Origin of the sequence: Enterococcus sp. AZ170 (assembly GCF_050545135.1) — a bacterium.
In the GTDB taxonomy this organism is placed as follows: Bacteria; Bacillota; Bacilli; order Lactobacillales; family Enterococcaceae; genus Enterococcus_L; species Enterococcus_L ureilyticus.
The window spans coordinates 2,133,844-2,187,584 of the sequence record NZ_CP172947.1; the positions used below are offsets into that span (position 1 = coordinate 2,133,844).

Below are 53,741 nucleotides of genomic sequence, written 5' to 3' on the forward strand. Positions count from 1 at the left end.
TCAACATAAATAAATAGAATTTCAAATCAGCAGATAATTAAAATACAAAAAAAGTGAGTGGGACATAACTCTTCGAGCCATATCCCGCTCACGTGGAATCCGGATAAACGGTGGGAGCAGAAGCAACCCCTTCGGAAATAAGCTGAAATTCACAAAAATTTGAAGAACAATTTTCGTGAATTCCCTCTTATTTCTCGGGGTTTAACACTTCTGTCCCATCCTCTTTCAATAGTTTATTTTTCAACAGGTTTTACTGATCCATCCCATTTTTCAAGGATCCAATCTTGGATTTCTTTACTGTGTAATGCATCAACTAATTTTTTGATTTTATCACTCTCTTTATCTTCGGAACGAACAGCCACGATATTGACATATGGTGAATTATCTTTTTCCAACAATACAGAGTCTTTCAATGGATTTAAGCCTGCACTATAGGCAAAGTTAGCATTAATCGCTACAAGATCAGCTTCATCGTTATTATACGTTGTGGTTAACACCTCTGGATTAATGTTATGAATAAATTTCAAATTTTTAGGATTCTTGTCAATATCTTCAAAGGTTGCAGTTTCTAAATCAACGCCATCTTTTACAGTTACTAAATCAGCATCTTGTAAAATTGTGATAATTCGACCCCAATCAGATTCTGAATTTGATGTAATGATTGTTGCACCATCTTTCAAATCCTTGATATCTTTAATCCGTTTTGAATATAAGCCCATTGGTTCAATATGGATACCGCCAGCATTCGCAAAATCATAGTTGTTTTCTTTCACTTGTAAATTAAAGTAAGGGATATGCTGGAAATAGTTGGCATCGATATCCCCTTCCGCTAAATTTTTGTTAGGTAAGATGTAATCATCGAATTGAACGATTTCTAAATCAATACCTTCTTTTTTTAGAATTGGTTTTACTTGTTCCAAAATTTCCGCATGAGGTGATGCAGATGCGCCTACCTTTAGAACAGAAGAATCTTTGTCAGCACCTGAGACTTTGCTATCATCTGTTTTACTATTTCCACCACCACATGCAACTAATCCTAAAGTGACAACTGCTAGCGCTGCTAAACCGAATAATTTCTTTTTCATACTTACTTCCTCCAATATTTTCTATTTGATTGTTTATCGTTTGTCAGAACGTTTCACTAGTTGATCCCCAACAAATTGAATAATAAACACAATAACCAAGATTAAAACTGTAGCAACCAATGTAACTGTATTATTGTTGCGGCTAAAGCCTTCTTGGTAAGCTAAACCACCAAGACCGCCGCCGCCGATGATCCCCGCCATAGCGGTAAAACCGATCATCGTGATTGTTGTAAGCGTCACACCCGATAGTAACGCTGGGGTACTTTCAGGAATGAGCACTTTAAAGATTTTCTGAATTCTAGAAGCACCCATGGCGTCTGCTGCTTCCAACACACCACTGTCAACTTCACGAAATGCAATTTCAACTAAACGAGCATAAAAAGGGGCTGCCGATACGATCAACGAAGGAATCGCTGCTTTGGCACCAATCCCCGTACCAACCAGTTTTCTTGAAAAGTCCATCAATAAAATGATCAATACGATATAAGGAATCGAACGAAATATATTGCTGACCACTGATAAAATACTATAACAAACTTTAGCATAAGGTGATGAATTTCTACTTAAACTATAAAGCAGTAACCCTAATAAAAAACCAATAATAATAACAAAAATCATTGCAACGATTGTCATGAATAACGTATCGATCGCCGCCTGTTGCATTGATTCTGGATTCACTCGACTAAAGTCTAAATATTTCTCAACAAAGGTTTCATTTGCCATCGTGAATCACCTCCAAAACTACTTCTTTTTCTGTAAAGAAGGTCAATGTTTTTCCCACTTCATCTTTTGTGCCAATGATCATCACAGTCAAAGAACCAAAAGCACCTTCTTTGGCTTGTTGAACCTGTCCTTGAACGACATTGATATCCACATCAAACTTACGAATTGCTTGAGAGATAACTGGCTCATTGGCATTATCCCCACTAAATTGAAGAGTTGCTACAAGACCTGCTGGATTTTCCTTGATCAATTCTTGCAATAGTTCTTCTGTATCTTCTTTCGGCTCTAACTCTTGTTGAACAAAACGCTTTGTAACCGCCTGTTTTGGCTGTCTAAAGACTTCTAAAACGTCTCCTTCTTCAACGATTTGACCAAGTTCCATTACAGCTACTTTGTTACAGATTTTACGGATCACATGCATTTCATGAGTGATCAAAACAATTGTTAGATTTAGGGTTTGATTGATTTCTAAAAGTAAATCTAACACTTCATCAGTCGTCTGCGGATCAAGTGCACTGGTCGCTTCGTCACATAACAGAATTTCTGGATTATTGGCTAATGCTCTAGCAATCCCCACACGCTGCTTTTGTCCTCCAGATAGTTGGCTAGGATAGGCATCTCCACGTCCTTTTAAGCCAACTAAATCTAAAAGTTCTTGTGCCCGTTCTTTTCTAACTTGTTTTGGCACATTGGCTAACTCTAACGGTAACATAATATTTTCTAAAATAGTTCTTGACCATAATAAATTGAAATGCTGAAAAATCATCCCAATTTTTTTACGAAACTGGCGCAGACCTTTATTCGTCAGTTGCGCAATGTTTTTTCCTTGAATAATCACTTCACCTTGAGTAGGTAATTCTAAACCGTTTAATAAACGAACTAAGGTACTCTTACCAGCTCCAGAATACCCAACGATGCCGTAGATATCACCTTGTTCGACAGATAGAGAAACATCTTTCACCGCTGTAACTTGTCCATTTTTACCGGAAAATTGTTTTTGTACTTGTTGCAATTCGATTAGAGGCATTTTTTCCCCTCCGCTTTCTTTGGTTTTACTTCATTTTTATTATACTACATGGTTTGCACTATGTTGTATGATAATCCGCAGGTTCATTCTTTTATTTTGCCAACTGCGTCGATCATTTCTTGTGCTACTCTTCTACCCTTTATTGACGTGATAACTTGATGGTGATTCACTAGTAAGGGAACTTCTCTCACTTCGTTCGCCAAGTACTGTTCAACATCAGTATACTTTGTAAACTGATGTTGAACATGCAAAAAGCCTCCGTCCTTCGTCACTAAACTGACAAAGGACGAAAGCCTGTCTTTCGTGTTACCACCTTGATTTACCATTATCTCACAATAATAGCCTTATACAGTACAAAATTTCAAATACTGTGGTGCTGTAACGGGCACTCCCGTAATAAGTTCACATCCGCTCGCTTATTCCGCTCAAAGACCATCTTCCATTTCAATCATGTTGCCCATTTTCAGCGAACAGGGCTCTCTTAAAACACTTTTGATACGTACTCTTCTTTTCAAAGCTTTTACTTTATATTGATGAAATTATAGCAACATCCAAATCGCTTGTCAATCATTTTTAATCTTATTGCAACTCTGTTCCATCTACATCTGTTAAAACAGCGATCCATGCTTTGGTTTGATCTGCGTCGTCTAGGACACTTGGGTCTTGTTCAGCAGCCACATTGATTGCTGAAATCGTACCACTGATTGGTGAACTAAATTCACTGACCGCCTTTTCAGCTTCTAACTCTATTAAAGAGTCCCCTTTTACAAGGCGTTGACCAACTTTAGGCATTGTAGCAAAGGTGATCGTACCTAAATCTTCTTGCGCATCATTCGTTAAACCGATTTTATACCCTTCAGCTGTTTTTAAAACCCATAAACTATCAATAATCTTGATTTCTTCAGACATTATTTAATAGCTCCTTCATAATCAGATTCTTTAAATCCGTTTGCTAAAAATTGATCACCTTTAACAAAAATCGGACGTTTGATCAACATGCCATCAGTTGCTAATAACTCACTAGCTTCTTTGATCGAAAACTCATTGACCTTATCTTTTAAGCCTTGCTCTCTATAACGAATTCCACTTGTATTAAAGAAACGGCGAATCGGTAAATCACTTTGCTCCATCCAGCTTGCCAATTGTTTTGCAGTGGGTGGATTTTCGATCATATCGATCGTTTCATAGGGTACTTGACGCTCATCTAACCAGACCTTTGCTTTCTTACAAGTTGAACATTTTGGATACCAGAAAAATGTGTACATTTTACCGCCTTCTTTCATTTAATATTCTTCAATAGTTGCTTCTTTTTGATATTTCATCGACATGATCAGGCCTACACCTATCATATTCCCTAAAATCGAGGAGCCACCTTGGCTAATAAATGGTAATGGAATCCCTGTTAATGGTAGAAGTCCAATATTCGCTCCTATATTTTCAAATACGTGGAATAGAATCATCATGATGATCCCAGTTGCAATGTAGGCATAAAACTCATTGTTGGTCTCAAAGCAAACACGAATCATACGGTAAATCAAAATAAAGTATAACAGAATGATAAAGCAGCCGCCAATAAAACCAAAGTTTTCGCCAACCACTGTGAAAATCATATCTGATTCTCTAACAGGAACGTAAACATCACTGACATTGAATCCTTTTCCAAGCAGACCGCCGGAACCGATAGCAGTAATGGCCAATGCCGGTTGGAAGGAGCGGTCTGGATCATGATGAAACGGGTTCATCCACAAATCGATCCGGTCAAACTGATACGGTTTAAATCCCACAGAATACAAGAATTCACGACCAGTAGTAGTTGTTACCAAGTAAATAGTCCCAGCGCCTATCAAAATAGCAGCTAGAAAGGTTGGTAAAATAATCTTCCAAGAAATTCCAGACATTAAAAATACGCCGCCAAAAATAGCTAAAAAGACTAACATCGTCCCAAAATCATCTTGTAGTAAAATGAGGATGATCACCGGTAGTGTAACTAGCATCATTTTACCAATCAACCAAAAATCAGATTTTATCGTCCGATTGACGTTTTTTACATTATGCATCGTTACCACATAGGCCAACATCAAAATAAAAGCGACCTTCATCAATTCCGAAGGCTGGAAAGTTGTTCCGCCGATACTGATCCAGTTTTTAGAACCTGTTTGGGATTCTAGAAAGGGATCATAAAATTTCAAAAGCAAGCCCATCATGATCAGACCTATCACATAAAAAATCGGAGTCAATCGCCAAAGTAATTTAGAACTAAAATTCATCACAATCACAATACTAACACCGCCGACTAAATACCATAACCCTTGTTTCATCAGCATATTGCCGATCTCTGGTCGATTTGGATCGTTACTCAACGCTACATAAAGTGACAGTATCCCAATGATTGAAAGAAGGAATACTGGTAAGATCACACCATAATCAATTCTATTATCTAAATTACGCATTAGTTTATTTTTATTCATTCGTCATCCCTTTTCCTTAAATCATACGCCTTTTATTATAACTTTCTATAGGAAGAAAAGAAAGTATAGACTTGATGATTTTGGAAAAACTTTAAGGAAAAGCAATGAACCGAAACGAGTATGACAAGCATACCTTTATTTCATTCTTTTCTCTTCTTATCGATTGATTCTTATTCTTGTGAATGTAGCTAATTTTAGTTATTTCTTAAGAAAATATTAAGAAGTTGCTTTTCTATGTTACGAAAAAACATTTTATATTACAATTATTACATAAACATTACAGATAGGAGTAAAACTGAAAAATTGTTTTGATTCATCAGCTATTATTTGGTTAGGCAAACAAAAATAAATTTATGAAAGGTGTAAAAAAATGAAAAATTCCGTTGTATTACTATTAATGGTCCTATTTACAGTTGGATGTTCAAAGCAACCAACTAGTACAGCAAAAAAAGAGGCAAGTGATTCTTCAACAAGTACCGCACAAACTACCGCTTCTTCTGAAAAAATAAAAACAGAAAAGAGTAAAATTTCATCAGTAAAAACAAGTATTTCTAGTGATACCACAACTACTCAAACAACTGACATGGATGCAACTGTAAATTTACCAGAGCAAGCATCTGAAATGGAGAATAGTCCAGAAAATACGCCCTCTGCAGCTCAAACATTTGACCTTACAAGCTATCTTACTGCCAACTATCCAATAACAGGTGCTCACTACACCATTTCAAACGATTCATTTAATAATGATACTGGCCGCTATGAATATTCGGTTACGATATTACCAGATACAATTGAGAGTGACAAAATCATTACTGGCGCGTTTCAAGGTTCTCCTGAAGGAAGTGAAACTACAGCAATTGTACTCGATGCTGCGAAAAGGTTGGTGACTGATTTGCCAAAAATTGATTCTTCACTGCATATTCATCATGTATCTTTTATTTCATATGATGGCAGTTACGATCTAATGCTGATTCAAGATCGCGCTCAGGAAACGCTTAAATAACGAATTCATGCATTGATTAATGCTAATTAAATTGAATGGGAGAATTAAATAAAATGAAAAAAACAATTATGCTTATCACACTTTTACTAGTTACAGTTGGTTGTACTAAGCAAACTACTGATTCTACAAAAAAATCATCGGAACATTCAGCAACAAAAAATAGCTCTATTGTTTCTTCTACTATAGTTTCGACTGACAAAGTATCTGAAGTACCTGAAGCCTCAGAACAATCTAGCAAAGAATCAGAACCATCAGAAATAACAGCAACCACTCCACAAAATTTAAGAGGGTCTTGGATAGGGAACAATGGGGAACAAGATCTTGAAGTAACCATTACAGAAAATACTATTATTACCAACGGACAAACATATAAAGTAACAAGTTATACTGAAAGCAACAATACCTTTACCATATTATGGGATATAGATAGCGTAACTGTCCCTGGAAACCCTCAACCATTTATTTATACGTATGTTCCAGAGACAGATCAGATGACAAATGGTATTACTTTTCATAGAAAATAGACAAGTATTCTGTAAAAAAATAATGAAAGAAGAGAAAACATACTTAGTTTCCTTTTCTTTCATTATTTCTAATTGTTTTGACTATCGTTACGTTGTTAAGTCATTATTTTACAATATCCAAAACTTCTTCAAAAGCTTCGATTTGAGCATATAAACGTTGGATTTGCAATTCATTTTCAATATAATTGATTGAGTTACCAAGATTTGTTTGACGTTTATCTTCTAAACGTTCGACTTCTTTTTTCGCTTCATTCGCTAGTTTTGTAATTTTATCAACTTTTTCTGACATGATGCATTCCTCCTATATCCTTAGTTATAAGTTAAGTGTAGGCTCTTTTTTGTAAATACACAAAAATTATGTCTTTGTTTCACAAATTATTAGTTAAAACTATTAAAGCATTGAACCTTCAAAATTAGTTTATTCAATGATTCCAGAAGTATTCTCACTAGGTTCTAATTCTTTTGAATATACATTGTGTTGATAAAATTTCATAATATTGTAAACTGAAAGTTTGTCATTTAGCTTCGCTTTCTTGAATTTATTATTCACTACATCTATTATTATAGAATCTATCTTAGGATCCGTTGGTTCATGATTGGAAAAAAATTCTTCACAAACCTTATATAATTGTCTACTGTCTTCTTCACTAAACTTTTGGACTTCGAAACTTTTAGAATTATTACTTTTTAATTTTTGAAGCTCATCTAATATTTGTTGGAATTTCAACTCAGTATTATCTACTTCTAACTCTTCGTTAGAATATTCTGTATTTTTGGAGACATCCATTACCTCTTTTTCTATTTTCGGCCATATTAAATCAAATGAGCTTTTGAGCCTTTCAGGATCAATTTTTTCACTACTTGACATATTATTGATTACCTCAAAGATAGAAAATACTTCTTCCTTATTGTATATCCCTGCTTGAAGATTAGTAATCGGTCCCTTTAATAAATCTTTGTCTCCATCAAATAGCAATGGCATAACCCTGTTTTTTCTAACACCTTTATAAAGTGCTCCAGCCTCAAAATTTAACCACGACTCTTGTATATTATTTGGTGTCAAAAATAATATACCCACTCCAGTTTCTGAAAGAGTATCAAATATTTTTGATGTACCATTATCCCCTTTCTCTATACTATGTGTTGACATAAAAGTGTTAACATGTTGGAGTGCTATCGGTAAAAATTTGTGAAACACTTCTGCGTATTGCTGGCTAGGTTTTTTAGACCAACTTAAAAAAACTTCCATTTGAAATCTCCTTAATTTTTATTTACTTTAAGGATAACCTAATCAACATTAAGTATCTAGCTTTTTTATAAATGTTTTTAATTTTAACCTATTTTTCTTGATTTAGTTTTAATACTATAAAACCTAACCGTATTCGTTAACTAGACTCGTAGCATAATAGAATAGAAAAGGTTGGGATTAAGTCCCAACCTCTCATTCTGGTGTTCCTATCAAAGCAATATAGCTATCTATGTTCACGATGCGCATATGTTTTACATCAAATTGTCCTCTGCTATTATAGTTTCCTTTTACCTCAATTTCATATTGGTGCATCGGTAGCGATAGGACATACGTGGCAAACGGTCTATTTTTGATGACGCAATTAATACAGATATCGTTTTCCCAAATTAGCATGCCTGTTATAGCATATGGCTTTTCTTTAAACACCTTGATGTGGGTTAAAAGTCCTGTATGAGTTTCCATATCTTTATGATACACGAAATCGCTTCAATGTCCACTCTCATGTTCTATCAAGAAAATATGCCAGCTGTAGGAATCGAACCTACGACCTACGCGTTACGAGTTTGTTTTATACGTTATTTATTAATAAAGAAACGAGTATTTCCGACTATTCAAAGCTTTATAAAATCGTATTTAATCGTCATTATTTTGATGTACTGCCCACGACCGTGCCCACGAATAAATTAAAATCACGTTATTTAATCAAAATGAAAACTATCTTATTCTCGACAAAAAGAACTAACGTTCGTATAATAAAAGCATATAAAAGGATGGTGTTTATCATGACAGATCACATTGACTTATCAGATCCTTATTTTTTGCAATACCATGATCGAGGCATGAAAAAGTGGCAAGGATTTATTATATCAGAGCATGCAAATAGCGTACACGAAGAAAACAAGCGAGTCCATAAAATAGTCCCACAAAAAAGGAAAATGACCTTTGGAGAGATTGAACAAATACTTGAATTTGCTTTTAATAATAACCGACAGGTTGTTATTCAGCTGGAAATCAAGGATGCCGAAGGTCAATATTTTGATGATACTATAGGATTTATCGAAGGATTCGATGAGTTAGGTTATATCGTCAATGACACAAAAGTGCATTATGATGAGATTCGGAATGTAGAACTGTTTGATTTCAGGAAATGGTACAACGTATGAACTTAATTGAAGAATACGAATCCGGTCTACTGACCTATCAAGAATTCCAAAATTATATATGGGGTTGTGGTCAGCGACTAATTAATGAAGTTGGATTGGATAAATTCACATTCTATTTAAACGCTGAGGAGGGCGAATATTATGAACAAAAATAGTTATGTAGGTGTAATTGATAAGATTAGAGTTATAAAGTCATTCCCTGATATGCTAGTGCGTTTTACACTACACACTCCTTCTACTGACATAAATTGCTTAGTCAGCAAGAAAGAACTAGCTAACCTTATTCTTTTTCTAGAGGATGGAAAGTTTGAACTTGCTACCTTTGGTCATTACAATGATCGGAAACAATTCGTGATCGAGAAATTCGCTGTTAAAAATCCTGATAGCTTTGTCCGTGAGTTTGTTTTAAAACCCATGTCAAACATAGCTTAGTCCCTACTTATATAGTAGGGATTTTTCATTTTCAAAAAGTTTAAGTTTATCAATATTCAGAAACACCAACATAGTATGCGAAGTAACCTTCTTCTTTTTGTTCAAGTTCGTAAGCTATAATCCATTCTGTCGCCTCCTCTTTCGTATCAAATATATACTTTCCTTCATATATTTCTCTTGAAGCTGTACTTTCATATGGATCTTCAAGATTTATTACAAGATAATAGTAAACGGTATATCTTACATCATTTTCTTTTTCATCTAAAACATATGCTAATTCTTGTTGCTTAATTTTTTGTAACGTTACATCTCCAATTCCTTTTACTCGTCTTAGTTGATCTAAAGAACTATAGGGACGAGCTTCGATTATACGCTTTGCAATAACTGAACCTACACCTGAAATTTTTTGTAGTTCAGTATGAGATGCATTATTAATGTCTACCTTCTCAGCCGCTGCTACTTGATTTGTGTTGACTACAAAAATTAAACTTAAAAGTAGAGCAAATATTCCTTTTTTTAACAAATTCTTTTTATTCATTTCATCTTCCCTCTCATCTTATAATATATATCAATACTGCCATGGATTGAAATACATGTCAATTAGTAATCTATAAACTATTTTTCATAGTAAAATAATCCCCTCCCCTCTTTGCGTACTTATACGTAAGGAGGTTTTTATGTGGATCAGATAATTATATTGGATGGTAACGTAGTAGGATTGGTTAATGACAGCGGATCAGCTCGTTGGGAGTTTGAGCGTTTAGAGGATGCTTTAGAGTTGTATAGGTTGTTAGTTTTGAGTTTAGATATTGAGGATATAATTGCTAAGTTATGTGATACAAGTGTATAAAAAAACCCTATCGGAAATTGATAGGGTTTAACATACTCTATATTTTTCATCAAAAAAGTTATCAAAACTCCCTTTATCTTTGCTAATTCGATATTCGTAGACCTCTTCATATTGTTTTATTCTACTTATCTTGTTATTACGTGACTCTTTTTTAAATTTTTGTATATTTTCTTTATTAGAAAAGATTTCCAGAGAGGATTTGTAACTACCTATAAAGCTTAATAAATCTTCACTTTCTAAAAACAGTTTAACTTCATCTTTCGTGACAAAATGAATATCTTTGTCATTTAAATCCCTTTGTATTTGAGCCTTAAAACTTGAGGCCTCTTCTCTACTCATCGAGAATAATTCCATTAATTCGCTATCTTTCTTTTTAACAACTCGTTTTAATCTTTTTTTCAAGTCGTTATCAATTTCAGATTGAAATGCTTCAATCTTCTTTTTCTTCCTAACGAATAAAAAATCTCCAATTTCGGTAACTAATATCACGAAACTAATTTGAATGTCATTGGTGTATGACAAAGTTACCGCAAATAGTACACCTACAAACAATACAAGTGTAATTAACGACATAATAACCATCCAGAATAATAACATTATTAATTACCTCCTTCTAAATTTGGTTTCATCTTCACCATTAGTTTATCATACAATCCTAGTATAATGACAACAATATGAAAACATAAAGTAATAACGTATACAAACAAGTCTATTTTAAAATCGTGGTTACTTAACAGTAGCATTATCAGTAAAAAATAAGCGCCTGATGCTATAAATATTACGTTAGCTATCCAATAAAAGACAATAATATACTTATTAGTAAATTCACTTAAAGTTTGGTAAAAGTGCAATCTCAATACATGCTTAATTAAAATTGGTAGCGCAAAAATTAATACAAAATAAGCAACGTCTGTATAATCCTTTGAAGAATTATACAGTTTATCGAATTTATATAAAGATATCGAACAAGTAACCATAAACCAAACTATTTCAAATACAAATACATATAGATCAGATTTGTTTTTATCTCTTTGAAAAATACGTATGTCTTTATCCTCTTCAAGAGTAGCAGTCTTCGTTTGCAAATGTAAACTTTCCCTTCAAAAAAACTAGTTCTATAGAATTATGATAACACGGAATTATAGTGTTTACAATTATTTTTTACAATAAGGTTGTTTTAATACTATCAAAATACCTCTCCATTCACCTCTCTTATATCTCCCAAAATCCCTTTATCAAGAACTATGTATAAGCCCTCCTAACCAAGGAGGGCTATTTTTTTAATTAAAGAAACCTCTACCCCATGTTGTATCGATACGTCCATCATCTGGACCAACAGCAACATAGCGACGGTTACCACTACTAGCAACGTAACTGATCCACGCAAAACCGTTAGTCATAATATAGCTATCATACGAGATTGCCATACCTGCATTGTAATAGTCTAAAGCTGGACTTACTGCATCATCAGGATTTGTGTCTACGCTGACTGCTAACTGTCTATCTGGATAAAATACACCACTCATATCGATTCTTTTATTAGGATCTTGTGGTGTTGGCTCGATCGGTTTTGGCGTACTTGGTTTTGGATTGCCACCAGTATTGCCAGTATATCGATAAATAGTGATTGCCGGCTGTCCGTTGTATCCCCAGATATAATCATGATCATTGACTGATATACCATCAAAGCCAAAATTACAATGGATAATATTGTCGTTATCATCAATAAAGATACCTGTGTGACCTGCTGCTCCTAGCGTGTGGCCACGAGTACCCCAGATAAAAATATTTCCCTTTTTAGCTGGATAGTTGCCGTTTACTGATTGGACTTGTTGCCAGCCGTTACACTCTAAGTCGTTAAACAATGTCTCGGTGTTCCCCGTTGATCCAGCTTTTAAAAATCCGCCAGCAATCAGTGCATTATAAACTGCGCTGGAACAGTCATAGCTATTAGGACCTAAACGAGCTGCCATGCTGTATCTGACTTTGCCTTGTCTATCCGACATCCACTTGATCATCGCATTAATATTAGCCATCTTGATCATCCTTTCCGTTTTTAATACTCTTGATAAAATCTTCAAACAACTCCGTACCAATTCCCATTTTTTTATAATTCTCAAGAATTGATTTTAGTTCCATTAATAGATACCCAACATATAAAACATAAATAAGCCCTACTCCTGCCCCTCCGGGGATCAATGGAGCCAAAGGGATGAAAAACATCAATAGCACCATGCTTGCCACTTTACGCAAAATCCCGTTAATACCTACCTTACTCAAAAACTCAATATCAGGGTTAATCTTAGCTGCTATAGTGCCACTAAGGAAATCAATCCCCATTGCAATACAAATTAACATCAAGACATAAATTGCCTTGTGATCCGCATCAGCCACAAACTGATCTAAATATTTAAACACTATCATAATTACCACCTTTTCATTATTTTAAAAACTATATAAATCAAAACTAACTAAAAAGGAATGACCATCAAACAGTCATTCCTAAAAACTTTGATTAAATTCATATTTCACCTCTGAAAATACTTGTGACACTGTTAGCTAAGTATCGGCCGATTTGTTGGTGACCTTGTAATGTAGGATGTAAATCTGGGAGTTTATCATATACCCATGTAGAAACATCTACATAATAAACCCCTTCAACTTTAACTGCAGCATTTTGACAAGCGGTAGTATATTTTTTTAACCAATCATTCATTAACACTATCGGACTTCCTGGGTGACGTTGCTTTAGGTGTGTTAAAAATTCGATCATAACAGATTCGTATTTTTCTAATGACACTGCACTAGGCGTGTCATTAGTGCCTATATTAATAAACACAATATTTGCTTGTTGAGGTCTTGCTCTTTTGCCAACTGATGAATGAAACGCAAATTCCGGTAAGGTTGGAACCCACAGTCTATCAGATCGCTCAACCAAAGCTGCACCACCTTGAGCTATTCGTATAGCTTGCGCTCCTAAATAGTCTGAACAAAACGTTGCATAGCTTTGAGCTAAGTTAGCGCCACCTCCGGCCGTGAAACTATCTCCGTAAAAATAAAAAACATTATCTGTGCCTGGTGTAAATATCGGATAAGTATCTTGTACAAAACCTTGTACATTTATACATCCTTTATAATTATAAAAACTATGTTTATCTGTCATAGATTTACCAAACCAAGGATCTTGATAAATCTCGACAACATGTTCTTCTGATGTCAAATTTTCAGCTATGAGCGTAGGGGTGTTGTCGTCGTTTATCCACATCTCAAACGGTTCACCGTTATCGATTCTGACTGTAATTTTTATACCGTTTGTTTCTTTGTAAAATAAGCCTTCTAATTTTTGACCATAAAAACCAAGCATCATACCACATGACGGCAATGTCGAGGACATCACATCCAAATCTCTAATTTTACGTTTTTCCCAATTTCCGAGAAAATAAGCATAATTTGGAAAATTTGTGTTGTCATTTTTTGTCGGATATAACGTTTTGGGGAGTACCTTACTTGTTGCACTAGCAACTGTACACCGCTTGTCAAAAATTAAGATATCACCATTAACATTTGTACCAAATAAATCACCATCATTTAGCTTTGACCAATCGATCAAAATTTCTGAGATGAACGTACCTTCGTAAATCGTTGTTGATAATTTTAACCTTTCGATGTCGGCACTTGGTACGTAATTTGTGGTATTAAACTCGGAAACTAAGTTTCCTAATTTAGCTGTTGCTTTATCATACTCAAATACTAACAAGCGCCATCTGCTATTGCTGTTTTTGAATAAACCACCTATAGCGTAATCTTTATTTACATCAGCCCCTATTAACTTTACATCTAGCAACGCTTGTTTTAGTCTATCTGTTCCAACAATAGCATCGTTTGCAAAAGGGAATTTTTGCACATCCTCAAACTTATCGATATATCTTAATTTATGAATCAATAATTTTGCGCCGTGAACGCCCGTTCCTAATACATCACCATCAAGTAATTTTGACCAATCAATTGTTATTTCTGCATCAAATCCACCAGCTGCCTTGTTTAGTTCAATTGTCTCGATATTACTCTGAGGGATATAGTTAGTTACTTGCCACAATGCCACATTGTCGCCGACTATCCCTGTTTTTTGGTCAAAGGTATTTAAAAAGATACGCCATACTCCTTTGTCGTTGTTTTTAAACAGTCCAGCAATACAATAATCTTTGTTTATATCTGCATCATACAATTTTATATCCAAAATTGCTGCTTGGTGTCTCTCAAACTCAAAAGAAGAGTTAGGAGAAAACGGATAGTTTTTCATGTTTATCGCATCGGATATTTTAGCTGACGAAACCGATTTATCTGCTAATCCTTGAGCTTGATACAAAGCTCCTTTCTGCCAGCTGCTTCCATCCCACAAATAAACATAACCGGTTTTCCCATCTGCTTCTAAAACCACCATCGCAAAATTAGAACCGCTTGGATACTTAGTCTGCAAAGCATTAAGCGAACTGAAGGTTTCTTTTGGCGTAGCACTTCCCAGATTGTTTACTTTATTCTCCACATTTAGTAATTCGGATTTTTCAGCTTTTTTATATTCAAGTTTTTCTATTTTATCGTTTACTTTATTCTCTGTATTAACTAAATCTTTTTTTTCTGCCTTGTTGTATTCCAAATCTCCTATTTTACCATCATATTTATTTACGGTTCCTAATGCTTCTTGTAATGCAGTAAAAGAGTTTTCGCTCTCAACAGCTTTACTGTCAAACGGCGTTCTCTCGACTTTTATTTTAAACGGCTTGCTTCTGGTGTCGGAATACGAACTTATAATTTGTATGACGGCAGTGATTTGCCCTGGTTGAACCATACTGGCAGGATAGTCTAAACGAAACAGTCCTTTTGTTTTATCTATCGCCTGAAAAGCATCTAATCCTTGCAACTTTTCACCATCGTTGTTTTTAACCGTATCGTGCGACCACCCAAGATTGACTGATATGCCTGCTTGATTTTCGATCTTCCCACCGTTGGCAATTTGTAAGGTCATTGATCTCCCTGATCGTTCTCCTTGTACTACTAATTGTTGAGGTATATAATCCTCATTAATATTTGTAATAACAACGTCTACTGTCTTGAACTGGTCTATTGCCATATGTTCATTTCTCCCTTCCTACCATTCGACATTATAATACCTAGCGACTGTTCCATCTGAATTAATCTCGATCGGTAATTTTAACGAGCCTAGTCCAAACTTTACCTTTGCAAAACCGAAGTTATGAGTTCCGTAATGATTCATTTTCGGATTAGATACTGTTGAGTCAGTTGGAATTTGCATAAGTGTACCGATATTGTTTCCTTCTTCAGTACCGATCACCATTTGTTTTCCTTTATTGTTTGCAATAGTCATATCGTTACCGAATAAGGAAGCTGTTCCGACTCTTCCTAAAGTAGATCCATTTGATCCTACAATATACATTGTTCCAGATTGAATTTGTATTCCACTAGATTTGCCGTACGTGTAGCTTCTAATAATTGGACCTTCTATAATACCTTCTGTGATATCGATTTTTAAGTTTCCATTCTTTGACTTAATAAATCCTTTTGCAAAGAAAACTTCACCTGTATCCAAATCCAAGAATACCTGTTCTCCGCCTAATCTACCAACTTGGATAAACCTAGCATTTAAAACCCCATCAATTGTCCATGCTGTATGAAAGTTATCTAAATTAAAATCACCATCAATAAATCCAATCCCTTCGCTATTCGCAACCAAGAAATGATTGCTTGTTTCAAGAGATTTACCGTTCATCCAAACTGAGCAATATGGGATCCTTTCATCGGAAATTCCTAGATCAGCTTCAGTGAGAACAACATAAGATCCACCTTTGAGCCCTCGAATGATATCCGTTTGCCATTGCGCGATTTGCTCAGCTGTGTAAAAAGAAGGCTTGGTATCTTCTACACGTTTTAAGTCTAGTTTCAAATCAGAAGAAGTTTTAATAGAAGATTTTTTTATTAAGTTATCTCCAATATCAGAGTTAACCTTACCTGTTAGCCGGTCAATGACCACACTAAAAATTCTAGCTCTGTAATGGTAATCTCTATCGTATCGGTGGACTTGAATAGTATTTCCAATTTCATCACCACTAATTACCTCTGTTTTGAATTGGATTAACGGACGACTCATTTCTATTAATGCGTTGTATGTATTAAGTAATAGTTCCTCAGCATCTTCAATATCCTCAAAAACAACAACGCCTTCTCTTTTTCTCATTTTCCCATTTTTTAAAGGTATACCGTATTTTTCTGTCATTTCAGATAATTCGATCCAATTTTGATCTTTAGGTTTGTTTACTGGCTTGTTTGCAGTTGTTTTCCACTCTATTCCAGCAAATTCTAACCGTCTCCCATAGCCATCACCCACTTCTTCGCCTTTACCACGACCAATGAGAGAGGTATATATTTCGGACCTGTCCTGTTCTTTGACCACAGATAATGCGGTACTACCATAAACAAATCTTTTATTTGATGCACTACCAATTTCGTCATAGATTTCTATATATTTATCAGTGATTTTGTTGTTTTCAATTTTGCATTTAAAAAGAATCTCGCAACCATGAGTTTGGAGTTGCTTCAAAGCATCTTTTACAGACAAATAATAGAATGTATCAGTAATGATTGGCAAATTCGGTTTCGCATAGCCAACTCTCCATTCGCCATCCGTAGCATTCATTATTTGACTGGCAACAACTGATATTGGTTTTTTTTGCGGTCTAATATCTTTGACAATAAATCCTTCCAATTCTTTGACCGCAAAATTAATACCTACAAAATGATTCCTGTTATTCTCATCTCCAGAATTTATGATCGAATATAAAGAAAATGTACCATCGTTTTCCTTTACAGCCATATAAGCTGCTTCTTCAATTCCTTTATCAAAAACAACTGAAACCGTCAATTTATCATTAAGCAATTCAGATTTATCTGAAGTGATTTCTTTTTCCTGTATATTTTGTGTCAAAAATTTTTTAGTCACCATACGAATAAATCGTTGTCTGTCGTCGAAAAAATAGACCGAACTGGTTATTTTCATAGATACACCTCATTTGCATATATTGTCATTACTCCGTTATTACAAATTATTTCGTCTCCACGATGGATATAGAAATTTTCGAAGTCACTATCTAGATCTAAAATAGCTGTTCTGTCTGCTCCGTTTACAAACACTTTCCCGTGTTCAAAATCAAATTCAACTAAATTATCACTATAAATGGCTGCGCTTGTAATTTTGATTTTAGCTCCTGATCTTTTGTTTGTTATTTTTATACTTGAATTAGTTGATAATTTTACTTTGATTTTTTGGGGAGTTGTCTCAATAGGGCTATCCATTGTAATAACATTACTAAATTCTTTTATTCTTGAATGCTTTAAAGGATTTTGACAGAAAAGTTCAATCTTTCCAGTTGCAAATTCATTTGTGTGATAAGTCGGTTGTTGCATTAGGGACAGTCTTCCGTAAAACAATATCCCGTTTTCGTCATTAAATACGATCGGAACATCCTCTCTTCTAAACAAAAACTGTTTAATCTTGTTAAATTTGAATTGTGAGTCCTCATAGTTTTCGAACGTCAATCCGTACTCAACAATTAACGTTTTGCTTTTAAGCTTCTGGTTAGAAATGATTGATCCAACATGGATTTCATCTGTCTGTATGTCGGTGTCTAAAGATTCGCGTCCAGCAACATCTAATGTCAGATAGCCAGGTATTTGATTTTCTAAGTATTTACCGTCATAAGTCATCGCCTTTTGAGGTAACTCCATAATTTCTAAAATAGATTTAAAATCATACAAATTATCGCCTCCTAAAAACTCGATTGAATATCAATTTCTTTTCCTTGGACTACTGATATGTCCTGGATAAACATATTGTAGTCTCTTTCTCCTAGCCTCAAATTTATATTCATAGGTTTTTCCGAATTATTCTTATTTAAAATCACATCTTTTAAACTATTAATCGCCAGAATCAAATCTGATTTATTATCTTTTACGATTACTTGTTCTTTTCCCCCTGTGAAATAACTTAAATTTTGTACCATTGTTGAATTTCTAGGCACACCAACTCCTTCAGCGTAATGTGGAATATCCGATCTTTTCATTATCGATTTAGTTTGGCTTGCCCTGTATACTTTTGTACCTCTTTTAGCATTTGGAATTAGAACGTTACGCCCTGTTGGAATATAAGGTTCTTTCCCCGGTTCATGGACAATCTCCTTGTACAATGGTCCGACCTGGTCGTTAACGATCATATCTCCACCCTTGTGGAAATTAGTACCTTTGGCATAACCAAATGCTTTCATCGCTTGACCAACAGATGCTCCAGCTGTTTCAGCAGCAACCCTGAGAGTTTTAGTAATTACGTCTGGTTGATTTTTGAAACTTTCTACGGCTGAATTTGCATTCCACGCTGGTCCACTTGCTTGATCAATAGCTGTAAGGTATTTGTCAGCAGGATTGTTCAATCCGTAAATATTTAAAGCACTTCCACCAGAACTAGTTGCATTTAATACACCTAACGGATCGCCTAGTAATTTTTTGGTTGCAGCATTATTTTTGTCATAAACATTTATAGAATTTACACCTGTAGCTGCCGCTTGGTCAACACTATATGAGTCACCTAACAAAGATTTCAATAACGGCTCTATTTTGTTAAATTGATCCAAACTGATAGTACCATCTGCTAGTTTAGTTTTTAAATCTACATTATCAGCCAACATCTTTTTTACATTGTCAGGAAGTTGAATCCATCCGTTATAAGACTCTTCAGATGCAAAAACTTTGTTCAATAAATCGGAATTATCCCCCAAGATTTTTTTCTGTTCCACGGGAAGCTGATTCCATCTGTTCATATTCGTCGTTGAAGTCAATATTTTTGATAAAAATTCCGTGTCATCAGCTAGTAGCTTTTTCTCATCATTAGGCAATTCTTTCCAGCGATTAAAAGAAGCATCAGATTGATATATCTTTTGAAGAAAATCGTAATTATCCCCCAGGATTTCTTTAACTTCAGAAGAAACCTCATTCCAATGATTCAGTTTTCCTTCTGATTTAGATAGTACTTCAACGAAATCGTAGTTTTTAGCTTTTAATTCTTTTACATCAGGTTTGAAATCTTTCCATAAGCCAAGGTTTAACATAGTTTCAGTCATAACTTCTGGCGTATTTGAGTATAAAATTGCTGTTTTTTGTTCCAAGCTCATTTTATTCCATTGTCCAGAGTCTTCTAAAGCTTTGTACATTGTTTGGCTGTATTCATCTTTTAAAACGGCTTGCTTATCTTCCCAAGCCATACCATCCCACCAATTATTGGCGATTGCCGCTTCACCAATAATCAATTTTGCATTTGAATCAAGATCGGCATTTTGAAGCTGAAATCTCATTTGATTCCATGTCGCAGAATCTTTCGCAGCATCTTTCACGACTTCCCGAACATTCGACTTGACTTCACCTGTCTTTTCATCGAACACAAGATTATTCCACATTTGAGCTGCTTTTTTTCCGTTTTTAACACTTTCGTCAGCAGTCCATGCTATTTTTTTTGCGTTTTTTTCTGCGTTTTCAGCTACTTTATCTGCCATTGAGTTCGCGCTGGATATAATATCTTTATTAGTTGATATAGCAGCATCTTTTGCATTACCCATTGAGCTGACTAGCTGACCGTTGGCTAAAAATACCTCGTTTATTAATTCAGGATATTTTTCAGTAATTGTCGCCATCTGAGAATCAAAACCATCAACTGTTGTTTTATTTATTTCATCCCAAGCTTTTAAAAACTTCTGTGCAAATTCGCCATCTAGATTATATCCTAGGTCTTGAAGATATTTCTCTTTTTCTTGCCGACTCTTAGTCGCATGTTCTTGTGCCGCTTGTCTTTGTTTTCCTAGTGACTGCAGCCATAGTTTTGCTTCTTTTTCAGTAGCATTAGCAACATCAGCATTCATAGCAGCTAAGATTTTCTTCTTTTCCTCGGCCGAAACATCTAAAGTTTCAACATAAGCAGTTGTCGTTCCTTTCGCCAAATCTTTAATGATCTTGGCTTCTGCTGCACTTATTTCAACACCTCTATTAGAGGCATTTTGTTTTATTTCTGTAATTCTCGCTGTGTTCTCTTGAACAATTTTTAAAGAGTCTTCTGTGTTCTTCTTTTCTTGTTGAAGCATCTCTTTTAAACCAATATCAACAGAAGCAGGTAATTCTTTAATTAATTTATCCAAACCGTCTATTTTGTTAATAAGGCTTTGCTCAATTGTCTGACCTATTTTTTCAAAATTGGCAACCATAGAACCGGAATCTGCTTCGAAACCTTGCGCCATAATTCCGAATTGACCTGATGCTTTTTGAGTATCATCTTGAATTTTTCCTAACGTCTTATCTGTTGCCGCTCCTACATCAGTACCCCAACGTTCAACACGCTGAGAAGAATTCCAAGCCTCTTCACCAAACAGCTTCCATGCTCCGTAACCGACAGCCAATGCACCGCCTACACCAACAATACCTAAAATTGCAGGTCCTAACGGTCCTAGAGCGGCTGTCATTGCTCCTATGCCTGAAGCTCCGCCAGCACTTGCAGCAGCACTTCCGAACTTAGTTACATTACCGACGCCGCCTGCCATAGCTGAACTGAATTCTTTAGTAGAAATTGCTCCGTTTGCTAATGCTTCTGTAGCTTCCGTGATTGCTCTTTTCTTCGCCATAGATGCAGATAATTCAACAAAACTTTTACCTAACGAACCGATACCGCCAGTTAATTTACCTGTAATCTTAAACAAGGGGCCAGCAGCAGCCGTAGTAGCTAAAAGCTTAACAACTAATTGTTGTGTTTTAGGATCTGCATCACTAAAGGCTTTCGCCAAGTCTCCTAACATTTTTACAAGAGGTTTGGAAGCTTGAAGTCCATCCCTCAAAGCATCAACGAAAGGGCCACCTAATTCAATAGCTGAATCTATAACTTCATTTTTCAGCATTTTCAGTTTAGATTCGGTAGTTTCGTACCGCTTATTAGCTTCTTCAGTTAAGGCTGTATTTTCTCCCCACGCTTTATTACCCATTTCAATTGCTCCCGAGAACACGTTTGAAGCATTTGAAGCACGTAGTAACGAATCACGCAAACGAACTTCTTTAATGTCCATATCATCTAACACTTTGATTGCAGACGTACCTTGACTCTCAGCATTCTTTAAACCTTCAATGAATTTAATGATAGCTTGAGAAGGGTCCTCTTTAAACGCTTTTGAAAATTGTTCCCCAGTCATCCCAGCAACTTGAGCAAAATTTTCTAAAGAAGTTTTTGATTTGTCGGCCTCTTTATACATTTTTTTCAAACTTTTAGCATCAGTACCTAACGCCTCAGCAAGTTCTTTAGCATTTTTGCCACCCTTGAGGATAATTTCGCCAAATTCCCCAATACTCATACCGGCTTGATTGGCTGTCTCTTCAACTTCTGAAAATGCTCCAGTCCCTTTTTCTACGGCCAATTGCATTTGCACCATAACTTTACTAAAGGCAGAACCTCCGGCTTCAGCTTCGATACCTACAGAACTCAAGGCGGCAGCAAACCCAAGAATTTCACTTTGTGACATTCCGATCTGCTTACCTGCACCAGCAAGTCTCAATCCCATTTCAGTGATTTCCGACTCAGTAGTTGCAAAGTTATTCCCTAAGTCAACAATGACTGAACCCAATTTACCAAAATCACTCTGAGACATTTGAGTAATGTTTGCAAATCTAGCTAAAGCAGTAGCGGCAGTTTCAGCGCTCATGTTAGTAGATTCTCCCAAATCGATCATCGTTTTGGTGAAGCTTACGACATTAGGTGTTTCAATCCCTAACTGACCTGCTGCTTCTGCTACAGCTGCAATCTCTTGATGGCTTGAAGGTAATTCTTTAGCTAATCCTCGTAGTCCATCTTCTAAGTCTTTATATGAATAAACGACTTTTCCTGTAGAATCGATTACTTCATCATTTGTTTTCTTTACTCCTGCAAAAGCTGACTCCCAAGAAATAGCCGCCGTCGTAACTGCCGCTGCTCCTGCTAAAATAGGAACGGTCAAACCTTTGGTCATACTTCCGCCAACTGATTCCATTCGTTTGCCAGCACTTATCATTTTTTCACTACCAGCATAAATGGCGCCAGTGGCGCCAGTGGTTTTAACTTCAAGCTCTGCTAAAGAACCTGCTGTCGCAACGAGTTGCTGTTTATAACCAGCTAATTTTCCGTTTGCGTCTTGTAGTTGTGCTGCGAGCCTTTTTGTTGAATCAGTGGCTTTACCATCTACAAACGATTCTTCGTATGCTTTTTTCAATGACGATACTTGCTTTTCTTGTGCACTGATTATATTTGTAAGACCATTATACCTAGCACCTAATTTATCCATCTGGTTGCCAGCCATATCAGCGATTTTCATATTGGCTTGCATTTCTTTAGCTAAATATCTAACTTGTTTCTTTGAGTTTTCAACTCCACGACCAAAGTCGGAATCATCAAGCCCAAGTTTTATAACCATATTTCCTATCGGTGTACCTGCCGCTCCCATGATTACCCTCCTTTTGATCCATTTACTAAATCTGATAATGGTCTAATTTCTTTTTTCTTATTATTTTTTTCTTTTTTATCGGATTTCAACAATATTTCGTCAATATCTATGCAATCTGTTTTCATTAGATCTGTGATTGTCCAACCCGGTAAATTCTTGATAACGTCACGGACGAAATTTAATTGGAGTTCGTAGAAGTCGCTCCACTTAAGATTTCCTCCGTCATCGCTTTTTTTGCTGCTTCATCGTCCGCTTGGCTGAATCCTAAAACGCGGTATCGAATAATTTCGTAAATCTTATGTCTATCTGCAGTATCAAGACCGCCTAGAATCAAATCCTTAGTAACTTCTTCGGATTCAAACAAGTCAGCAACAAATTGAATTTGTAATTGATCGTACTCAGTTTCTTCAACTAATCTCTCTTGTACAGCCGCTTCTTTTTCTAGATCTTTTTCTAAACGAATATAGTCATAACGTTTTCGAAATGGAATGAACTCTTGGGTAAATGTTCGGAATTTATTGTCTGGCATCCGTAACTCTAATTCGATTTTTCTTTCCATTGTTTTTCCTCCTCAAAAAAAGGCTAGCCGTATAGGTTAACCTTTTCATTTCGTGATTGTAGCTGCACAGTTGGCAGTCTTACCGTTATTTGTTTTCGCTGTTATATTTGCTGTACCTAAAGCAATCGCCGTTACTTTCCCTTGCTTTGGAGTGGCCGTGGCAATGGACGTGTTGTCCGAAGCGAAGTCTACTGATTTGTCTTTAGCATTTTCAGGTAAGGCAGTTGAAACCAAAGTTGCTTCTTCCCCCATTTTTAATGCAAGTTTTGATTTATCTAATACAACACTCTCGGGGGTTATTACTTCCCCGATGCAGGTCCTAAAACTGCTGTTTTTAGTTTTTCAACTCCTGCTACCGTTGATGCACGTAATACTTTCAATGTTTTTGTATTTTCGCCAATTGTAATTTTTCTTGACATAGCAGTATAAACATACTCACCAGCTTCTGGTGTAAAATCTTCATCTGTTTTCGTTGCTAATGAAAATCCGTCACGAGAGAAGCTACCGGCAACTAAAGCAAACGCCACAGGTACTCCATACAAATCTTCCGACTCTGCAACTGCTGCAACGTATGGTGGTTCTGTTTCTTCACCTAAACCATCGATGTTTTCGTCCATTGTAATAAAACCTAAAATATCCGCTTCGATTTTTGCTGGTACGTCTAACAAGCCAAAGTTAGCTGCTACATTGCCAGTCCCTTTACGTGAGATAAAATATTCTACGTTTCCAGCAAATACTTTAATTGCTTCTTTTGTTAATCCGGTAAGATCAAAACTTGTAGGTCCACCTTCTTTTTGAATTCCTTCAAGTACAACGATTTCCGAAGTAGTGTCGGGAGTTAAGTCTCCTTTAAGCTTTCTGATTGATAATTTATCAAATCCATATGTTTCCATGTGTTATTCCTCCTAGTAATCCGTATCGTGGATTCTTGTATTTTTTCTATATCTTCGTGCATCTACAAATCTCTTTGTTTCCCTAAAGTACGTGTCTAAACCACCATTCAACTGACCGTAACCCATTTCCCACATAACATCTTTTACAGCTTTTGCGATTTCTTTTGTTAGTAAACGATTTTGAGTTTCAACGTTTATTTGAAAGTTGAACGTTAATGAAACTGGCTTATTAGCCATGTGATATGCGTTTGTTTGTGGACCTGAGAAAGTATCAATAACTATAAAAGGTTTGGATACGTCTAAAGTTTCTGGCGCTTCGTAAAATTTTATTTGATAAGTAATCTCTTTTTCGTATGGGCTAGGCTTGATCGCTAAATGCTTTGCTATGACTGGATTTACAATCAATGCATTGTATACGTCCATCCACATGTCTTTCATCGGCCTAATTCCTCCATTTCACGTCTGACAGTTTCCGTTGACGTTTTTTGAATCTTGTCGGCAGCTGCTTGTAATTTCCCCATACCTTGAGGACGAACGTATTTACCATAACGTGTATAGCCGAACTCATTTAAATGAACAATAGGAGCTCTTTCTTTTGAAGCCCACCCTGTTTCAACTCGTTTTGGGTTACTTTTAACACCGCTAGTAACAACTAAATCATGAGTTTTGCCAGTATCTTGGTAAGTAGAAACAGCTTCTTTTACAATCTTTTGATTCTGTTCGCCAGCTTTTCTAAGAGCCTTATTAATAACTCTAGTAGCTTTATTTTTCCCTAACTTAGCTTCAATGTTCTTAATTATTTCAGCTTCACCAGTGATCGTTACACTCACGAACTCACCCCCAAAATGATTTTTACAAAATCGTTGTTTTCTAAATCCGGTGAGACATCAACTATTTCCCAAACTTTACCGAGATAGCGATAATCTTCAATTTCCACCTTTTGTTTGTTGGTAGGTAAGTAATCTGTATAAGGATCGCGTATCTTGATAGTTACTGCCTCTTTAGTACCTGCAACGTTCAAAATATCTCGGTCTTTCATTGAAGGGTTATAGACAAGAGCTGTACATTTATACAACTCTTTCTTTTTTGCTTCTCCTGGCTCAGGTCCCTTAGTTGGTTTAAATTCAAAAAAAGTAACTGGAGTATTTAAGTCTCCAGCTACAATTTGAGGTCTTTTATAATTTGAATTAATCGGCAATTTCTAGCTCACCCGCCAATTCTATGGAAGCATCCATGATCATTGTCTGAAAATTACTATAAAAGTATTCGAGCGCCTCGTTTCGTAAATAACGAGTACGCTCATACACAAGTTCCTTACCTTTTGGAAATTTATCAGCTTCAAAAAATCCGATTAATGATTTGATATCATTAAACGAATCTTCTAATTGTGTACCAATATCTTCATCTTCGGAAGAATGAAAAATACGAAAACGAGATTTAAATTCAGTTATGAACTTTGCATCATCCATACTATCACCCTTCCAATAGATCAATTAATTCTTGTTTCTTAGCGTTGCTTGGATACACTTTCCCCCGCTCGCCTAACAACGCTTTAAGTTGTAGCACATTCAAGCTAGAATAGTCTAACGGCGCCTTACGAGCGTTAGGCGTAATTACTCCCCCGAACCACCGTCAACAGATACTTCAGAAAAATCAAGATCATATACTTGTGCAGCATCGTTATTCGTTGGATATCCATTCCCTAACATGTCGACAGCATAAAGTGTCGCCCGTTTCATGGCGAATGTTTCTTTGTAAACGTAGACTCTTTCCGCTCTGGATTGCGTTGCGTCATATTCTTTTCCGACATAGGAGATAAGCTTGCCTTCCGGTACATCTACAGATTCGATGATGTGATCCAAACTGATGAACGGCATCGTAGTTCCGTACACATTATTCAAGTTTGCTAAAGTGACACGCACAATGATGTCCCAGTAGTTAACCGGGTTAACAATCAAATATACATTTCCAGCAACAGAACGATATTTTGTTTCGCCTTCATCATCAGCATCAATTTTATAGGTGTATTTTGATAGAACTTTCATTACCTCGCCTAACTCACTGACAATCTTATCCTTAGCAAATGTCAAAGTTCCAGCACTTTTTTTCTCTGGGTACACACCGCCTGTTACGGCGCCATCTAAATCTTTTGTTAAACCGATTGGTTCATTGTTACCTGTTCCCACAATAACTTTTTTTGCCCAAACGTCACGAACAGCTTCGCTCAAAGAAAGGTTGATAAATCGATCGATCCATCGAGGTCCTAAGTCAAGCGTATCATTTGAAATCAGGAAGAATGCAGTCAATGCAAGTTGTACAAACTCAGTTGCGCCAAACTCAGAATCTAATTGCCCTTCAAGGTCTTTATGCAATGGTCCGAAAACCGCAACACCTTTACGACGAGCGCGAATAACTTTAACTCGGCCAACAGTTGGAGTGAAGTTGATAATTTTTAAAATCGGGTGATCATTTTGTAAGTTTTCAAATACACGTTCTAGAATCGTTTCTGGCCAAACTAATTCTTGATCAAATCCACCTGTTTTAACTGCTTCATTGTAAAATTTCGTTTCTTCTGCAGTCAGAGTCGGAATCCCACGAGCTTCTAAAACACGATTATCAGTTACATTTTTCAGCTCTTCATATTCAGCACGAACTTGTGCACCTGCATCTTCTGCGATAGCAGTGACATAAGCTTCTAAAGCAGCATTTACTTGTTCAGGCGTTGCATCTTCTTTTGCAGAAATAGAGTTAAAGATTTTCTTCGCATCTGCTGTTTTGTCTGTAATTTTTAACATAATTTATTCTCCTTTTCGCAATTGCGCGATTAATGATTTTTGTTTTAGTTCTTGTCCCTCTTTATTTATTTCATTTTGTTTCATATTAGCTACTGCAATAGCAACAGCATTTTGTACGATAGCAGCAATATCTTGCGGTTCTTCTTGCAAATTCTCGCGCTTAACAGAATTAGCAAACCCAAATTCTACAGCCTCATCTGCTGCAAACCATTTTTCTTCATTCATCCATTCGCGTAGCTGTTCAGCCGATTGTCCTGTCTTATCTGAATAAATCGCTAAGATTGAATCATCGATTGTTTCCAATGCGTTTAACGTTTTTTGGATATCCTGTTTATTTCCCCAAGCGAAAGTTGAAGCTTCATGAATCATTAAAGACGTTCCTACGTTCATAATCACATTGTCGGCACCGGCAATAATAAATGTTGCGGCACTTGCTGCTAAGCCAGTTACTTCTACAGTTATATTTGACGGATGATCTTTCAGATAATTGTAAATTTCAATCCCTTCGAACACATCGCCGCCAGGGCTATTCAGTTTAATCACGATATCGTCTGTGACAGTATCAAGTGATTCTCGAATATCTTTCGCATTAATGACATCATCATCACGCCAGTATTTCTTTTGTACATTTCCACTCAGAGTGAGAATGTGCTTACCATTTTGGATCTCGTTGGTAAATTGAAACGGTACTTTTTTAACTTTCGGCATTTTCTTTCTCACCCCCTTTCAATACTTTTTGATAGTTCTTAGTCATGATTAATTGTTGACCTTCTCCGTTCGGTAAAGCATCATAATCAACTTCTTCACGAACTTCATCACGTAAGAAAGTTCCGGAAGAAACAACTTTATCGATTTGTGTCGCGTTATCTAAAATACTGATTGGTAAAACTTTAGATACTTTAATCCTTTCACCTTTACCATATTCTTGACGGGTAATTATCTTTGCTGTCAATTCATCTTGTAATTTCTTGACTAAAGGTGCGATAGATAATTTCCTAAAAGCTTTGATATTGGAATCCAGCTCTGCTTTCTCACCATAAATAAGCGCCGTAGGAACTCCTATGGCGTTGGCTATATCATCAATCAGTGACGTTTTCATTTTGTTTAACTCATCAAGGGATTGATTGGAAACCCCTTGCTTATTGGTATATTCTTCGTAATCAAACCCTTTTATCTTTGCTACAATTGCTACTGATTTTGTTTTAAAAGCGTTGTATACCTTGTCAATGTATTCTTGGAGACGTTCCGATCGGGTTTTACCGTCTTTTCCTTTTTCCTCGTTTATATTTCCAGTTGTATCAATAGATACTGAACCTCGAATTTGATTATTTCGCATAGCAATTTCTAAAATACGACCAAATAGTTCTGAGTAATCATCAAATAGTCCTTTTGTAAATCGTTCAAGTTTATCGTTGTTATATTCGATGTAAATCACATCGGACATACTAAAACTTTTTTGAAATACATAGTTTTTCACAGCAACACCAGTAAACACGTCATCATATACCGCATATTCCGTGCGCGAAAAATCATCTGCTATCAAAAGCTGATTGTCTTCAGTAAATATAACTAAGACTTCGTTGTCATCTAACAAACGATAAAAAAACTTTTCCCAAAACGTAGCAGCGGACATGTCAGAATTAGGTCGTACATTCAAAATATAATCCCAATCAGCTGTATCATTCTTGTTCTTAAATTTAACCTCTAGCGTTGACATTGTTCTCGCTACAAAATCAAGCACTGTGTTTTTGGCCATAATTTTCAGATATGCACGAGCAGACTCTTCATCACCGAATACAAAATCAGGTATCCAGTCAGAAGGTTCTTCATTTTTTATTGATGTTTTAAAGATATCAAATAAACTCACATATTTTCACCACCTTTCAATCAAAATAGATATCTTGATCACCTGCACTTTCTAGCAAATCGCCTACCAGATTCGTTTTCTTTTTTCTCTGGTGGTTTCTTTTTGTATCCGGTTTGCATTGACGTAACTTTGGAATAGTATATGCAATTCCCACTATATAAATTTTGAACTTCTCTTTCTACGTTTAAATACTGTGGTCTGTACATGTTGATCACTCGCTTTCTTAAAAGTCTAATTCATCTAACATATCAAAGGCTTCGTCATAATCTACATATTCTCCGATTTCTTCTCGTTTATAAATCGCTGCAAGAAAAGCATGAAATCCATCGGTTTTTCTCCTGACTGGCTCTTTTTTCAAAAATGTTTTGTTGCCTGACTTGTCTTCTTTAATAAACGAATTATTAGTGTACCAACGCATCATAGGATCATCTCCAAAAATGAAACGCTCATTTGCAAACCCATCTTCAATGATGGGGGCAACTTTAGATTGCACGCCTCTTGGGTTCCTCATAAACTCAACTGTGTAATTTTCTTTATCAAGCAGCGGTTTCAATAAGTCCATCCGAAAACCGTCGGCACATACCATCTCAATCTGATACAATTTTCTTTTTTCATTTAGCCAATCAACTAAATGCTGCGGATCAATCGAAGGCTCATCAACAATCGTTACCAGCCCTTTTTCTTCCCATTCTTTTATAGGAGCCTTTAGCTTAAAAGTGTCTAAAAATTGTTTACGTGCAAAGCTGTGTTGCATCCATATATACTTTTCTTCAACTTTGAAAAGCAAGCCCACAGAAGCGAAATCTCGAATGCTTGCATAGTCAAATCCAGCAACACATGAACGGTCTTTTAGATCTAATGTGCGTTGATTAGTCGCCATGAGTTTCTCATGAGTGGTGATATCCGACTCAGCATCACCCTCAGTGAAATTCATTCGTTTAACAACAAATTCTCTTCTTCCAGAAGGTTCATCTTGAAGTTTTTCATACTCTTTCATAACTGTAGAGAATAGCCGTTTCGAGTAGGTAGAGTTCTCTTCAAACATAGGATTTGCCTTAGACCACATATCCGGATTGTCCATTTCGTCTATGGAATCTAGTTTGCAAATGAAAGGAAAAAGACGATCATTTTTGTTTTCACCAGTAAATATTTTTTGAGCTCTCTCAAGCATTTTGTCATAAAATCCCTCCCTTACGTGACCGTTGGTTCCGTTGTAAAAAGTTCTAGGATTAGCGATCTTTCCTAAGCCGCTCCGCTGAATATCTACTAAATCAGAAGCTTCAAACTGATGTATCTCATCAAATTCCAAACAGCCGTCACGAGCAGAGTCCATTGTTTTAGGGTTATTAGTCCTATAACTGAATATTGAGTTTGTTACTCGATTGGTTATAGCCATTTTAGTTAAATAGAATTGTTGTTCCAATCTATTCTTTTGTACCATTTCGTAAACTTCTTTAAACGAAACTTTTCCTTGCTTTTCAGAGTTAGCCGTTATAGTAACGTCATAGTTTTTTACGCCATATAAAGGACTAATAAAAAACGAATCTCTCGCAGACATAAACCCATTTTTACCACCGCCACGAGCAATTGAATTTAATATTTCATCAAAAAACACCTCATCATCTTCTTTTTGATAACAGAAAATGAAAGGCGTAATAAATTTTTGATATTTGGCTAGTGGAAAAAAATTCTTTTCAGAATAACGTATAAAATTTTTGATCATTTCATCATCAAAATAAATATCATCCCGAACTAAAACTTCTTTTTTTAAATAGTCAACTAACTGAATTCTTTCTTTGTTGAATGGTATTTTTCCACGTTCGTACATATCTATGTATTCTTCAAAGAAATAAGGTCGAAGTAAAGTCATAATAAATCACTACCATCCATAGCTGCCTCTTTAGCTGCCTGCTGTTTTTCTTCAGGTAAATAATCGGTCAGCTGCTTAATGATTCGTTGATAGGACTGATCGCGCGAATTATATTGTTTGGCAACAGGTCGTTCCCTCTCGTAAGGAGCTTGATTCTCTGACTGAGAGAACAGTTCATAGTCTCCTTTTTCTGAAATATCAATCCACATTTCGTCTAAAAGTATTTTTAATCTCGCGGCTTGAGTAATCAAACCTGAAACAACTTTCTTTTTGTCTTCTGTCATATCATCAAAAAGCTTGCTTAATCTTTTTTCTTCGGCTTTGACTAGTCTGTTTCTCTTTTTTAGATCAGCCATAAAATCACTTCCTTTCTTGAGGGGGTGGGGTTGTGTGAGAAATTAGTAATACATTTGGAGAGTTGACCCCATCCACCGGTTCCCACGATTGGGATTTGACCCTAAAATAATTCGACCGGGGGTATATCATCCCCCACTTCCATTTGAATTACTGTGAGATTTTGGGATTTGGCTTGACTATGTAGTCAATATCAATATTCATGTTGAACAGTCCAACAACTTCATCAGCTTCGCTTCTCAATCGTTGGTTGATAGAGATTTCCTCAGGTATAACCGTTCCGTCAATCATTTGACTTCTGAATTCAGTTAGTTTCTCTATCGCTTTGTCAATCACTGCGATGGTCTCCAGTTGTTTAACATCTACACTCATTGTTCGAACACCTCTCCTAGATTATTAATAGACAGAACTTTATGTTCAGGATTATCTTTTGTTAAATAGACAAACGTAATTGTATTTGTTCCTAATCCTTCTCCAGCAGTTACATAGTGCGTGGTCATTGATGCAACGCCTACTTCCTTACCTTTGATGTAAAGCTTTGGTACTTCTCCGTTGATGTCGTAACTGATATCACAACGCTTTAAACGTTCACAAAATTCAGATCCGTTAACAGGTATAAATAAATTTTCTGCGCTATATATTTTGGAGAATAGCTTATCCATGAACTTTACCACCATTCATCATCCCACTTTCTTTTTCTTTTGTTCCCACGGTAGTTCATACGATCATGTCGCTTGTTGTGACAGTCTTTGCATAACGTTCTCAGATTGTCTATGTCTAATGCCAGCTCTGGATACTTTTCTAACTCTTTGATATGATCTATCTCCAATACAGAATCGTATTGAGTAGTTAGCTTACCTTCGGCTTTACACCATTGACATTCATAATGATCACGTTCCAAACATAGTTGTCTCAGCTTTCTCCAAGAAGAAGAACCATAAAACTTTGCCCTGTCCGCTTTAGTCTTGACCGCTGGAATCATTTCTTCTTGGTTAACTCACTGACATAAACATTCAGCAATGCTTCTTGAACTTTCAATATCCCTTCTGGTCCCAAGTTGTTTACATCTAAGCTAAGCTTTTCCTTTAAGAAGTCAGCATTATGTTTGGCTTTGATTGTCCGTTCAGTAATGTAATAGTTTAACGCTGCCACTTCATTCATCTTCAAACCATAGATTGATATAACTTGAAGAAACAATTCAGCAATCTGATCTAAGTCTTTCGCTTCTCTCATTTGTTTTAACAGTTCGGCAAAATCTTTCTGCTGCTTCTTATTTTTTTTACTGCTCATACGTAATACTCCTCTCTTAAAAGAAAACAACCGCCACGAATGACGGTTAGTTGAGTTTGCTTGCCAATTTATTTACAATTTTACCAAGATGCAATACCTCGCCTAAATTAATCAAAAACTTTAAGTATGCATTACACATGTCTCTATAAAGATCAGAATTCATTTAACCACTCCTTTATGTAATATAAAAAGCCACCGCATAAGCGATGACTACCATAAACTTGCGACTAGGCAAGTAACATCTATTTAAGCAACCTACACGATAGCCAAACTATCCCTTGCTGTTGATTAAGCAGACCCCAATCCTCCTCGGTTGCAAATGACGTGGCAGGACTCGAACCTACATTCTCCCGATTAAAAGTCGGGCGCTCTAATACGACTTGAGCTACACGTCTCGTCAATAACAATACAGGACTAACCGAACTGCCTGCACTTGGAACGTCTTCCTAGTTTTACTTAACATCCAGTAATTGCCAGATGCCACCTACAACTCCAGGTTGAAGAGTGTTGGTATTATTTAGTTTAAAATATTTCTAACCAACCATAACAATATGTTGTATAATATTATCAGGAGGTGAAATCCAATGGCATATTCTACTGGAGAAAAACCAGGAAAAGGCACTTATACTTGCACAAACTGTGGTCAAAAAGTCACTCTTGATGACACCACAGATACGTTACCACCATGTCCAAGATGTGATAACACAAAGTATACTAAGTAACTTTTCTTAAGCAGTCTTAACCGACTGCTTTTTTCTTTTTATTCTTACATAACTTTAAACACTCGTTGGAATATCCATCTCACGTTTAAATAAACAATAGCTTTTACCAAAAACATTCAATTGGAACCACGCTACTACTTTCATTTCGCCTAATTCATTTTTGTACTTTGTAATGTAATGATGCATTTCTATCACTCCTAATAATTTTATATGTACCCACCCACAGGCTGTAAACTAGGTATTTACCTGTGAGTGGCGATAACCAACCAAAACAATATCACCATATTTTAAATAAGTTGGTTTTAGTTGTGTAATTGTTTGCTTTGGATGGTTTATCTTAGTATTTCATAATATCAATATATCATCATATTCACATCGAATGGCGCCATTTTCATGCCATCATCATATGTCGAGATTTAAAGCGTTAGCTATTTCTTCAAAAAAATCAGTTCTTAATCGTTGGGCTGTCCTTTTGCTACAAAAAATTTTACCGCTTTGTAGTAGGCCGTCCATCGTATATGTTGGTCGTTTTACTAAATAAAGTTCATGAATAATTGTTCTTGTGTCTTTATCAGAGTTATCAAGCGCATTAGAGACTACTTGCTTATTGCGCTCCAAGTTAGTCAATCTCTTATCCTGCTCTATCGTAATCATCAAGTTAACCTGGTTGTCATAACTCGCCTTGGTCCCTTTGATATCTCCGTTAAGATCAGATTCACGGTGAGGATAACGTAGCTCGTCCTCACGCTGTTTGATATATTCATCTGTTTTGTAGTAATCCGCTAGGATATCTTTGATATAGTTAAATGTTGATGTTCTCAATCCGCTACCCCTCCTATGTTATAATTACTCCATAAAGGAGTTGTTTTTTTGAAAAAATATTTTGATCCAAAAACACTAATCATCTTTTTACTTTTGCTTAGTACGACAATTTTGTTTGATATTCATCTATATAGGCTTGGATATCAAGGTATTCTGTACTTTAAAGGAATTTCAGGAGACTTTGAAAAGCCTCGTACAGGTATTTTCTTATTAATTGGTATTATTTTAATTTATTTACCCAGTGTGTTTATCATATCTGAAATACTGCATACGAAATTTCAGAAAATATCAAATACTATAGTTCTAATTTTAGGAATAACTATTTGTATCGTTGCTTTTTTAGATTTAATCCCAGCTTTATCATATGTTTTAAGATTTTCTTGATTGGTTAAGCGTCAAGAAACGCCTGCTGCCTGCTCATGGCGCCGTTGCGTTTGTCGCCTTTTGTTTTAACGTCTGGCTGCTTGGGTAACTCATGCCATTGGACCTGATCAACAGTTCCACTGCTTAACATCTGAGCTACCCTATCACTCGCTTGTGTTGCTGTCATACCTGTATATATTAGATTACTCATTACTGTTGGGTATCTACTTGGACATGGTCCGTACATTAGCTATCACCTGCTTTCATAACAATGTCATCTGTCCAGATGGTTCATAATTCATCCAAAGAACCTCTGTTCTAGATTGCCCAGCTTCTGCTTGTGCATTGATATACATCTTGTAACAATCACTCAGGATATCATCATATAGTTGGTTATCATAACCTGATAAAATGAATTTCCCTTTAAAGCTCTTTAATACATCCAAAAGTTCAGGTTGCTGATTGTCCTCCATATCCGTTTCATAATATCGACCTTTTCTGGTGCTTAATAAATATGGTGGGTCAATATATGCAAAAACTTCTTCTCTGTTATATCGCTGTAGCAACTTAACGGCATCCTGATTTTCAATTTGTGCATCTTTCAAACGATCAGCTACTTCTAAAACTCTTTCTGGTATCTCATTCCATTCATGGAGTTTTCCGCCTATTTTGTCAATATTAGATCGCCATCCTGTTTTGTGTCTTTGAACGCCACCTATACTTTGCCATGATTGTGTCAAAAACCTTCTGGCATTTTCCAATGGATCTCGAGTATCTTGCACACTCAAATTTTGTTCTTGCCTACTCATTGGTGTAAGGTAAGCAACCCTAGCTAACTGTTCTGGTTGGTCTCTGCAGATTTTGAAAAAGTTGTATACTCGTTCATCCAGATCGTTTATCGTTTCAATTCGTGACGGATCCTTAGAAAAAAATATAGCGCCACTTCCGAAAAATGGTTCCAAATAGGTTGTATGTTCTGGTATATTTTTGATGATTATGTCAGCGATCCGCCACTTACTACCTGGATAGTTTAGTATCCGTTTCATTGGTCACCATCCAATCTGATAAGCCGTTCAATCGACTTGTCAAAGTATTCCTTTTCTTTTTCCATACACAGAAATTTACGATTGGTATTGATAGCAGCTACTGCAGTAGTACCTGAGCCACTACATCCGTCAAATACTAAATCTCCCTCGTTAGTGTACGTCTTGATAAGGTACTCAAACAAAGCAACTGGCTTTTGGGTTGGATGTATTTTTGGTTTTTGAACATCCTTTTTAAAAGTAAGTACTGACCTGGGATAACGTTCTCCAGTTAGATTTTCAGTAGGGAAACTAGAATCGAATTTTCCGTAGTTTTTCGATGTAGTTCTCCCTGATTTATTAACATAAGGTTTCCCAGGTAGCATCTGTGGATTATACACAGGTAGTTTTTTGTAGAACACTAATACATTTTCATGCGCCTTCATCGGCATCTTATTGGCATTTAAATGACCAGTAGCTGAAGTCTTTTCCCAAATCCACTCATAACGTAATAATTTTAGGTTACTTGCCGCAAGCACTTTATCAAAAGGTGCCTGAGATGTTAAAACAATAGCGCCGTTGTCTTTGATGATCCTCTCATACTGTTGCCATAGTTGCTCCAGAGGAATAATGCTATCCCATTTGTTTTGAGTAGTCCCATAAGGCAAATCACACAAAATCATATCAATGCTTTTATCTGGTAACTGCTGCATACCTACAAGGCAGTCCATGTTGTATATTTTGTTTAGTTCTAGCATCAGCTATCACCATCCAATCTAACAGCAATATCCGCAATCACAGGAACCGTCACAGAGTTACCAGCCTGTTTGTATAATTGACTATCACTGTTTACCTCTTTTGCTCTTTCAAACGCCCAATCAGGAAAGCCTTGTAACCTCCAACACTCACGAGGTGTTAGTTTACGGATTCGGAAACCTTCAGTTACAACCGCTTGTTCTTCCCCTGTTAATAATGTATTAGCTATTCCTTTGCCAATTCTCCCTCTCCGTGTTTCAGAATTGGGATGTGAGATATTAACGCTATCTCCTGGCATTGCTTCTGCGTAACCTTTTGATGTGGCTTCTTTGATTAAGATACCAGCATCTGAGTTATTTGATTTCAATGTTCTACTCAAATCCGGTAACACACCTCTGTGAAATCGTTCAGAATCATTTGTGTATAATCCGCCAACAACCACTCCATGCCTGTCTTGAGCAGTCAGAGTAAACATTTCTTCCCCATCTTCTTTAAAACGTCTGCCGTTCTGCCGTTTCTCCAATCGATCAGGAGTTAGGACAGGCACTGCTATTTGTTTCGGTTGTTTATAATCTGTCGCTGTTAAAGCTCCCATTAATCCATCGGATCCATAAACAAGTTCTCTTTGTCCTAATGATGTTTGATGTTCTCTTTTAGTAGAACCAAATATATTTATTTTGCGTTCTTTATCAGAGCATCCACTTTCTCTTTCGAAAGGAAATACTTTTCTGGTACGTTCTCCTCTAAGATGTCCGATAATGAATACTCGCTCCCTGTTCTGTGGTACATAGTCTTTAGAGTTAAACACTTGCCATTCCACATCATACCCGAGTTCATCCAAGGCTCTGAGAATTGTCTCGAACGTAGCCCCTCCTTCGTGATTGAGCAGTCCTTTGACGTTCTCAAGGAATAAATAGCGTGGTCTGAGAATAGATGCGATCCTTGCAATCTCAAAGAAGAGAGTTCCTCGAGTATCGTTGAAACCTTGTCTTTTTCCTGCAATGCTGAAAGCTTGGCACGGAAATCCTCCACAGATAACGTCGACACGTCCGATTCTTCGAACAAACTGATCTGTAACTGTTGTGATGTCATGCATTTCCACCTCTCCTGTTGTATCGTGTATTGCTTTGTAACTAGTACGAGCAAACTTATCAATCTCACAAAATCCAACGCATTCATGCCCTGCTGATTCCATGCCTAATCTAAATCCGCCGATACCAGCGAATAAATCTAAAAATTTCATATAATCACAAAGGAGTAAAAAGCTTTTTAGTGTCGGCCGACAAACCTCCGCTCCTTTCGTTTAGTTAGTTTAATTTATACTTTCCGCATTTCATGCAACCATATACTTTATATTGATTATCAATGCCTAAATAAACAAAATCATGTTTGCATCTACATTGCTTAATAAATGATAGACGCTTTACCTTGCTGAATTTTTCTCTATCCATTGTTTTCTACCTCCTGCAGTTCTTCGGCTGTTTTTTGTAACTCCAACCATGGACCCATTGGCATTTTGCCATTAGATAGCATCTGTCTAATCTGATCTGCCGACTGACCAGTTTTAGCGATCGCTTCCGCAAGCTTAAATTCTTTTATCTGTTCGTCGGTGGCTGGTTTGGACCCCTTCAAAAATTCGGAATCTGAATCATAAACATACTCTTCGTAGTTTTTACCATGACAGTCATACTCGCATACTTTAATTCCGCAGTTTTTAATCTCTAATACTTTAAAAATAAAGTTCGTATCTGCATCATAATCTTTTCGATACGTCGTAAAACTGTAATACTCCCCGACCGCAAACGTTGGTTGGCGGTCTTTTGGCTTTCTTAGTTCTTGTAATTTTTCATCCGTCAAAACTAGAGTACAGTTATCAATATGACCAATATAGTAATTGGACATACCATATAATTTTTCTTCATCCGAAATCAGATAAACCACGTGAAAATAGCCGTTTCTGTCTAAAACTAGATCGCCTGTATTTGTTTTCTCTGTCATTGTGATTCCTCCTCTACTGGTACAGCAAACGCCCAGTAACGCTCGTCATGATCTTTTATCTCTTGTTCGGCCAATCTCGCCGTATTGCCTGAGTATTCCGCATTTGACGATCCAAACCATGTGTCCCCACTTACTTTGCCTTTCCTTAAATAATATGTTCTTATATGATTCCCTTCGTTAAATGGCAACCGGACATAATACAACTGCTCTTTTTCCACTGTGTAGCCGTTATATAAACTTAAAAGGTCTTTCATAGATATCTCTTTTAGCCATTGTTTTAGCTCACTATCGCTTTCGTCAGAATCCAGCATGGTGTATTTGTTAGATACCAATGATGCTAACTTTTGCGCTTTGTTACCGACGTTTAGATACTTGTCGATCATCGGTGGCACCACAGCTTTGTCCTGTTGGGTTGGTAGTGATGATTTGAGTTGTTCCATATCCGATAAAGCTGCTCTTATTAAAACATCGGAATTCTGTGTCTCACCACCATAATGACGATTTAAGCAATCATCCCAATCATTTATTTTCTCATTTATCAATTCCTCAATTCCCATGTGTTGTGTCCTCCTTAATATCTAAAATGCACTTAACATCTGACAAATTACTTGCTGTTTGTTCAGCTTGTTTTTCCGTAAACGCTTGTATTTTCGTAGTTTTGACTTTGTGTGACCAGCTTAGATATTTAACTTTCCACATCTACTCCACCTCGTTTAGTAATTCTGGATTTTTGTGGATGTTGCCGATGACTACATATCCATTTTTGCCTCTAGTCCAATAATCAATTCCGATAAATGAACTTGAACAAATCTGCTTACCCACAAATCCTGCGTCATGCCAAACAATTACATGATGGCTAATTTTCCAATTTTTTCTATTTTTATTTTGCGAGGCAATAACATCCCCTTCATAAATCTCCACACCATTCTTGTCTTTTAGTCCTGTGTATTGCATAGGGATAGGGTACTCATAAGAATTAGGACCTTCTTTTCCAAATCCACCATCATATCCTCCAAATAAATAACCAATATCACAATAATTAATTAGATGCTCCCATTCAATCATTTTTTTGTCACTTTCATCCCACGCTCTAAACTTCGGTTTATTCATTCGGTTCAGTCCTTTCATAAGCCTCCGCTTTTAACTTGTAATACTCTGGTTTTGTTAGTTTTTCTAGTTGATCCAAATACTCGTTGTTATCGCTTAATTCTCCAGATATTGAAACAGCGATGATGTCATCTGTTATAAATCCACTACGCATGCCGCCCATGCCGAATACAGACATGTGGAGGAAACTATCATTCTTTTCATAAAAGGGCGTAACAACATCACTTATTTTTTCAATTAATCGTTTTGCTTCTTTACTTTTTGGATTCCTTCTGAATTCATAGAATCCATTTTTGTTGGTTCTTTTTAGTAGCGATTCACTATATTTCTCATAAGCTTCGCTGTTTGGTTTAATCACAATTCTAGTACGCAAAAGCGCTACATCGTCCTTGTTAATTCCAAATTCCGCATAAACTTCTTGATTTTCAATTTCTTTGAAGGCTTCTTTCCCCCAATTGTGATTCCACCACATTTTTTCAAAAAGTGTTGTTCCGTTTTTCACTCTATATTCTGTTGTCATTAATTTCAGTCCTTTCAACTATCTTTGGTAATAATCAGTGGTTCAGGGTAAATATGCCCTTCTTTGTATCCTTGCAGTGATTTCTTGCTTGTAGTTGATTTATATTTATATCTACGGCTTAATCTCAGCATCAGTGTTGGTTTGCTGTTGCTAATCATGTAGATTTCACCAGTTTTCAGTCCTTTTGCTTGATACATCGTAATCACTCCTTAAAATGGCAAATCATCATCGGAAATATCAATAGTCGAGCCTGATCCGCTAAATGGTTCAGAATCTCTATCAAAATCAGGCATTTCTTTTTGGCTATTATCTTGCGATTTAAACGTGTTGTTTTGATTCTGTGAATAATTACCCTCGAACCGGTTTGAAACGCCTGTATTTTGATTCTGTTCACTCTGAGCGACATTCTGACTATTCCCACCAGGAAAACTAAACGACTGGCAGTTGATTTCTGTAATGTATTTCTTTTCGCCTTGTTGGTTCTCATAGTTGCGTGTTTGAATTGACCCGACAATAAGAATCTCATTACCTTTCCTAAAATGATTCGCTACGGTTTCTGCTTGTTTCCCCCAGAAAACAATATTGATCCAGTCAACACCGTAGTTTCCTTGGCTATCTGGAAAATTCTTTTTAACAGCAATACTTGTTGTTGCTACTGCTTTACCAGATTGGGTATATCTGAGATCGAAATCCTGACCTAATTTCCCTTGTAATACAACATTGTTAATCATTTGATTTCCTCCACTTCAATTTCGTCTAAAATAGTTCTCTTGCCTTGTATAATCTCAATTGCTTCAGTCACGTTTCTGGCTACTCCATTTAGAATTCCATTTTTATGTGCAGCAATTAAAAATGCTTTTTGATCATCGCTCAAAACTCCGTCTGATTTTTTCACCTCAACGAAAAACAGTTTGTTATCGCCTTTACGTGATCCGAATAAATCAGGGAATCCTTTTTCTAATCCAAAGCCACGAGTTTTATATGTGACTTTCTTCCCACTGTCTACTTGCCAACAGCGGTGGCCAATTGCGACTAATGAGTTCTTGATTGATTTCTGGATATCTAGTTCTTTCATTTTTTACTCGCTTCCCACGCTGCAATTTGAGCATCTAGTGCTGCTTGTTCCTCTGGTGACAACTTAGCTTCTGGTGTTGGGTTATCTACCCAATCTGGCATAGTCTCTTGTCTGACTGATTTGCGTTGGTATTGTCTATTCGCTTGCTTAGCCATCGTGTCGTATTTATCACGCAGTTTCTTAGCTGATAAGATATTGCCACTCCAAAAACTATCTGATTGACACCACTCAATCATTTTTCTAACTTGCTCATCAGTTCGTTTATCAATATCAATCATTTTTCTGATATCATCTGCCCAATTTTGATAATTCGGTTCTTTCGTCATTTCAGACTTATCGGCAGCATCGGCGTTTATTTTTTCATAAAGAAATTTTGATAATTGAATATAAGGTGAGTCGTCCTCGTAAACTCGCTTGCGAGGTTTGCGACTATCTTTATTATCTTTTTCTTTATCTATATCTAATTCTTTATCTAGTTCTATATCTGTTCCGTTATTCGCCGTTACTTCAACGTTACCTGTAACGTTACCTAACGTTAGTTGTTTCTGTTTATCCCTGTATTTAGCCTGTCGTATCCTGTTTTGTTCCCTAACTTTTTCCAATCCTTCTACCGCTTGATACTCTTCCCAGTTCTTAATAAAAATGATTTCGTCGTACCTAGTAATCATTCCGTATTTTTCAAGAGTGATTAGCGCAAACTCTACAAACTCGGTTGTAAAATCAAAGTCTGCGGATAAGTCCTCTACGCTATAAGGTAAAGTATCAGTCATATACAGTCCTCCTGAGTGGTTGCTCTCACCAGCTCTTGCTAGTAAGAATACCCAAAACAGAATGATATTATTTCCATCTGGCAGTTTACGAATTCTTTTTATTTTTCTGTGATCGGGAATATCAGTAGCTAGTTTGATCCAGCTTATATCTGCCACTTTTCACCCTCCTATCCTTAATTTCTTTCTATCATCTTCATTAAGCTTGATAGGCGTTATTTTATATTTGTTCAAAAAGTTATTAGTTCCGATCGTATGCTCTTCTTGATGGTGAGTTCTGCAACCTGCATAAAACCTAAACTCCCCATGATCGATTGACTTTCTATTTCTCCCACTACCTACTACGTCAACATGGCATACATCCGCATGTTGACCGCATATACAGCACTTGCGATGCTTTAGGCACAAATAGTAAAAGTAACTCTCGTCTCGTGGTAAAAGCTCGTAACCTTTCTTAAAAGGTACGCCCCACTCAAACATAAAATCTATAACTAGCTCAATTAGATTGTTCATTTCTTCAACGCTTGTCTCTGCGTTATTTTTTGTACTGATTTTTAAACCATATTTGCTAAAATACTTTTCCTTGAAACGTTCATGTGTGCTTTCACTACCGTTACCGAATTTCTCGTAAATATCGTTAAGTAATGCCCAATACAACGCCTTCTGTTTTGGTGTAGATGATCGTGGGTCAGATAATGTCAGATTCCCTTGAACGTTGCTTAAATCGCCCAAATAGTAAGTATTCAGCCGTTCTACATTAAGTTTTTCATCAAGCTTCACTTGTAAGGTATTTGACTTTGGATCATAACCCACGACCTTTAGTGAGTATTCCATTTAAATCACTTCCACTTTGATTCCTTCAATTACCATAAATTTGTTTAATGCTGATAACTGTTCGTGTGTTCCTGTTACTTTAAGCGTGTATGTTTGAGTGTCCTCAATTTCTTGTCTAGTAAGTTCTGGATCTTCCTGGATGATCTCACCTGTTTCAGTGTCAATCACTTTGTCATCAACTGTCCGTTCACGTAATTCTTTCATCGCTTGCTCATATTCTTCTTTTGCTTTGCGGTCAGCTTCTTCTTGTGCTAAGCGTTGCTCCTCAGCTATTCTTTCTTGTTCTTCACGAGCTTTTTTATCTTTGACAGCTTGATCGATTTCTTTCATAATTTCGACTAAAGAATGTCCTTTATCGATCCATGATGACCAACCGTCACCATCTAATCCAACTGCTTTGGCATAATTAAATACAGATACTTTATCTTCTTTAATGCGCTGATTTTCTTTGGCGATTAATGCCATGATTCCAGCGATTTCTTCCAATACCTTTTTAGTTAGTTCACCTTTTGCGGTAAACGATCCCTTATTAAGCCATGTTGATTTGATTTCAACTGCAGCGATATCTATTCCGTAGTTCGGTGCCATTTCAGATAGTGTCTCAAGCAGTTTTTCTTCTCTTAATTCTTTTTGTTTCTCTTCATAGTCAGAAATACCCACGTTGATATTATCTGAAACACCTTTGATTTGGTCTCTCAAAGCGTTAATCTTCGTTTCAAAGGCTTTTAATGGTTCGCTATAACTTTTTTTCACTTCTTTTCGTTGATCATCTAGTAGCTTAGAAATGCCATTCAGTTTCGTTTTTGCTTCCTTAGCTTCTGGAATATTTTCATCTGTAAAAACTAAAGAGGAATAATGTTTAACTGTTGCAGCTACTAATGATTCGAGTTGCTTTTCATTTTGGATAGTGATTTCTGACGGTTTAAAATCTACGTTAAATTTGATGTCTGTTGTTAGTTCGTTCATTGTTCTTGCCCCCATGGAATGTCTTTATTATTTTGAACAGCGTTGTTATTCTGTATGTCCGGCTGCTTTGCTTGTTCATTATCGTTTTTGTGACTATTTTTTTCGTAGCTACGTTCCCAATTGACCAATTTGGCCATAGCTTGACTAAAACATTTGTATGCTAGCTGGTCTATTGATTGAATTTTGAAAAGCTCACATAGTTTATTTAAAAAGTCATCTGGTTGAATACCCGTAATGTCAGTTATCTCGCTAGCTTTCTTTCTTAATAATGAAAGTTGCTTACCATCAATTAACTGAACGTAACTAGTATTATCTTGTCTATCAGGATCACTTTTACCATCATCTATCATTAACAAATCCTGTAATGCATATTTCTTCGCATAAGAACCAGCTGAACCAGATACTTGAGGTTCGCTCATTTTTGGTAGTATATTGGGTTCTCTAGCATAAGCTACTGATTCTTCTGTATGTTCCCCATCAGTTATTGAAGCAGTTGCTTCTGTATAAAAACGATCATCAATTTTCACAATTTTTTTCGTTGTTTTTATATAAAGTCCTAGTTCTATTGCTGATGGTTTAACTGCACGCATGATCGCTTCAGCATCTCTAAAATTAAAATCGCCGAACTCGTTCTTCTTATCTTTCGGTACACTAAACTGTGCTATCAACTTCATTAATTTTTGATAGAATCCATCATCTTTACTATCAGTCATTTATTTTTCAACCACTCTTTCCCACTTATAATTTCTAGCTTTTCTTTTATTAATCTATCTGCACCTTTGTCTTCTACGAGGTCTAAAAATCCGTTTTGCTCCACTACATATTTCTCATAGACTTCAGTTGACCATTTATCCGTTTCGACTACATACTTTTTAAAGTAAGCAACAAATACCCAATCATTATCTGAGACAACGGTTCCTTTATCGTCTTTATTCCAATTTTCTGTCTCGTCTACTTCATCTACTTCTTTGTAAAATTTTTCTGGCGGAGTAGTCAAATAATGGTCCCATGCATCTGCTTCTTGTGGTGTCATTGTCAAAATCCACCTTTCCGTGGTATACTTTTGTTAATATTATTTTGTATGTGACTGACAGGACTGCCATCCTATCGGTCTTTTTTGTACGGTCATGCAGAATCACGCATATCTTTAATGATTGTGATAGTTGCTGTAGACGGTTGCCAATTATTGATATACTCATTTACTTTGTCAAAATCTTTTTGGCGTAACTGGCTACGTGTAGAAACTCCTGTGATCTGTTTTACCCCTGTGTTGATATCCTTATAAAGCGTTGCTAGTTGATCCTTGTTGGTTGCGTTATACCCTCTAGCAATTTCTTTTACTCTTTGATTTACTCTACGTCCGATATATCCGTAATCACTGGCATCGATCTTGGTGTTTTCTTCAATTTCTGTTACTCTATCAGCGACTTCATCAACTCGTTTTGCTGTATCTTCCTGAAATTCGTACATAAGTTTTAATTGGTCTCTTGGTGATTGCGGCAATTGTTCTTGTTGTTTAATATGGGTCTCCATTGATGTAAATACCTCGATATATCTTGCGGTAAACAAAACACCTTTTTCACCAGACAATTTATTTGCGATCATGTCGCAACCTTTTTTCGACACTTGGAAACATCGTCTGAGTTGACTATTATCGTCAAAATACTCTGACTGGATGAAATATTCGCCCACCTTATTTTTAAGGGCGGCATCTTTTCTTAAATATTTAATATAGCTATTGATTTTTTGAAGCAAATTATCATGTCTCATACCTACCATTTTTGCAACTTCGCGACTATCTAACGTTTGCTCTAAAACTTCCATACTTATTCTCCTTTCTTGAATGTAAAAATTTGTTCAATCGGAACTTCAAATACACCCGCAATGTCATGAGCCAATAGTAACGATGGATTATACCTGTTTCTTTCTAGCTGAATGATTGTTTGTCTAGACACATTCACCTTGTCTGCTAGTTCCTGCTGTGTCATGCGCTTCATGGCTCTGTATACATGGATACAACTTTCAAAACTTGATTCTTTATTTGATTTTGCTTGTTTTTCTGGCATTTTTTCCCTCTCCTATCCTTTGATTAATAAATACAAAATGAAGAATGTTTCTATTAAGATACCTATAAAACTGATATATCCTAAAAGCTGTAACCTTCTGATTTTGTACTTTGGATTTTTAGCGATTGCTGCTAGTCCTTTTTTCATTTTGGTTGCTCCTTTCTTAATTGATCTAAACTAATTTCTAAAGCATCAGCTATTTTACAAGCCAGTTCAAAACTAGGCTTTTTTATACGGCCTTTTTTTAATTCTGTTATAACCGATACAGATACTTTCATTTTTTTTGAAAGTTCATATTGAGTAATATTTTTCTCTGTAATTATTTTCTCTACCGATTCCCACATCATTATTCCTCCTAACACCTTTTAAAAACATACGTTCGTAATATTTGAAAACAAATTGATACAATATATAGTGTTACTGAAAAAATTAACACAGCATGTTGTAGTAAAATAGAAAATGAATAGAGAACCAATTCCAGTTGAGCTTTATTCAAAATCTAATTTTTGAAAGCGAGGTGCTTATATATGGCAAAATGCAAACCATCTAAGCAAGTTAGTAAAGCTGCGGTAATTTTATCTACTAGTAAATCTGCAACTAGTAAATCTAAAGCAGGTACTACACTAGCTAATCATAAGAAATCTAAGCATTAATCAAATCGTATCGTCTACATAATGCTGATACGAAATAATTGATAAGGTGGTGAAAAATATGATATTAGATATTCATTTACGTGACGGAAAAGTCGTGCAAGTTCCATCTTTCAAAGAAGCAAAAATTTCTATTCACGAACTTGAAATTATCCCAGCTGAACAAATAAGCGATATTAGACTAGTTAAATCCGCAAATTATGCTTTTATCGGTGCAAATACTGTTACTATTTCTGGTGAAGATATTTTGTATTTAGAATCTAATTAGCTTTCATAATCTCTGCTATGGCTGCAACCATGGCGGAGTTTTCATTTTCAAACGCAAATTTTAGATTTTTCTCTGCTTGCTCTAAAATAGAATGTTTTAGTCTTAATATATCTTTCTCCAACTCTTGCCTTGTCATTTCTCTTTCTGTGTTTTCCTCAATAAACTTTTCTAATTTGTCTTTGTTAATTTTTTGCATCTTCTTCTCCTCCTAATCTAAATTCTGCGATGACTAATAATGCCCTCACCAATATCTGGGTTATAAAAATTACTATCTTGAGGAGTAGTATCAACTGCTTCTCTATTTCTTTTAACTGTTTCTCGATACTTTTCTACTGAACTAAATTCAATCACTTGTTCCAAATGCTTTTTGTACTCTTTGATTACTGCTTCTTGGCTTATCAACTCAGATTTTTGAGATTTGATAATGCTGACTAACTCTTTTTTGGTCATTTCCTCATAATTCATTTCTAATTCATTCATTCTTCTTCTCCTCCTGATTTCTGTATTCTGTCTACTACCCAACAGGTATACATCACCGCTAAAAACGCATAGCCTTGCAACGTCTCGCCTGTGGCTAAACAGATGATCGATACGGTTAGTAGGATTAGGTTTGCTGTGGTGATCATCGGTTGAGATCCCGCTTAGATACAAACTCAAATAATGCGATTGAACTAAATTTCCAGTCTGCACCAATCTTCACGGCGGGTATATTTCCGCTTAATGCTTCTTTTTTACATGTGCTAACACTGATTTCTAAAAAATCTGCGGCTTGTTTCGTACCCCACACTTTATTGGGAATAGCCTGCTCTGATATAAGAACCTTTAAGTCGTCTAGATTTACTAGTGCTAGATTTGTCATTTGTTCTTCTCCTTTCTATGCTGTTTGTTTTTGTTCCAATAGTTTCTCAATTGTGATACCCAAAAATTTTGCAACCTTTTGGATCTTATCGACCGAAGGTACAGAGTCGTTCCACTTAGAAATGGACCCATTACTGAACTCAAGTTCTTGCTCAATTTTCCGAATTGAAATTCCCTTTTTTGCTGCTTCAACCTTAACGTTTTCATATAACAAAACATTCACCTCCGAAAATATTCTTAGAAATTATCACTAACCTATTGACCTTTCGCAGAAAATTTTCTATAATAAGTGTATGCGAAATAAGCATTATCCTGCAAAATTACATTTTACATTAAGATAATAAGATCAGTGGTTTTCTAGACATGTACTATTTTCAGCCGCCAAGCTAAGTACATCTGTATAATACCACAGTATATTTTCTGATGTCAATAGTTTTGTTAGAAAATTTACGGAGGAAATAGAATAATGGGATTATACGAAAATATAAAAGATGTAGCACAAACGAAAAATATTAGCATTGCTCAAATTGAGAGAGAAACAAAAATGTCAAACGGTTCTATATCAAAGTGGAGTAAAAACGCACCTGCTGCCGACAAACTATCAACAGTAGCAAAGTATTTAAATGTGTCTACAGACTATTTATTAGGTGTAACAAACTTAACGAATAAAGAGATTGACAAAGGAGAAATGCTTCGCGGGTTAATGCAAGGAGATAATAAATCTATTAATTTTTTAAAAAAAATATCAAAATTGAATACTGAGGAATATGAAACAATTGAAAAGTTCGTTGATTTATTAATTGCAAAAAAGTAAGACTCGGAGTTATTCCTCCTGAGTCTTACTACCTTCTTTTCTTGTTTCTACAATAAGTATGGTTGATAAGGTATTAAGAAAAACGATATCAATGACTTTGTCAACCATGGTCTTGATTTCGGTTTGGTACTGCAAAACAGTTTTTTCATCCATGAGCAATATCTCCTTACAGAACAAACGTTCCTTATTTAATAGAATCATATCATAGCTTTTACGCTAATTCAATAGTTTTCACGCTAATGAATATTTTTTGGTTTATGTTCATGGATAAACTATAATATAACTTTTAGTTATTGTCAATATTAAAAAACATTTGATATATAACTTTCCCTTGTATTAGCTGACCATCTGTTATACTATAGTTATAAAGTTATTACTGGAGGTATGGGATATTGGAAGAAAATGTAATAGGCTCTCAGATCCAAAAGCTCAGATCATCAAGGAATCTGACCCAAGAGGAACTTGCTGAAAAAATAGGTGTATCTAAACAAACAATATCTAACTGGGAAACAGGTTTAAAAAGCCCAAGACCAAATGCAATCAGAAAATTGTCTGAGTTTTTTAATGTATCAATAAGTTATTCTGTGGACAATATCCAATCACAAGATATCGTTAAGGAAGATTACTCTATATATAAGGTATCTAATTTTATTCACGAAGTGGAAAAAGCTACAAAAGGCTTTACTGAAGATGAAAAAGATGAAGTTTTAAACCTTATCTATGATATAAAATCTGGTAAAAGCAGGCACCGATTAAGTAATACGGAAAGTCTGTCGATTTACGATCTAGCCAAAAGCTTGTCCAATACCGATATCCAGTCAATTGATAACTTATCTAATTATATTATTAGAGTTATTAATGGTAGCGGTCAAGTCTATAAAGAGGCCGAGGAACTACTCAAAGACTGTAAGATCGCAATCGACGCAAATAAAACAGCAACTATCGAATTTATGAATACTAAAAGAAAAATTTATGACTTGTTGATGCCATTAGCCAGCTTAACCAATGCCTTCGAACAAAATATCAATACATTAAAAGGGCTTGCGGATGCGTTGAAATTTAGTCGAGAGTTTGTGCTAGAAGCAATAAGCTATCACGCTAGTTCAAAAGGATCAATTATAGAATATGACGGATTTATTATTGATTTTAGCGATGTACCAGTAGAGTATGAAGATATCGATAATCTAGATAATTTCGAAATATCGATCTCAGATACCAATAAAAGAAGATCAGAATCTAGAAACAAACAAAATAGAAAACTATTCAAAAAAACTAGGTAGAGAATGACTACCTAGTCCATTATAAATATTTTTTCAACATGTGTATCCAGAGCTTCAGCTATTAGCATACCTAATTTTAAACTAGGAACATACTTATCATTTTCAATCGATCGTATTGTTTTCCAATGAATGTTTCTTTTAGTTCCATACTTCTCAATTGAAATATTGTTCACTTTTTCAGCAAGTTTTTGCTGACTGATTAACAATTGATCTCGTCTTTCTTTGATTAAGTTTCCTTTTTGCTTTTTCTTTTCGAACATATTTAACTCCTCTAAGTTTAATAAGTGATTACTATGTAAAAACAAATCTATACACATACTATAAGAAAATACAAAAAAAATATATATTTAACGTTCATTTCTTAAAATTTCGAACGTTATTGAAAGTAGTAGTTATCAATAAGTTTTACATAAATAATTTAATGTCAGTATGGATATCCAATTTATTCTAATAATTGTCATGGATAAGTTACTTTTACAATGATATAATCAGAATTATCAAAGATAAAGGAGTTTTTAAAATGAAAAAGTATGTAGTTAGCTTGATTCTAGTTGGTTTATTTTTATTCGGTTGTGGTAAAGGGAACACAACATTCGATGATTTAAAAAGCTTAGATGTTGGAATAAGCACTGATAAAGTAATTGAGTACATTGGAGAACCTAAAAGTAAAACAATAGATAAAGATGAAATATATAATTGGGCACCTGATTCGTTAATAAAACAAGACTCTTTCTCCGAACTAGAAATGTACGTTTATAAAATGGATGATGGGAAAGAAGCTCATCTTTTTTTTAGCAAAGGACAACTCATTTATAAAAAACCTCTGGGACTTAATAATATTTCTTAACGATGAACAAAAAACGTACCCTCTCCGACCAAGAAGTAAGTACGTAAAAACAAAACCGCAATAGGCTTATTTAATTATGTTTATTGTATCAAATTTTAAGGAGTGATACAACAATGGCAGAAAAAATGAAAGGGTCAGTTGAGCAGCTACCTAGTGGCAAATACCGCTTGCGAGTAACGGTTGGACGCAATGCGAATGGCAATCCAAAACGACTAAGTAAGACCGTAGAAGCCACAAACATAAGGAAAGCATATGTAGAGCTCGATAAATGGATTGACTACCTAGAAGAAAATGGCTATGAAGATTTAAGCAGCATCACGTTTAAAAATTTTTATGATAATATGTGGAAGGATCAGGCGAAACATAATTTAGAGCTTAGAACTTATCATGAATACATATCGATCATTGATACCCGTTTTTTGAAAAAGTTAGGCGATAAGAAAATGATTGAGATCAAACCATATCAGATTAAGGACATTGTGATAAACACAAAAAGACTTGATGGTAAAGACGGTGACTTGTCCAGAAAAACCAGAAAACGATTTTTAGCGGCTTTGAGTAATCTGTTTTCTGTAGCTCACAACGATTATAGACTGATAGAGAGAAATCCAGTTAATGATGTTAAGCTACCCAAAGTTAAGAACGTTAAGAAGAACATTGAACCACCCTATTCAATCGCTGAAATCACTCAGATGTTAACCGCTTTAGATTACGAATCAACGTCAGATAAAACAAAAGCTATCATTCTGACCGCATTTGTTACTGGCGCAAGAGAAGGCGAAATCGCCGCCCTAGAGGAAAAACACTTTGATTTTAAAAATAGTAAAATATGTTTTGAACAGCGAATTGTTTTAAATGATAAAAGTTATATGAGAGTTGATGGTTTAAAAGTTGGTGACCAACGTATTTTAGATGTTCCTAGCGATTATTTAGAGTTTATGTATAATTATATTCAGACAAATGTAAAAGCTCGTGAGCAGCTTAATATTGACCCAAAACATAAATATATTTTCGGATCAGTAGATGGGAATTTCGAGAGACCAACTTCGCTTTATCGTAATTTTAGAAGATTTTTAGAAAAGAACGAATTACGACTTATAAGGTTTCACGATCTAAGACATACGACCGCATCTTTTCTTTTAAGTGACCCTAATATTACTATTAAAACAGTACAGGAACATTTAGGACATCAGGATTACCGTACTACAGCAAACATCTACTCCCACGCTTTAGAAGAATCAAAAAAAGCAGCCAGTGACAAATTCGGCTCCTTACTACACAAAAACGATTAATTGTTATTTTATATTTTTTTACGTATTTTGTGCCCACGAACGTGCCCACTAAAAATCAAACTAAGCTAGATAAAAACAAAAACCCTTTAATATAAAGGGTTAAACCAATGCCAGCTGTAGGAATCGAACCTACGACCTACGCGTTACGAGTGCGTTGCTCTACCGACTGAGCTAAGCTGGCAATATAGTCAAAATTATAAAACTAAACCAACCTTTTGTAAAGTCAAAGACAGTTCTTTTTTTTAATAAATTTAGTTTTCTGAAATTTCCCTTCATATGTGGTATAATAGAAGAAGTTAAGAAAGGAAGTTTTTTTGAATGTCAAATTTCGGTAACTTTAATCGTCCTGTTGAGCCTTCTGCAGAAGGGGATTTATTCACTGTTGATACCCAGGTCACTTTCTTGATGCATGGTCAACCGCAAACAGGAATTATCACGAAACAATTAAATAATTCCGCTGTGGTAGAAATTGATGAAAACTCTGATAATACTGATTTAATGGTTAAAAGTAACGGCGTCATCGTCATCAATTACAAAAAACTTAAAAAAGTATAGATCCTTCCATCCATTATTATTGGATGGATTTTTTATTTGTAAAAAATAGCTACTTGAAACATTTCAATGTTTCAAGTAGCTATTTTAGTTCAATTACTTAGTACCAAATAAACGATCACCAGCATCGCCAAGACCTGGAACAATATAGCCATCTTTATCTAAATACTCATCTAACGCTGCAGTATAAATATCGATATCTGGATGTGCTTCTTGTAAAGCTTTCACGCCTTCTGGTGCTGCAACGAGACATACAAATTTAATATTGCTGCCGCCGCGTGCTTTCAATGCATCGATTGCCATGATTGCTGAACCACCTGTAGCTAACATCGGATCAACGACAAATAATTGACGTGCATCAATATCTTCAGGCATTTTCACAAAGTATTCAACTGGCTCTAATGTATCATGATCACGGTATAAACCGATATGTCCAACTTTTGCTGCTGGAATCAATTCCAAAATACCATCTACCATTCCAATACCTGCGCGTAAAATAGGTACGATTGCGACCTTTTTACCAGATAATGTTTTTTGTGTTGTTTCACCGATCGGTGTCTCGATCACAACATCTTCTAAAGGCATATCTCTTGAAACTTCATATGCCATAAGCATTGCGATTTCATTTACGACTTCACGAAAAACCTTTGTTCCACAATCCTTATCTCTAATGATTGTTAATTTGTGTTGGATCAGTGGATGATCAATAACTTGGAATTTTCCCATGCTCATTCTCCTTCAATAATTTATTCCTTCCTATTGTAAAACAAAATCGAGCGATTGACTAGTCAATCACTCGAAACTTTTACTTATAAAGTGGATATTTTTTTGTAAGCTCACTAACAGACGCTTTAACTTCTGACAGAACCACTTCATTTTCATGATCTTTTAAGACTTTTACGATTAATTTCGCCACTTCTACACAGTCGTCTTCTTTAAAGCCTCGTGTTGTGATCGCAGGTGTACCAATGCGAATCCCACTTGTTTTAAAGGGACTAAGTTGTTCAAATGGAATGGCATTTTTATTTGCTGTAATATTGACAGTATCTAAAATGGCTTCTGCTTCTTTTCCATTCAAGCCAAAGCCACTAACATCGATCAATAATAAATGATTATCCGTTGAACCACTTACTAAACGAGCTTCTGGGGTTTGGTTGAATATTTTTGTCATCGCTTTCGCATTTTCAATAACTTGTTCGCTGTATTCTTTAAACGAAATATCTAATGCTTCTTTAAAAGCAACTGCTTTGCCGGCAATCACATGCTCTAATGGTCCGCCCTGAATCCCAGGGAAAATATTGCTATTGATTTTTTTAGCTAATGCTTCATCATTTGTCAAAATAAGTCCGCCACGAGGTCCGCGTAATGTTTTATGTGTAGTTGATGTTGTGATATCAGCGTATGGTACTGGATTCGGATGTAAGCCTGCTGCTACAAGACCTGC

The 53,741-nt window shown here is 35.8% G+C and carries 80 protein-coding genes, 2 tRNA genes, 1 pseudogene and 1 other annotated feature (1 of these 84 running past the window's edge); of the genes and pseudogenes, 13 read left to right on the plus strand and 70 right to left on the minus strand.

The window, feature by feature from the left end; genetic code table 11:
* Positions 1-96: 96 nt before the first annotated feature.
* The 8 genes and pseudogenes from IGJ55_RS10260 to IGJ55_RS10295 form a co-directional block, all read right to left on the minus strand.
* A pseudogene (locus tag IGJ55_RS10260) lies at positions 97-219 on the minus strand (DUF3788 family protein); the annotation flags it as partial.
* 14 nt (positions 220-233) lie between these two features.
* The gene (locus tag IGJ55_RS10265) at positions 234-1,085 is read right to left on the minus strand and encodes a MetQ/NlpA family ABC transporter substrate-binding protein (RefSeq protein ID WP_069639881.1); all 852 of its coding nucleotides are present in this window, start codon (positions 1,083-1,085) and stop codon (positions 234-236) included.
* A 33-nt stretch (positions 1,086-1,118) separates the two neighbouring features.
* Entirely contained in the window at positions 1,119-1,808 is a 690-nt protein-coding gene (locus tag IGJ55_RS10270) for a methionine ABC transporter permease (protein ID WP_277990881.1), read from the minus strand.
* A complete protein-coding gene (locus IGJ55_RS10275; RefSeq protein WP_430606376.1) occupies positions 1,798-2,835 on the minus strand; it encodes a methionine ABC transporter ATP-binding protein in 1,038 nt (345 codons plus the stop codon). Before IGJ55_RS10275 ends, IGJ55_RS10270 begins: the two co-directional genes overlap by 11 nt.
* 83 nt (positions 2,836-2,918) lie before the next feature.
* Positions 2,919-3,086: a hypothetical protein gene (locus IGJ55_RS10280; RefSeq protein WP_430606378.1), complete on the minus strand. Its 168-nt coding sequence runs from the start codon at positions 3,084-3,086 to the stop codon at positions 2,919-2,921.
* Between the two features lie 28 nt (positions 3,087-3,114).
* Positions 3,115-3,359 (minus strand) — a binding site (T-box leader).
* A 55-nt stretch (positions 3,360-3,414) separates the two neighbouring features.
* Entirely contained in the window at positions 3,415-3,744 is a 330-nt protein-coding gene (locus IGJ55_RS10285; RefSeq protein WP_069639877.1) for a glycine cleavage system protein H, read from the minus strand.
* Positions 3,744-4,100 (minus strand): arsenate reductase family protein, encoded by a 357-nt coding sequence (locus IGJ55_RS10290; protein WP_207121413.1) that lies wholly within the window; start codon positions 4,098-4,100, stop codon positions 3,744-3,746. Before IGJ55_RS10290 ends, IGJ55_RS10285 begins: the two co-directional genes overlap by 1 nt.
* Positions 4,101-4,118: 18 nt before the next feature.
* The gene (locus IGJ55_RS10295) at positions 4,119-5,303 is read right to left on the minus strand and encodes an FtsW/RodA/SpoVE family cell cycle protein (protein WP_069639876.1); all 1,185 of its coding nucleotides are present in this window, start codon (positions 5,301-5,303) and stop codon (positions 4,119-4,121) included.
* Positions 5,304-5,673: 370 nt separating this feature from the next.
* On the opposite strand from IGJ55_RS10295, the gene IGJ55_RS10300 reads away from it, so the two are divergent.
* Positions 5,674-6,306, plus strand: coding sequence for a hypothetical protein (locus IGJ55_RS10300; RefSeq protein WP_430606381.1), 633 nt, complete (start codon positions 5,674-5,676; stop codon positions 6,304-6,306).
* A 53-nt stretch (positions 6,307-6,359) separates the two neighbouring features.
* Positions 6,360-6,830, plus strand: a complete 471-nt coding sequence (locus tag IGJ55_RS10305; protein ID WP_069639874.1) for a hypothetical protein — start codon at positions 6,360-6,362, stop codon at positions 6,828-6,830.
* A gap of 103 nt (positions 6,831-6,933) precedes the next feature.
* Here IGJ55_RS10305 and IGJ55_RS10310 read toward each other — a convergent pair whose 3' ends face one another.
* From IGJ55_RS10310 to IGJ55_RS10320, 3 genes are all read right to left on the minus strand, one after another.
* Positions 6,934-7,119: a hypothetical protein gene (locus IGJ55_RS10310; RefSeq protein WP_207121379.1), complete on the minus strand. Its 186-nt coding sequence runs from the start codon at positions 7,117-7,119 to the stop codon at positions 6,934-6,936.
* A 129-nt stretch (positions 7,120-7,248) separates the two neighbouring features.
* Entirely contained in the window at positions 7,249-8,079 is an 831-nt protein-coding gene (locus IGJ55_RS10315) for a hypothetical protein (protein WP_430606384.1), read from the minus strand.
* A 192-nt stretch (positions 8,080-8,271) separates the two neighbouring features.
* Complete coding sequence (locus tag IGJ55_RS10320) at positions 8,272-8,556, minus strand: hypothetical protein (RefSeq protein ID WP_240604479.1); 285 nt, start codon at positions 8,554-8,556, stop codon at positions 8,272-8,274.
* 305 nt (positions 8,557-8,861) lie between these two features.
* Between IGJ55_RS10320 and IGJ55_RS10325 the strand changes: the two genes are divergently transcribed.
* Entirely contained in the window at positions 8,862-9,242 is a 381-nt protein-coding gene (locus IGJ55_RS10325) for a hypothetical protein (RefSeq protein WP_430606386.1), read from the plus strand.
* A gap of 141 nt (positions 9,243-9,383) precedes the next feature.
* Positions 9,384-9,674 carry a hypothetical protein gene (locus IGJ55_RS10330; protein ID WP_430606388.1) on the plus strand — a complete coding sequence of 97 codons (291 nt, stop codon included), beginning with the start codon at positions 9,384-9,386 and terminating at the stop codon, positions 9,672-9,674.
* Between the two features lie 49 nt (positions 9,675-9,723).
* Here IGJ55_RS10330 and IGJ55_RS10335 read toward each other — a convergent pair whose 3' ends face one another.
* Positions 9,724-10,212 (minus strand): ComEA family DNA-binding protein, encoded by a 489-nt coding sequence (locus IGJ55_RS10335; protein ID WP_430606390.1) that lies wholly within the window; start codon positions 10,210-10,212, stop codon positions 9,724-9,726.
* Between the two features lie 141 nt (positions 10,213-10,353).
* Between IGJ55_RS10335 and IGJ55_RS10340 the strand changes: the two genes are divergently transcribed.
* Positions 10,354-10,524: a hypothetical protein gene (locus tag IGJ55_RS10340; RefSeq protein WP_430606392.1), complete on the plus strand. Its 171-nt coding sequence runs from the start codon at positions 10,354-10,356 to the stop codon at positions 10,522-10,524.
* Positions 10,525-10,551: 27 nt separating this feature from the next.
* Here IGJ55_RS10340 and IGJ55_RS10345 read toward each other — a convergent pair whose 3' ends face one another.
* From IGJ55_RS10345 to IGJ55_RS10465, 25 genes are all read right to left on the minus strand, one after another.
* Positions 10,552-11,121 (minus strand): hypothetical protein, encoded by a 570-nt coding sequence (locus IGJ55_RS10345; RefSeq protein ID WP_430606394.1) that lies wholly within the window; start codon positions 11,119-11,121, stop codon positions 10,552-10,554.
* A gap of 683 nt (positions 11,122-11,804) precedes the next feature.
* Positions 11,805-12,560 carry a peptidoglycan amidohydrolase family protein gene (locus IGJ55_RS10350; RefSeq protein WP_430606395.1) on the minus strand — a complete coding sequence of 252 codons (756 nt, stop codon included), beginning with the start codon at positions 12,558-12,560 and terminating at the stop codon, positions 11,805-11,807.
* The gene (locus IGJ55_RS10355; protein WP_430606397.1) at positions 12,553-12,948 is read right to left on the minus strand and encodes a phage holin family protein; all 396 of its coding nucleotides are present in this window, start codon (positions 12,946-12,948) and stop codon (positions 12,553-12,555) included. Before IGJ55_RS10355 ends, IGJ55_RS10350 begins: the two co-directional genes overlap by 8 nt.
* A 97-nt stretch (positions 12,949-13,045) precedes the next feature.
* On the minus strand, positions 13,046-15,652 hold the full coding sequence (locus IGJ55_RS10360; RefSeq protein ID WP_429949404.1) for an SGNH/GDSL hydrolase family protein: 2,607 nt from the start codon (positions 15,650-15,652) through the stop codon (positions 13,046-13,048).
* An 18-nt stretch (positions 15,653-15,670) separates the two neighbouring features.
* A complete protein-coding gene (locus tag IGJ55_RS10365; RefSeq protein ID WP_429949402.1) occupies positions 15,671-17,593 on the minus strand; it encodes a phage tail spike protein in 1,923 nt (640 codons plus the stop codon).
* Positions 17,590-18,351, minus strand: a complete 762-nt coding sequence (locus IGJ55_RS10370; protein ID WP_430606400.1) for a distal tail protein Dit — start codon at positions 18,349-18,351, stop codon at positions 17,590-17,592. The genes IGJ55_RS10365 and IGJ55_RS10370 overlap by 4 nt, the downstream gene beginning before the upstream one ends.
* An 11-nt stretch (positions 18,352-18,362) precedes the next feature.
* The gene (locus tag IGJ55_RS10375) at positions 18,363-23,090 is read right to left on the minus strand and encodes a phage tail tape measure protein (protein WP_430606402.1); all 4,728 of its coding nucleotides are present in this window, start codon (positions 23,088-23,090) and stop codon (positions 18,363-18,365) included.
* 178 nt (positions 23,091-23,268) lie between these two features.
* Positions 23,269-23,649 carry a phage tail assembly chaperone G gene (gpG, locus tag IGJ55_RS10380; RefSeq protein ID WP_429949396.1) on the minus strand — a complete coding sequence of 127 codons (381 nt, stop codon included), beginning with the start codon at positions 23,647-23,649 and terminating at the stop codon, positions 23,269-23,271.
* 45 nt (positions 23,650-23,694) lie between these two features.
* On the minus strand, positions 23,695-23,961 hold the full coding sequence (locus tag IGJ55_RS10385) for an Ig-like domain-containing protein (RefSeq protein ID WP_430608156.1): 267 nt from the start codon (positions 23,959-23,961) through the stop codon (positions 23,695-23,697).
* Complete coding sequence (locus IGJ55_RS10390) at positions 23,949-24,542, minus strand: phage tail protein (RefSeq protein ID WP_429949394.1); 594 nt, start codon at positions 24,540-24,542, stop codon at positions 23,949-23,951. Before IGJ55_RS10390 ends, IGJ55_RS10385 begins: the two co-directional genes overlap by 13 nt.
* A 12-nt stretch (positions 24,543-24,554) precedes the next feature.
* Positions 24,555-24,980: a hypothetical protein gene (locus IGJ55_RS10395; protein WP_429949392.1), complete on the minus strand. Its 426-nt coding sequence runs from the start codon at positions 24,978-24,980 to the stop codon at positions 24,555-24,557.
* A complete protein-coding gene (locus IGJ55_RS10400) occupies positions 24,977-25,372 on the minus strand; it encodes a hypothetical protein (RefSeq protein WP_207120598.1) in 396 nt (131 codons plus the stop codon). Before IGJ55_RS10400 ends, IGJ55_RS10395 begins: the two co-directional genes overlap by 4 nt.
* A complete protein-coding gene (locus tag IGJ55_RS10405; protein WP_429949391.1) occupies positions 25,369-25,740 on the minus strand; it encodes a phage head-tail adapter protein in 372 nt (123 codons plus the stop codon). The genes IGJ55_RS10400 and IGJ55_RS10405 overlap by 4 nt, the downstream gene beginning before the upstream one ends.
* Positions 25,730-26,011 (minus strand): phage gp6-like head-tail connector protein, encoded by a 282-nt coding sequence (locus tag IGJ55_RS10410; RefSeq protein WP_429949389.1) that lies wholly within the window; start codon positions 26,009-26,011, stop codon positions 25,730-25,732. The genes IGJ55_RS10405 and IGJ55_RS10410 overlap by 11 nt, the downstream gene beginning before the upstream one ends.
* A 4-nt stretch (positions 26,012-26,015) precedes the next feature.
* On the minus strand, positions 26,016-26,108 hold the full coding sequence (locus IGJ55_RS10415; protein WP_207120601.1) for a HeH/LEM domain-containing protein: 93 nt from the start codon (positions 26,106-26,108) through the stop codon (positions 26,016-26,018).
* 47 nt (positions 26,109-26,155) lie between these two features.
* The gene (locus tag IGJ55_RS10420; protein ID WP_429949387.1) at positions 26,156-27,337 is read right to left on the minus strand and encodes a phage major capsid protein; all 1,182 of its coding nucleotides are present in this window, start codon (positions 27,335-27,337) and stop codon (positions 26,156-26,158) included.
* Positions 27,338-27,340: 3 nt separating this feature from the next.
* Positions 27,341-28,045: a head maturation protease, ClpP-related gene (locus tag IGJ55_RS10425; RefSeq protein ID WP_429949385.1), complete on the minus strand. Its 705-nt coding sequence runs from the start codon at positions 28,043-28,045 to the stop codon at positions 27,341-27,343.
* Positions 28,032-29,204 carry a phage portal protein gene (locus tag IGJ55_RS10430; RefSeq protein ID WP_430606407.1) on the minus strand — a complete coding sequence of 391 codons (1,173 nt, stop codon included), beginning with the start codon at positions 29,202-29,204 and terminating at the stop codon, positions 28,032-28,034. The genes IGJ55_RS10425 and IGJ55_RS10430 overlap by 14 nt, the downstream gene beginning before the upstream one ends.
* Before the next feature lie 223 nt (positions 29,205-29,427).
* Positions 29,428-31,074, minus strand: a complete 1,647-nt coding sequence (locus IGJ55_RS10435; RefSeq protein ID WP_430606409.1) for a terminase TerL endonuclease subunit — start codon at positions 31,072-31,074, stop codon at positions 29,428-29,430.
* The gene (locus IGJ55_RS10440) at positions 31,071-31,430 is read right to left on the minus strand and encodes a hypothetical protein (RefSeq protein WP_430606411.1); all 360 of its coding nucleotides are present in this window, start codon (positions 31,428-31,430) and stop codon (positions 31,071-31,073) included. The genes IGJ55_RS10435 and IGJ55_RS10440 overlap by 4 nt, the downstream gene beginning before the upstream one ends.
* A gap of 148 nt (positions 31,431-31,578) precedes the next feature.
* The gene (locus tag IGJ55_RS10445; protein WP_430606413.1) at positions 31,579-31,800 is read right to left on the minus strand and encodes a hypothetical protein; all 222 of its coding nucleotides are present in this window, start codon (positions 31,798-31,800) and stop codon (positions 31,579-31,581) included.
* Positions 31,797-32,105 (minus strand): hypothetical protein, encoded by a 309-nt coding sequence (locus IGJ55_RS10450; RefSeq protein ID WP_430606415.1) that lies wholly within the window; start codon positions 32,103-32,105, stop codon positions 31,797-31,799. The genes IGJ55_RS10445 and IGJ55_RS10450 overlap by 4 nt, the downstream gene beginning before the upstream one ends.
* Entirely contained in the window at positions 32,096-32,410 is a 315-nt protein-coding gene (locus tag IGJ55_RS10455) for an HNH endonuclease (RefSeq protein WP_429949377.1), read from the minus strand. Before IGJ55_RS10455 ends, IGJ55_RS10450 begins: the two co-directional genes overlap by 10 nt.
* The gene (locus IGJ55_RS10460; RefSeq protein ID WP_207120610.1) at positions 32,407-32,718 is read right to left on the minus strand and encodes a hypothetical protein; all 312 of its coding nucleotides are present in this window, start codon (positions 32,716-32,718) and stop codon (positions 32,407-32,409) included. Before IGJ55_RS10460 ends, IGJ55_RS10455 begins: the two co-directional genes overlap by 4 nt.
* A gap of 319 nt (positions 32,719-33,037) precedes the next feature.
* A tRNA-Lys gene (locus IGJ55_RS10465) sits at positions 33,038-33,113 on the minus strand.
* 189 nt (positions 33,114-33,302) lie between these two features.
* On the opposite strand from IGJ55_RS10465, the gene IGJ55_RS10470 reads away from it, so the two are divergent.
* Entirely contained in the window at positions 33,303-33,440 is a 138-nt protein-coding gene (locus IGJ55_RS10470; protein ID WP_430606417.1) for a zinc ribbon-containing protein, read from the plus strand.
* Between the two features lie 54 nt (positions 33,441-33,494).
* Here IGJ55_RS10470 and IGJ55_RS10475 read toward each other — a convergent pair whose 3' ends face one another.
* The gene (locus IGJ55_RS10475) at positions 33,495-33,626 is read right to left on the minus strand and encodes a hypothetical protein (protein WP_430606419.1); all 132 of its coding nucleotides are present in this window, start codon (positions 33,624-33,626) and stop codon (positions 33,495-33,497) included.
* 216 nt (positions 33,627-33,842) lie between these two features.
* Positions 33,843-34,262 carry a transcriptional regulator gene (locus tag IGJ55_RS10480; RefSeq protein WP_430606420.1) on the minus strand — a complete coding sequence of 140 codons (420 nt, stop codon included), beginning with the start codon at positions 34,260-34,262 and terminating at the stop codon, positions 33,843-33,845.
* Positions 34,263-34,310: 48 nt separating this feature from the next.
* Between IGJ55_RS10480 and IGJ55_RS10485 the strand changes: the two genes are divergently transcribed.
* Positions 34,311-34,646, plus strand: coding sequence for a hypothetical protein (locus IGJ55_RS10485; protein WP_429949370.1), 336 nt, complete (start codon positions 34,311-34,313; stop codon positions 34,644-34,646).
* Between the two features lie 4 nt (positions 34,647-34,650).
* Here IGJ55_RS10485 and IGJ55_RS10490 read toward each other — a convergent pair whose 3' ends face one another.
* The 21 genes from IGJ55_RS10490 to IGJ55_RS10590 all read right to left on the minus strand — a co-directional run bounded on the left by IGJ55_RS10490 (position 34,651) and on the right by IGJ55_RS10590 (position 46,080).
* Complete coding sequence (locus tag IGJ55_RS10490; protein ID WP_430606422.1) at positions 34,651-34,872, minus strand: hypothetical protein; 222 nt, start codon at positions 34,870-34,872, stop codon at positions 34,651-34,653.
* A 16-nt stretch (positions 34,873-34,888) separates the two neighbouring features.
* Positions 34,889-35,671 carry a DNA adenine methylase gene (locus IGJ55_RS10495; protein WP_430606423.1) on the minus strand — a complete coding sequence of 261 codons (783 nt, stop codon included), beginning with the start codon at positions 35,669-35,671 and terminating at the stop codon, positions 34,889-34,891.
* Positions 35,668-36,405, minus strand: a complete 738-nt coding sequence (locus IGJ55_RS10500) for a DNA-methyltransferase (protein ID WP_430606424.1) — start codon at positions 36,403-36,405, stop codon at positions 35,668-35,670. Before IGJ55_RS10500 ends, IGJ55_RS10495 begins: the two co-directional genes overlap by 4 nt.
* Complete coding sequence (gene dcm / locus IGJ55_RS10505) at positions 36,405-37,646, minus strand: DNA (cytosine-5-)-methyltransferase (RefSeq protein ID WP_430606426.1); 1,242 nt, start codon at positions 37,644-37,646, stop codon at positions 36,405-36,407. The genes IGJ55_RS10500 and dcm overlap by 1 nt, the downstream gene beginning before the upstream one ends.
* 200 nt (positions 37,647-37,846) lie before the next feature.
* Positions 37,847-38,401 (minus strand): hypothetical protein, encoded by a 555-nt coding sequence (locus IGJ55_RS10510; protein WP_430606427.1) that lies wholly within the window; start codon positions 38,399-38,401, stop codon positions 37,847-37,849.
* Positions 38,398-38,958: a DUF1642 domain-containing protein gene (locus IGJ55_RS10515; RefSeq protein WP_430606428.1), complete on the minus strand. Its 561-nt coding sequence runs from the start codon at positions 38,956-38,958 to the stop codon at positions 38,398-38,400. The genes IGJ55_RS10510 and IGJ55_RS10515 overlap by 4 nt, the downstream gene beginning before the upstream one ends.
* A complete protein-coding gene (locus tag IGJ55_RS10520) occupies positions 38,948-39,100 on the minus strand; it encodes a hypothetical protein (protein WP_429949357.1) in 153 nt (50 codons plus the stop codon). The genes IGJ55_RS10515 and IGJ55_RS10520 overlap by 11 nt, the downstream gene beginning before the upstream one ends.
* Positions 39,101-39,511, minus strand: a complete 411-nt coding sequence (locus tag IGJ55_RS10525; RefSeq protein WP_430606429.1) for a YopX family protein — start codon at positions 39,509-39,511, stop codon at positions 39,101-39,103.
* On the minus strand, positions 39,504-40,028 hold the full coding sequence (locus tag IGJ55_RS10530; protein WP_430606430.1) for a hypothetical protein: 525 nt from the start codon (positions 40,026-40,028) through the stop codon (positions 39,504-39,506). The genes IGJ55_RS10525 and IGJ55_RS10530 overlap by 8 nt, the downstream gene beginning before the upstream one ends.
* A gap of 14 nt (positions 40,029-40,042) precedes the next feature.
* On the minus strand, positions 40,043-40,225 hold the full coding sequence (locus tag IGJ55_RS10535; RefSeq protein ID WP_430606431.1) for a hypothetical protein: 183 nt from the start codon (positions 40,223-40,225) through the stop codon (positions 40,043-40,045).
* Positions 40,226-40,237: 12 nt separating this feature from the next.
* Entirely contained in the window at positions 40,238-40,759 is a 522-nt protein-coding gene (gene ssb, locus IGJ55_RS10540; protein WP_430606433.1) for a single-stranded DNA-binding protein, read from the minus strand.
* Positions 40,756-41,103, minus strand: coding sequence for a VRR-NUC domain-containing protein (locus IGJ55_RS10545; RefSeq protein WP_430606434.1), 348 nt, complete (start codon positions 41,101-41,103; stop codon positions 40,756-40,758). Before IGJ55_RS10545 ends, ssb begins: the two co-directional genes overlap by 4 nt.
* Complete coding sequence (locus IGJ55_RS10550; RefSeq protein WP_430606435.1) at positions 41,100-42,029, minus strand: phage replisome organizer N-terminal domain-containing protein; 930 nt, start codon at positions 42,027-42,029, stop codon at positions 41,100-41,102. Before IGJ55_RS10550 ends, IGJ55_RS10545 begins: the two co-directional genes overlap by 4 nt.
* Positions 42,030-42,032: 3 nt before the next feature.
* Entirely contained in the window at positions 42,033-42,704 is a 672-nt protein-coding gene (locus tag IGJ55_RS10555) for a putative HNHc nuclease (RefSeq protein ID WP_430606436.1), read from the minus strand.
* Entirely contained in the window at positions 42,705-43,685 is a 981-nt protein-coding gene (locus IGJ55_RS10560; protein ID WP_430606438.1) for a DUF1351 domain-containing protein, read from the minus strand. It abuts the gene before it with no gap.
* Positions 43,667-44,383: an ERF family protein gene (locus tag IGJ55_RS10565; RefSeq protein ID WP_430606439.1), complete on the minus strand. Its 717-nt coding sequence runs from the start codon at positions 44,381-44,383 to the stop codon at positions 43,667-43,669. The genes IGJ55_RS10560 and IGJ55_RS10565 overlap by 19 nt, the downstream gene beginning before the upstream one ends.
* Positions 44,380-44,703, minus strand: a complete 324-nt coding sequence (locus tag IGJ55_RS10570) for a hypothetical protein (protein WP_430606441.1) — start codon at positions 44,701-44,703, stop codon at positions 44,380-44,382. Before IGJ55_RS10570 ends, IGJ55_RS10565 begins: the two co-directional genes overlap by 4 nt.
* Positions 44,704-44,795: 92 nt before the next feature.
* Positions 44,796-45,494 (minus strand): Rha family transcriptional regulator, encoded by a 699-nt coding sequence (locus tag IGJ55_RS10575; RefSeq protein WP_430606443.1) that lies wholly within the window; start codon positions 45,492-45,494, stop codon positions 44,796-44,798.
* 2 nt (positions 45,495-45,496) lie between these two features.
* Entirely contained in the window at positions 45,497-45,736 is a 240-nt protein-coding gene (locus IGJ55_RS10580) for a helix-turn-helix transcriptional regulator (protein ID WP_430606444.1), read from the minus strand.
* A gap of 12 nt (positions 45,737-45,748) precedes the next feature.
* Complete coding sequence (locus tag IGJ55_RS10585) at positions 45,749-45,883, minus strand: hypothetical protein (RefSeq protein ID WP_430606446.1); 135 nt, start codon at positions 45,881-45,883, stop codon at positions 45,749-45,751.
* Positions 45,880-46,080, minus strand: a complete 201-nt coding sequence (locus tag IGJ55_RS10590; RefSeq protein WP_430606447.1) for a helix-turn-helix domain-containing protein — start codon at positions 46,078-46,080, stop codon at positions 45,880-45,882. Before IGJ55_RS10590 ends, IGJ55_RS10585 begins: the two co-directional genes overlap by 4 nt.
* A gap of 367 nt (positions 46,081-46,447) precedes the next feature.
* Here IGJ55_RS10590 and IGJ55_RS10595 point away from each other — a divergent pair, with 367 nt between their 5' ends.
* The gene (locus IGJ55_RS10595; protein ID WP_430606449.1) at positions 46,448-46,654 is read left to right on the plus strand and encodes a hypothetical protein; all 207 of its coding nucleotides are present in this window, start codon (positions 46,448-46,450) and stop codon (positions 46,652-46,654) included.
* On the opposite strand, the gene IGJ55_RS10600 is transcribed toward IGJ55_RS10595, so the two are convergent.
* Genes IGJ55_RS10600 through IGJ55_RS10620 form a run of 5 tightly spaced genes read right to left on the minus strand, consistent with a single transcriptional unit; the run spans position 46,647 to position 47,726 of the window.
* Positions 46,647-46,850, minus strand: coding sequence for a hypothetical protein (locus tag IGJ55_RS10600; RefSeq protein ID WP_430606451.1), 204 nt, complete (start codon positions 46,848-46,850; stop codon positions 46,647-46,649). The two genes, IGJ55_RS10595 and IGJ55_RS10600, sit on opposite strands and share 8 nt — an antisense overlap.
* Before the next feature lie 17 nt (positions 46,851-46,867).
* Positions 46,868-47,134, minus strand: a complete 267-nt coding sequence (locus IGJ55_RS10605; protein WP_430606452.1) for a hypothetical protein — start codon at positions 47,132-47,134, stop codon at positions 46,868-46,870.
* Positions 47,131-47,280 (minus strand): hypothetical protein, encoded by a 150-nt coding sequence (locus tag IGJ55_RS10610; protein WP_430606454.1) that lies wholly within the window; start codon positions 47,278-47,280, stop codon positions 47,131-47,133. Before IGJ55_RS10610 ends, IGJ55_RS10605 begins: the two co-directional genes overlap by 4 nt.
* On the minus strand, positions 47,277-47,513 hold the full coding sequence (locus IGJ55_RS10615; RefSeq protein WP_430606456.1) for a helix-turn-helix domain-containing protein: 237 nt from the start codon (positions 47,511-47,513) through the stop codon (positions 47,277-47,279). Before IGJ55_RS10615 ends, IGJ55_RS10610 begins: the two co-directional genes overlap by 4 nt.
* 15 nt (positions 47,514-47,528) lie before the next feature.
* On the minus strand, positions 47,529-47,726 hold the full coding sequence (locus tag IGJ55_RS10620; protein ID WP_429949330.1) for a helix-turn-helix domain-containing protein: 198 nt from the start codon (positions 47,724-47,726) through the stop codon (positions 47,529-47,531).
* Positions 47,727-47,978: 252 nt separating this feature from the next.
* Here IGJ55_RS10620 and IGJ55_RS10625 point away from each other — a divergent pair, with 252 nt between their 5' ends.
* Complete coding sequence (locus IGJ55_RS10625) at positions 47,979-48,326, plus strand: helix-turn-helix domain-containing protein (protein ID WP_429949328.1); 348 nt, start codon at positions 47,979-47,981, stop codon at positions 48,324-48,326.
* A 9-nt stretch (positions 48,327-48,335) separates the two neighbouring features.
* Here the strand turns inward: IGJ55_RS10625 and IGJ55_RS10630 are convergent, their stop codons facing one another.
* Positions 48,336-48,479, minus strand: a complete 144-nt coding sequence (locus tag IGJ55_RS10630; RefSeq protein ID WP_429949326.1) for a hypothetical protein — start codon at positions 48,477-48,479, stop codon at positions 48,336-48,338.
* 239 nt (positions 48,480-48,718) lie between these two features.
* Here IGJ55_RS10630 and IGJ55_RS10635 point away from each other — a divergent pair, with 239 nt between their 5' ends.
* Entirely contained in the window at positions 48,719-49,606 is an 888-nt protein-coding gene (locus IGJ55_RS10635) for a helix-turn-helix domain-containing protein (protein WP_429949324.1), read from the plus strand.
* Between the two features lie 11 nt (positions 49,607-49,617).
* Here the strand turns inward: IGJ55_RS10635 and IGJ55_RS10640 are convergent, their stop codons facing one another.
* Positions 49,618-49,866 (minus strand): helix-turn-helix transcriptional regulator, encoded by a 249-nt coding sequence (locus IGJ55_RS10640; protein ID WP_429949323.1) that lies wholly within the window; start codon positions 49,864-49,866, stop codon positions 49,618-49,620.
* Between the two features lie 260 nt (positions 49,867-50,126).
* Here IGJ55_RS10640 and IGJ55_RS10645 point away from each other — a divergent pair, with 260 nt between their 5' ends.
* Both IGJ55_RS10645 and IGJ55_RS10650 read left to right on the plus strand, forming a co-directional pair.
* Positions 50,127-50,453 carry a hypothetical protein gene (locus tag IGJ55_RS10645; RefSeq protein WP_429949322.1) on the plus strand — a complete coding sequence of 109 codons (327 nt, stop codon included), beginning with the start codon at positions 50,127-50,129 and terminating at the stop codon, positions 50,451-50,453.
* Positions 50,454-50,566: 113 nt separating this feature from the next.
* Complete coding sequence (locus tag IGJ55_RS10650; RefSeq protein WP_430606458.1) at positions 50,567-51,745, plus strand: tyrosine-type recombinase/integrase; 1,179 nt, start codon at positions 50,567-50,569, stop codon at positions 51,743-51,745.
* Between the two features lie 108 nt (positions 51,746-51,853).
* On the opposite strand, the gene IGJ55_RS10655 is transcribed toward IGJ55_RS10650, so the two are convergent.
* A tRNA-Thr gene (locus tag IGJ55_RS10655) sits at positions 51,854-51,926 on the minus strand.
* Positions 51,927-52,063: 137 nt separating this feature from the next.
* Here IGJ55_RS10655 and IGJ55_RS10660 point away from each other — a divergent pair.
* Positions 52,064-52,300 (plus strand): hypothetical protein, encoded by a 237-nt coding sequence (locus IGJ55_RS10660; RefSeq protein ID WP_010763354.1) that lies wholly within the window; start codon positions 52,064-52,066, stop codon positions 52,298-52,300.
* A gap of 93 nt (positions 52,301-52,393) precedes the next feature.
* On the opposite strand, the gene upp is transcribed toward IGJ55_RS10660, so the two are convergent.
* Entirely contained in the window at positions 52,394-53,023 is a 630-nt protein-coding gene (gene upp, locus IGJ55_RS10665) for a uracil phosphoribosyltransferase (protein ID WP_025868560.1), read from the minus strand.
* A gap of 79 nt (positions 53,024-53,102) precedes the next feature.
* Positions 53,103-53,741: the 3' portion of a serine hydroxymethyltransferase gene (glyA, locus tag IGJ55_RS10670; protein WP_429949318.1), read on the minus strand. 600 nt of this gene lie beyond the right edge of the window; only the last 639 of its 1,239 coding nucleotides appear in the window; its start codon lies off the right edge, out of view — the gene reads right to left on this strand; the stop codon is at positions 53,103-53,105.

Coding starts and splice junctions, on each gene's coding strand:
- IGJ55_RS10445 (WP_430606413.1), bottom strand. CDS start 31,800: ATGAGTGTAGATGTTAAACAACTGGAGACCATCGCAGTGATTGACAAA.
- IGJ55_RS10460 (WP_207120610.1), bottom strand. CDS start 32,718: ATGAGCAGTAAAAAAAATAAGAAGCAGCAGAAAGATTTTGCCGAACTG.
- IGJ55_RS10315 (WP_430606384.1), bottom strand. CDS start 8,079: ATGGAAGTTTTTTTAAGTTGGTCTAAAAAACCTAGCCAGCAATACGCA.
- IGJ55_RS10440 (WP_430606411.1), bottom strand. CDS start 31,430: ATGGCTGATCTAAAAAAGAGAAACAGACTAGTCAAAGCCGAAGAAAAA.
- IGJ55_RS10645 (WP_429949322.1), top strand. CDS start 50,127: ATGAAAAAGTATGTAGTTAGCTTGATTCTAGTTGGTTTATTTTTATTC.
- IGJ55_RS10410 (WP_429949389.1), bottom strand. CDS start 26,011: ATGGATGATGCAAAGTTCATAACTGAATTTAAATCTCGTTTTCGTATT.
- IGJ55_RS10660 (WP_010763354.1), top strand. CDS start 52,064: ATGTCAAATTTCGGTAACTTTAATCGTCCTGTTGAGCCTTCTGCAGAA.
- IGJ55_RS10375 (WP_430606402.1), bottom strand. CDS start 23,090: ATGGGAGCGGCAGGTACACCGATAGGAAATATGGTTATAAAACTTGGG.
- IGJ55_RS10455 (WP_429949377.1), bottom strand. CDS start 32,410: ATGATTCCAGCGGTCAAGACTAAAGCGGACAGGGCAAAGTTTTATGGT.
- IGJ55_RS10270 (WP_277990881.1), bottom strand. CDS start 1,808: ATGGCAAATGAAACCTTTGTTGAGAAATATTTAGACTTTAGTCGAGTG.
- IGJ55_RS10305 (WP_069639874.1), top strand. CDS start 6,360: ATGAAAAAAACAATTATGCTTATCACACTTTTACTAGTTACAGTTGGT.
- IGJ55_RS10330 (WP_430606388.1), top strand. CDS start 9,384: ATGAACAAAAATAGTTATGTAGGTGTAATTGATAAGATTAGAGTTATA.
- dcm (WP_430606426.1), bottom strand. CDS start 37,646: ATGAAATTTTTAGATTTATTCGCTGGTATCGGCGGATTTAGATTAGGC.
- IGJ55_RS10580 (WP_430606444.1), bottom strand. CDS start 45,736: ATGCCAGAAAAACAAGCAAAATCAAATAAAGAATCAAGTTTTGAAAGT.
- gpG (WP_429949396.1), bottom strand. CDS start 23,649: ATGGAAAGAAAAATCGAATTAGAGTTACGGATGCCAGACAATAAATTC.
- ssb (WP_430606433.1), bottom strand. CDS start 40,759: ATGATTAACAATGTTGTATTACAAGGGAAATTAGGTCAGGATTTCGAT.
- IGJ55_RS10525 (WP_430606429.1), bottom strand. CDS start 39,511: ATGAATAAACCGAAGTTTAGAGCGTGGGATGAAAGTGACAAAAAAATG.
- IGJ55_RS10360 (WP_429949404.1), bottom strand. CDS start 15,652: ATGGCAATAGACCAGTTCAAGACAGTAGACGTTGTTATTACAAATATT.
- IGJ55_RS10510 (WP_430606427.1), bottom strand. CDS start 38,401: ATGACAGAGAAAACAAATACAGGCGATCTAGTTTTAGACAGAAACGGC.
- IGJ55_RS10335 (WP_430606390.1), bottom strand. CDS start 10,212: ATGAATAAAAAGAATTTGTTAAAAAAAGGAATATTTGCTCTACTTTTA.
- IGJ55_RS10590 (WP_430606447.1), bottom strand. CDS start 46,080: ATGTGGGAATCGGTAGAGAAAATAATTACAGAGAAAAATATTACTCAA.
- IGJ55_RS10625 (WP_429949328.1), top strand. CDS start 47,979: ATGGGATTATACGAAAATATAAAAGATGTAGCACAAACGAAAAATATT.
- IGJ55_RS10325 (WP_430606386.1), top strand. CDS start 8,862: ATGACAGATCACATTGACTTATCAGATCCTTATTTTTTGCAATACCAT.
- IGJ55_RS10425 (WP_429949385.1), bottom strand. CDS start 28,045: ATGCCGAAAGTTAAAAAAGTACCGTTTCAATTTACCAACGAGATCCAA.
- IGJ55_RS10365 (WP_429949402.1), bottom strand. CDS start 17,593: ATGAAAATAACCAGTTCGGTCTATTTTTTCGACGACAGACAACGATTT.
- IGJ55_RS10345 (WP_430606394.1), bottom strand. CDS start 11,121: ATGTTATTATTCTGGATGGTTATTATGTCGTTAATTACACTTGTATTG.
- IGJ55_RS10295 (WP_069639876.1), bottom strand. CDS start 5,303: ATGAATAAAAATAAACTAATGCGTAATTTAGATAATAGAATTGATTAT.
- IGJ55_RS10435 (WP_430606409.1), bottom strand. CDS start 31,074: ATGACTTTACTTCGACCTTATTTCTTTGAAGAATACATAGATATGTAC.
- IGJ55_RS10610 (WP_430606454.1), bottom strand. CDS start 47,280: ATGATCACCACAGCAAACCTAATCCTACTAACCGTATCGATCATCTGT.
- IGJ55_RS10470 (WP_430606417.1), top strand. CDS start 33,303: ATGGCATATTCTACTGGAGAAAAACCAGGAAAAGGCACTTATACTTGC.
- IGJ55_RS10300 (WP_430606381.1), top strand. CDS start 5,674: ATGAAAAATTCCGTTGTATTACTATTAATGGTCCTATTTACAGTTGGA.
- IGJ55_RS10640 (WP_429949323.1), bottom strand. CDS start 49,866: ATGTTCGAAAAGAAAAAGCAAAAAGGAAACTTAATCAAAGAAAGACGA.
- IGJ55_RS10630 (WP_429949326.1), bottom strand. CDS start 48,479: ATGGATGAAAAAACTGTTTTGCAGTACCAAACCGAAATCAAGACCATG.
- IGJ55_RS10535 (WP_430606431.1), bottom strand. CDS start 40,225: ATGTATCAAGCAAAAGGACTGAAAACTGGTGAAATCTACATGATTAGC.
- IGJ55_RS10490 (WP_430606422.1), bottom strand. CDS start 34,872: ATGTACGGACCATGTCCAAGTAGATACCCAACAGTAATGAGTAATCTA.
- IGJ55_RS10585 (WP_430606446.1), bottom strand. CDS start 45,883: ATGAAAAAAGGACTAGCAGCAATCGCTAAAAATCCAAAGTACAAAATC.
- IGJ55_RS10615 (WP_430606456.1), bottom strand. CDS start 47,513: ATGACAAATCTAGCACTAGTAAATCTAGACGACTTAAAGGTTCTTATA.
- IGJ55_RS10265 (WP_069639881.1), bottom strand. CDS start 1,085: ATGAAAAAGAAATTATTCGGTTTAGCAGCGCTAGCAGTTGTCACTTTA.
- IGJ55_RS10595 (WP_430606449.1), top strand. CDS start 46,448: ATGATATTAGATATTCATTTACGTGACGGAAAAGTCGTGCAAGTTCCA.
- IGJ55_RS10290 (WP_207121413.1), bottom strand. CDS start 4,100: ATGTACACATTTTTCTGGTATCCAAAATGTTCAACTTGTAAGAAAGCA.
- IGJ55_RS10565 (WP_430606439.1), bottom strand. CDS start 44,383: ATGACTGATAGTAAAGATGATGGATTCTATCAAAAATTAATGAAGTTG.
- IGJ55_RS10500 (WP_430606424.1), bottom strand. CDS start 36,405: ATGCTAGAACTAAACAAAATATACAACATGGACTGCCTTGTAGGTATG.
- IGJ55_RS10575 (WP_430606443.1), bottom strand. CDS start 45,494: ATGGAAGTTTTAGAGCAAACGTTAGATAGTCGCGAAGTTGCAAAAATG.
- IGJ55_RS10395 (WP_429949392.1), bottom strand. CDS start 24,980: ATGAAAGACATGTGGATGGACGTATACAATGCATTGATTGTAAATCCA.
- IGJ55_RS10390 (WP_429949394.1), bottom strand. CDS start 24,542: ATGGAAACATATGGATTTGATAAATTATCAATCAGAAAGCTTAAAGGA.
- IGJ55_RS10275 (WP_430606376.1), bottom strand. CDS start 2,835: ATGCCTCTAATCGAATTGCAACAAGTACAAAAACAATTTTCCGGTAAA.
- IGJ55_RS10520 (WP_429949357.1), bottom strand. CDS start 39,100: ATGTGGAAAGTTAAATATCTAAGCTGGTCACACAAAGTCAAAACTACG.
- IGJ55_RS10285 (WP_069639877.1), bottom strand. CDS start 3,744: ATGTCTGAAGAAATCAAGATTATTGATAGTTTATGGGTTTTAAAAACA.
- IGJ55_RS10420 (WP_429949387.1), bottom strand. CDS start 27,337: ATGTTAAAAATTACAGACAAAACAGCAGATGCGAAGAAAATCTTTAAC.
- IGJ55_RS10495 (WP_430606423.1), bottom strand. CDS start 35,671: ATGAAACGGATACTAAACTATCCAGGTAGTAAGTGGCGGATCGCTGAC.
- IGJ55_RS10555 (WP_430606436.1), bottom strand. CDS start 42,704: ATGGAATACTCACTAAAGGTCGTGGGTTATGATCCAAAGTCAAATACC.
- IGJ55_RS10450 (WP_430606415.1), bottom strand. CDS start 32,105: ATGGTGGTAAAGTTCATGGATAAGCTATTCTCCAAAATATATAGCGCA.
- IGJ55_RS10605 (WP_430606452.1), bottom strand. CDS start 47,134: ATGAATGAATTAGAAATGAATTATGAGGAAATGACCAAAAAAGAGTTA.
- IGJ55_RS10530 (WP_430606430.1), bottom strand. CDS start 40,028: ATGACAACAGAATATAGAGTGAAAAACGGAACAACACTTTTTGAAAAA.
- upp (WP_025868560.1), bottom strand. CDS start 53,023: ATGGGAAAATTCCAAGTTATTGATCATCCACTGATCCAACACAAATTA.
- IGJ55_RS10650 (WP_430606458.1), top strand. CDS start 50,567: ATGGCAGAAAAAATGAAAGGGTCAGTTGAGCAGCTACCTAGTGGCAAA.
- IGJ55_RS10545 (WP_430606434.1), bottom strand. CDS start 41,103: ATGAAAGAACTAGATATCCAGAAATCAATCAAGAACTCATTAGTCGCA.
- IGJ55_RS10515 (WP_430606428.1), bottom strand. CDS start 38,958: ATGGGAATTGAGGAATTGATAAATGAGAAAATAAATGATTGGGATGAT.
- IGJ55_RS10560 (WP_430606438.1), bottom strand. CDS start 43,685: ATGGGGGCAAGAACAATGAACGAACTAACAACAGACATCAAATTTAAC.
- IGJ55_RS10355 (WP_430606397.1), bottom strand. CDS start 12,948: ATGATAGTGTTTAAATATTTAGATCAGTTTGTGGCTGATGCGGATCAC.
- IGJ55_RS10350 (WP_430606395.1), bottom strand. CDS start 12,560: ATGGCTAATATTAATGCGATGATCAAGTGGATGTCGGATAGACAAGGC.
- IGJ55_RS10570 (WP_430606441.1), bottom strand. CDS start 44,703: ATGACACCACAAGAAGCAGATGCATGGGACCATTATTTGACTACTCCG.
- IGJ55_RS10475 (WP_430606419.1), bottom strand. CDS start 33,626: ATGCATCATTACATTACAAAGTACAAAAATGAATTAGGCGAAATGAAA.
- IGJ55_RS10600 (WP_430606451.1), bottom strand. CDS start 46,850: ATGCAAAAAATTAACAAAGACAAATTAGAAAAGTTTATTGAGGAAAAC.
- IGJ55_RS10310 (WP_207121379.1), bottom strand. CDS start 7,119: ATGTCAGAAAAAGTTGATAAAATTACAAAACTAGCGAATGAAGCGAAA.